Source organism: Vreelandella neptunia (assembly GCF_022489065.1).
Lineage (GTDB): Bacteria > Pseudomonadota > Gammaproteobacteria > Pseudomonadales > Halomonadaceae > Vreelandella > Vreelandella neptunia_A.
In genome coordinates, this window is record NZ_JAKVTW010000014.1 from 1 (window position 1) to 57,330 (window position 57,330).

54 protein-coding genes and 1 tRNA gene (1 of these 55 only partly in view) are annotated in these 57,330 nt (G+C 54.8%); 40 read left to right on the plus strand and 15 right to left on the minus strand.

Going from position 1 to position 57,330, the window contains the following annotated elements:
- The 3 genes from MLE19_RS16210 to phnD (MLE19_RS16220) all read right to left on the minus strand — a co-directional run.
- On the minus strand, positions 1-615 hold a 615-nt coding region (locus MLE19_RS16210; RefSeq protein ID WP_240719177.1), incomplete at its 3' end, for a PhnE/PtxC family ABC transporter permease.
- Positions 616-628: 13 nt separating this feature from the next.
- On the minus strand, positions 629-1,435 hold the full coding sequence (phnC, locus tag MLE19_RS16215) for a phosphonate ABC transporter ATP-binding protein (protein ID WP_240719178.1): 807 nt from the start codon (positions 1,433-1,435) through the stop codon (positions 629-631).
- A 112-nt stretch (positions 1,436-1,547) separates the two neighbouring features.
- Entirely contained in the window at positions 1,548-2,456 is a 909-nt protein-coding gene (gene phnD, locus MLE19_RS16220; protein WP_240719179.1) for a phosphate/phosphite/phosphonate ABC transporter substrate-binding protein, read from the minus strand.
- Between the two features lie 151 nt (positions 2,457-2,607).
- On the opposite strand from phnD (MLE19_RS16220), the gene MLE19_RS16225 reads away from it, so the two are divergent.
- From MLE19_RS16225 to MLE19_RS16240, 4 genes are all read left to right on the plus strand, one after another.
- Positions 2,608-4,269: a bifunctional metallophosphatase/5'-nucleotidase gene (locus tag MLE19_RS16225; RefSeq protein ID WP_240719180.1), complete on the plus strand. Its 1,662-nt coding sequence runs from the start codon at positions 2,608-2,610 to the stop codon at positions 4,267-4,269.
- 23 nt (positions 4,270-4,292) lie between these two features.
- Positions 4,293-5,522, plus strand: coding sequence for an RNA polymerase sigma factor (locus MLE19_RS16230; protein ID WP_240719181.1), 1,230 nt, complete (start codon positions 4,293-4,295; stop codon positions 5,520-5,522).
- Between the two features lie 120 nt (positions 5,523-5,642).
- A complete protein-coding gene (locus MLE19_RS16235; RefSeq protein WP_240719182.1) occupies positions 5,643-6,005 on the plus strand; it encodes a YciI family protein in 363 nt (120 codons plus the stop codon).
- Between the two features lie 58 nt (positions 6,006-6,063).
- Positions 6,064-6,432 carry a DUF1428 domain-containing protein gene (locus tag MLE19_RS16240; protein ID WP_240719183.1) on the plus strand — a complete coding sequence of 123 codons (369 nt, stop codon included), beginning with the start codon at positions 6,064-6,066 and terminating at the stop codon, positions 6,430-6,432.
- A gap of 5 nt (positions 6,433-6,437) precedes the next feature.
- On the opposite strand, the gene MLE19_RS16245 is transcribed toward MLE19_RS16240, so the two are convergent.
- From MLE19_RS16245 to ugpB, 4 genes are all read right to left on the minus strand, one after another.
- A complete protein-coding gene (locus tag MLE19_RS16245) occupies positions 6,438-7,493 on the minus strand; it encodes a sn-glycerol-3-phosphate import ATP-binding protein UgpC (RefSeq protein WP_240719184.1) in 1,056 nt (351 codons plus the stop codon).
- Position 7,494: 1 nt separating this feature from the next.
- Positions 7,495-8,337 (minus strand): sn-glycerol-3-phosphate ABC transporter permease UgpE, encoded by an 843-nt coding sequence (gene ugpE / locus MLE19_RS16250; protein ID WP_240719185.1) that lies wholly within the window; start codon positions 8,335-8,337, stop codon positions 7,495-7,497.
- Positions 8,338-8,360: 23 nt separating this feature from the next.
- The gene (gene ugpA / locus MLE19_RS16255; protein WP_240719186.1) at positions 8,361-9,245 is read right to left on the minus strand and encodes a sn-glycerol-3-phosphate ABC transporter permease UgpA; all 885 of its coding nucleotides are present in this window, start codon (positions 9,243-9,245) and stop codon (positions 8,361-8,363) included.
- 90 nt (positions 9,246-9,335) lie between these two features.
- Positions 9,336-10,661 carry a sn-glycerol-3-phosphate ABC transporter substrate-binding protein UgpB gene (gene ugpB / locus MLE19_RS16260; protein ID WP_240719187.1) on the minus strand — a complete coding sequence of 442 codons (1,326 nt, stop codon included), beginning with the start codon at positions 10,659-10,661 and terminating at the stop codon, positions 9,336-9,338.
- Positions 10,662-10,875: 214 nt separating this feature from the next.
- Here ugpB and argE point away from each other — a divergent pair, with 214 nt between their 5' ends.
- Positions 10,876-12,039, plus strand: coding sequence for an acetylornithine deacetylase (argE, locus tag MLE19_RS16265; protein WP_240719188.1), 1,164 nt, complete (start codon positions 10,876-10,878; stop codon positions 12,037-12,039).
- A gap of 63 nt (positions 12,040-12,102) precedes the next feature.
- On the opposite strand, the gene MLE19_RS16270 is transcribed toward argE, so the two are convergent.
- Complete coding sequence (locus tag MLE19_RS16270; RefSeq protein WP_008957053.1) at positions 12,103-12,414, minus strand: hypothetical protein; 312 nt, start codon at positions 12,412-12,414, stop codon at positions 12,103-12,105.
- Between the two features lie 186 nt (positions 12,415-12,600).
- Here MLE19_RS16270 and MLE19_RS16275 point away from each other — a divergent pair, with 186 nt between their 5' ends.
- The 12 genes from MLE19_RS16275 to MLE19_RS16330 all read left to right on the plus strand — a co-directional run bounded on the left by MLE19_RS16275 (position 12,601) and on the right by MLE19_RS16330 (position 27,022).
- Positions 12,601-13,074 carry a YchJ family protein gene (locus MLE19_RS16275; RefSeq protein WP_240719189.1) on the plus strand — a complete coding sequence of 158 codons (474 nt, stop codon included), beginning with the start codon at positions 12,601-12,603 and terminating at the stop codon, positions 13,072-13,074.
- Positions 13,067-13,366 carry a GIY-YIG nuclease family protein gene (locus tag MLE19_RS16280; RefSeq protein WP_240719190.1) on the plus strand — a complete coding sequence of 100 codons (300 nt, stop codon included), beginning with the start codon at positions 13,067-13,069 and terminating at the stop codon, positions 13,364-13,366. The genes MLE19_RS16275 and MLE19_RS16280 overlap by 8 nt, the downstream gene beginning before the upstream one ends.
- Before the next feature lie 9 nt (positions 13,367-13,375).
- Positions 13,376-14,449: a histone deacetylase family protein gene (locus MLE19_RS16285; RefSeq protein WP_240719191.1), complete on the plus strand. Its 1,074-nt coding sequence runs from the start codon at positions 13,376-13,378 to the stop codon at positions 14,447-14,449.
- Positions 14,450-14,513: 64 nt separating this feature from the next.
- A complete protein-coding gene (locus tag MLE19_RS16290) occupies positions 14,514-14,849 on the plus strand; it encodes a hypothetical protein (protein WP_240719192.1) in 336 nt (111 codons plus the stop codon).
- A gap of 272 nt (positions 14,850-15,121) precedes the next feature.
- Complete coding sequence (locus tag MLE19_RS16295; RefSeq protein WP_240719193.1) at positions 15,122-16,978, plus strand: dipeptide ABC transporter ATP-binding protein; 1,857 nt, start codon at positions 15,122-15,124, stop codon at positions 16,976-16,978.
- Between the two features lie 36 nt (positions 16,979-17,014).
- Positions 17,015-18,544: an ABC transporter substrate-binding protein gene (locus MLE19_RS16300; protein ID WP_240719194.1), complete on the plus strand. Its 1,530-nt coding sequence runs from the start codon at positions 17,015-17,017 to the stop codon at positions 18,542-18,544.
- Between the two features lie 97 nt (positions 18,545-18,641).
- Entirely contained in the window at positions 18,642-19,565 is a 924-nt protein-coding gene (locus MLE19_RS16305) for an ABC transporter permease (RefSeq protein ID WP_240719195.1), read from the plus strand.
- A 2-nt stretch (positions 19,566-19,567) separates the two neighbouring features.
- Entirely contained in the window at positions 19,568-20,422 is an 855-nt protein-coding gene (locus tag MLE19_RS16310; RefSeq protein WP_240719196.1) for an ABC transporter permease, read from the plus strand.
- A gap of 2 nt (positions 20,423-20,424) precedes the next feature.
- Positions 20,425-22,194 carry a peptidase M14 gene (locus MLE19_RS16315; protein WP_240719279.1) on the plus strand — a complete coding sequence of 590 codons (1,770 nt, stop codon included), beginning with the start codon at positions 20,425-20,427 and terminating at the stop codon, positions 22,192-22,194.
- Between the two features lie 41 nt (positions 22,195-22,235).
- Positions 22,236-23,927, plus strand: a complete 1,692-nt coding sequence (locus MLE19_RS16320; protein WP_240719197.1) for a VRR-NUC domain-containing protein — start codon at positions 22,236-22,238, stop codon at positions 23,925-23,927.
- Entirely contained in the window at positions 23,924-26,218 is a 2,295-nt protein-coding gene (locus MLE19_RS16325; protein WP_240719198.1) for an ATP-dependent DNA helicase, read from the plus strand. Before MLE19_RS16320 ends, MLE19_RS16325 begins: the two co-directional genes overlap by 4 nt.
- A 21-nt stretch (positions 26,219-26,239) precedes the next feature.
- Positions 26,240-27,022 (plus strand): sulfite exporter TauE/SafE family protein, encoded by a 783-nt coding sequence (locus MLE19_RS16330; RefSeq protein ID WP_240719199.1) that lies wholly within the window; start codon positions 26,240-26,242, stop codon positions 27,020-27,022.
- Here the strand turns inward: MLE19_RS16330 and MLE19_RS16335 are convergent.
- Positions 27,019-28,233: an MFS transporter gene (locus tag MLE19_RS16335; RefSeq protein ID WP_240719200.1), complete on the minus strand. Its 1,215-nt coding sequence runs from the start codon at positions 28,231-28,233 to the stop codon at positions 27,019-27,021. The two genes, MLE19_RS16330 and MLE19_RS16335, sit on opposite strands and share 4 nt — an antisense overlap.
- A gap of 276 nt (positions 28,234-28,509) precedes the next feature.
- On the opposite strand from MLE19_RS16335, the gene MLE19_RS16340 reads away from it, so the two are divergent.
- On the plus strand, positions 28,510-29,466 hold the full coding sequence (locus MLE19_RS16340; protein ID WP_240719201.1) for a GGDEF domain-containing protein: 957 nt from the start codon (positions 28,510-28,512) through the stop codon (positions 29,464-29,466).
- A gap of 170 nt (positions 29,467-29,636) precedes the next feature.
- Here MLE19_RS16340 and MLE19_RS16345 read toward each other — a convergent pair.
- Both MLE19_RS16345 and ispB read right to left on the minus strand, forming a co-directional pair.
- A tRNA-Pro gene (locus MLE19_RS16345) sits at positions 29,637-29,713 on the minus strand.
- Positions 29,714-29,803: 90 nt separating this feature from the next.
- The gene (ispB, locus tag MLE19_RS16350) at positions 29,804-30,808 is read right to left on the minus strand and encodes an octaprenyl diphosphate synthase (protein WP_240719202.1); all 1,005 of its coding nucleotides are present in this window, start codon (positions 30,806-30,808) and stop codon (positions 29,804-29,806) included.
- 366 nt (positions 30,809-31,174) lie between these two features.
- Between ispB and rplU the strand changes: the two genes are divergently transcribed.
- From rplU to proB, 4 genes are all read left to right on the plus strand, one after another.
- The gene (rplU, locus tag MLE19_RS16355; protein ID WP_176304985.1) at positions 31,175-31,486 is read left to right on the plus strand and encodes a 50S ribosomal protein L21; all 312 of its coding nucleotides are present in this window, start codon (positions 31,175-31,177) and stop codon (positions 31,484-31,486) included.
- A gap of 29 nt (positions 31,487-31,515) precedes the next feature.
- Positions 31,516-31,773 carry a 50S ribosomal protein L27 gene (gene rpmA, locus MLE19_RS16360; protein WP_008957069.1) on the plus strand — a complete coding sequence of 86 codons (258 nt, stop codon included), beginning with the start codon at positions 31,516-31,518 and terminating at the stop codon, positions 31,771-31,773.
- A 222-nt stretch (positions 31,774-31,995) separates the two neighbouring features.
- A complete protein-coding gene (gene cgtA / locus MLE19_RS16365; protein WP_240719203.1) occupies positions 31,996-33,183 on the plus strand; it encodes an Obg family GTPase CgtA in 1,188 nt (395 codons plus the stop codon).
- 104 nt (positions 33,184-33,287) lie between these two features.
- Complete coding sequence (gene proB / locus MLE19_RS16370; RefSeq protein ID WP_240719204.1) at positions 33,288-34,427, plus strand: glutamate 5-kinase; 1,140 nt, start codon at positions 33,288-33,290, stop codon at positions 34,425-34,427.
- A gap of 13 nt (positions 34,428-34,440) precedes the next feature.
- On the opposite strand, the gene MLE19_RS16375 is transcribed toward proB, so the two are convergent.
- Both MLE19_RS16375 and MLE19_RS16380 read right to left on the minus strand, forming a co-directional pair.
- Positions 34,441-35,484: a DUF1853 family protein gene (locus tag MLE19_RS16375; protein WP_240719205.1), complete on the minus strand. Its 1,044-nt coding sequence runs from the start codon at positions 35,482-35,484 to the stop codon at positions 34,441-34,443.
- A 215-nt stretch (positions 35,485-35,699) separates the two neighbouring features.
- Positions 35,700-36,176 carry a PepSY domain-containing protein gene (locus MLE19_RS16380; protein ID WP_240719206.1) on the minus strand — a complete coding sequence of 159 codons (477 nt, stop codon included), beginning with the start codon at positions 36,174-36,176 and terminating at the stop codon, positions 35,700-35,702.
- Positions 36,177-36,335: 159 nt separating this feature from the next.
- On the opposite strand from MLE19_RS16380, the gene MLE19_RS16385 reads away from it, so the two are divergent.
- The 12 genes from MLE19_RS16385 to MLE19_RS16440 all read left to right on the plus strand — a co-directional run bounded on the left by MLE19_RS16385 (position 36,336) and on the right by MLE19_RS16440 (position 49,539).
- Complete coding sequence (locus MLE19_RS16385; RefSeq protein ID WP_240719207.1) at positions 36,336-36,704, plus strand: PepSY domain-containing protein; 369 nt, start codon at positions 36,336-36,338, stop codon at positions 36,702-36,704.
- A 48-nt stretch (positions 36,705-36,752) separates the two neighbouring features.
- Entirely contained in the window at positions 36,753-37,427 is a 675-nt protein-coding gene (locus MLE19_RS16390) for a response regulator transcription factor (protein WP_240719208.1), read from the plus strand.
- Positions 37,424-38,800: a sensor histidine kinase gene (locus tag MLE19_RS16395; protein WP_240719209.1), complete on the plus strand. Its 1,377-nt coding sequence runs from the start codon at positions 37,424-37,426 to the stop codon at positions 38,798-38,800. Before MLE19_RS16390 ends, MLE19_RS16395 begins: the two co-directional genes overlap by 4 nt.
- Positions 38,801-38,815: 15 nt before the next feature.
- Positions 38,816-40,735, plus strand: a complete 1,920-nt coding sequence (locus tag MLE19_RS16400) for an alkaline phosphatase D family protein (RefSeq protein ID WP_240719210.1) — start codon at positions 38,816-38,818, stop codon at positions 40,733-40,735.
- 172 nt (positions 40,736-40,907) lie between these two features.
- Positions 40,908-42,656, plus strand: a complete 1,749-nt coding sequence (locus MLE19_RS16405; protein ID WP_240719211.1) for a bifunctional diguanylate cyclase/phosphodiesterase — start codon at positions 40,908-40,910, stop codon at positions 42,654-42,656.
- Between the two features lie 118 nt (positions 42,657-42,774).
- A complete protein-coding gene (gene phnD, locus MLE19_RS16410) occupies positions 42,775-43,752 on the plus strand; it encodes a phosphate/phosphite/phosphonate ABC transporter substrate-binding protein (protein ID WP_240719212.1) in 978 nt (325 codons plus the stop codon).
- Between the two features lie 78 nt (positions 43,753-43,830).
- Positions 43,831-44,676 carry a phosphonate ABC transporter ATP-binding protein gene (gene phnC, locus MLE19_RS16415; protein WP_240719213.1) on the plus strand — a complete coding sequence of 282 codons (846 nt, stop codon included), beginning with the start codon at positions 43,831-43,833 and terminating at the stop codon, positions 44,674-44,676.
- Positions 44,673-45,524, plus strand: a complete 852-nt coding sequence (gene phnE / locus MLE19_RS16420) for a phosphonate ABC transporter, permease protein PhnE (protein WP_240719214.1) — start codon at positions 44,673-44,675, stop codon at positions 45,522-45,524. The genes phnC (MLE19_RS16415) and phnE (MLE19_RS16420) overlap by 4 nt, the downstream gene beginning before the upstream one ends.
- A gap of 16 nt (positions 45,525-45,540) precedes the next feature.
- A complete protein-coding gene (phnE, locus tag MLE19_RS16425; RefSeq protein WP_240719215.1) occupies positions 45,541-46,356 on the plus strand; it encodes a phosphonate ABC transporter, permease protein PhnE in 816 nt (271 codons plus the stop codon).
- A gap of 35 nt (positions 46,357-46,391) precedes the next feature.
- Positions 46,392-47,021 (plus strand): histidine phosphatase family protein, encoded by a 630-nt coding sequence (locus MLE19_RS16430; protein WP_240719216.1) that lies wholly within the window; start codon positions 46,392-46,394, stop codon positions 47,019-47,021.
- A gap of 64 nt (positions 47,022-47,085) precedes the next feature.
- On the plus strand, positions 47,086-47,604 hold the full coding sequence (locus MLE19_RS16435) for a C40 family peptidase (RefSeq protein ID WP_240719217.1): 519 nt from the start codon (positions 47,086-47,088) through the stop codon (positions 47,602-47,604).
- A 132-nt stretch (positions 47,605-47,736) separates the two neighbouring features.
- On the plus strand, positions 47,737-49,539 hold the full coding sequence (locus MLE19_RS16440; RefSeq protein ID WP_425356815.1) for a putative bifunctional diguanylate cyclase/phosphodiesterase: 1,803 nt from the start codon (positions 47,737-47,739) through the stop codon (positions 49,537-49,539).
- 12 nt (positions 49,540-49,551) lie between these two features.
- On the opposite strand, the gene MLE19_RS16445 is transcribed toward MLE19_RS16440, so the two are convergent.
- The gene (locus MLE19_RS16445) at positions 49,552-50,187 is read right to left on the minus strand and encodes a putative metalloprotease CJM1_0395 family protein (RefSeq protein WP_240719218.1); all 636 of its coding nucleotides are present in this window, start codon (positions 50,185-50,187) and stop codon (positions 49,552-49,554) included.
- A gap of 143 nt (positions 50,188-50,330) precedes the next feature.
- On the opposite strand from MLE19_RS16445, the gene MLE19_RS16450 reads away from it, so the two are divergent.
- From MLE19_RS16450 to MLE19_RS16470, 5 genes are all read left to right on the plus strand, one after another.
- Complete coding sequence (locus MLE19_RS16450) at positions 50,331-50,558, plus strand: DUF2835 family protein (protein WP_240719219.1); 228 nt, start codon at positions 50,331-50,333, stop codon at positions 50,556-50,558.
- A 7-nt stretch (positions 50,559-50,565) separates the two neighbouring features.
- Positions 50,566-50,973, plus strand: a complete 408-nt coding sequence (locus MLE19_RS16455; protein WP_240719220.1) for a hypothetical protein — start codon at positions 50,566-50,568, stop codon at positions 50,971-50,973.
- Positions 50,974-51,101: 128 nt separating this feature from the next.
- Positions 51,102-51,674, plus strand: a complete 573-nt coding sequence (locus tag MLE19_RS16460; RefSeq protein WP_240719221.1) for an antibiotic biosynthesis monooxygenase — start codon at positions 51,102-51,104, stop codon at positions 51,672-51,674.
- Between the two features lie 176 nt (positions 51,675-51,850).
- Positions 51,851-52,522, plus strand: coding sequence for a glutathione S-transferase (locus MLE19_RS16465; protein WP_240719222.1), 672 nt, complete (start codon positions 51,851-51,853; stop codon positions 52,520-52,522).
- 28 nt (positions 52,523-52,550) lie between these two features.
- Positions 52,551-54,608 carry a putative bifunctional diguanylate cyclase/phosphodiesterase gene (locus MLE19_RS16470; RefSeq protein WP_240719223.1) on the plus strand — a complete coding sequence of 686 codons (2,058 nt, stop codon included), beginning with the start codon at positions 52,551-52,553 and terminating at the stop codon, positions 54,606-54,608.
- A gap of 69 nt (positions 54,609-54,677) precedes the next feature.
- On the opposite strand, the gene nhaD is transcribed toward MLE19_RS16470, so the two are convergent.
- Entirely contained in the window at positions 54,678-56,156 is a 1,479-nt protein-coding gene (gene nhaD, locus MLE19_RS16475) for a sodium:proton antiporter NhaD (RefSeq protein ID WP_240719224.1), read from the minus strand.
- Positions 56,157-56,637: 481 nt separating this feature from the next.
- Here nhaD and MLE19_RS16480 point away from each other — a divergent pair, with 481 nt between their 5' ends.
- A protein-coding gene (locus MLE19_RS16480; RefSeq protein WP_240719225.1) for a TAXI family TRAP transporter solute-binding subunit crosses the window boundary here: on the plus strand, positions 56,638-57,330 show its 5' portion. 285 nt of this gene lie beyond the right edge of the window; only the first 693 of its 978 coding nucleotides appear in the window; its start codon is at positions 56,638-56,640; its stop codon lies off the right edge, out of view.

The window sequence follows — 57,330 nt, forward strand, 5'->3', positions numbered from 1 at the left end:
ATAAAGGCTCGTTGCTGTCATGGATGCCAACGTTTCCGGCAAAATAGCACCGCCAATCACGGAAAGCCTTCCAGCGCCCGTGGCGCTCAAGGCCTCAGAAGGGCCGGGATGAACCTCTTCAATGCGCTCCGAAAAAAACCGGGCCGCAAAGCCGATGGTATCCATCACAATGGCAAGTACTCCTGCAATCGGGCCGAGGCCAACCGCGACCACAAAAATAAGCGCCCAGATTAGGTCTGGGATGGTGCGCATGGTGGCAATCATCAGGCGTGTGATTGAACGAACCCAGGGTGCTGGCGAAGTATTGCGAGCGGCCAGTAGCGCGAAAGGCACGCTCAAAATAACCCCAATGGTGACCCCCACAATGGCAATATTGAGGGTTTCATACATTGACCACGCCAGCACATCGAGATCGGAAAGGTCAGGGGGAAAGGCGCGCCCTAAAAAGTGGACTAAATTGACGGCACCACGCAGCAGGCGTTCCAGGGTTAAATTGGTGGCCATTACACCTTGAACAAACAGCGCTAGAAAAACTAACACCACCCCCCAAGTAAACGGGGAGGGCATGGCAAATCGCGGCGGAAGAGACGGTGTGGTACGACGTTGAATAGGCATATCGCTCTCGACATTAACGGATAGAGGGAATGGCGGTGGTATCAGTGGCTGGGGCAGAGGTTTGGTCAACCCGCACATCACCCTGGTAGAGCTGCTGCATAGTGGCCAGCGCCACGTCCGTCCGCGGCGAATCGAGCACTATTTGGCCCGCCTTCATGCCGACGATGCGGTCACCGTACTGCTGGGCTAACTCCAACTGGTGCAGTGTGCACAGCACGGTTAGCTGGCGTTCTGCCACTACGTCGAGCAGCAGATCCATGATTTCTTTTCCCGCCTTTGGGTCAAGGCTGGCCACCGGCTCGTCGGCAATAATGATCTCGGCGTCTTGCATCAGCGTGCGGGCAATCGCCACCCGCTGCTGTTGACCACCGGAGAGTTCGCGGCAGTCAGCGTGTGCCTTGTGCGCTAACCCAACGCGTTCAAGCGATGCCATGGCGCGTTCGCGCAAGTCATTGCTCGCAAAGCAAGCCAGTGAGGAGAGCAGGCCAAAGCGTTGCTGGCCCATGGCGCCGTACAGCACGTTTTGAAAAACGCTGACGTTTTGCACCAGGTTAAATTGCTGGAAAACCACCCCCACTTTGCGCCGTAGCTGGCGTAATTTAGCTTTTGAAAGGTGGTTAAGGGGTTGCCCAAAAATGGTGATATCCCCTTGGTCGTGAGGCGCTAATCCATTTAAACAGCGCATCAACGTCGATTTTCCGCAGCCGTTTGCACCGAGTAAAATTACGCACTCGCCTTTGCTAATCTCTAGCGTTAAGCCACGCAGTACGTGTAGTTCACCGTAGCGTTTATGCACGTGTTGGACGCTTATAGCCTTCATAAAAAAACCTCCTGTACTAAGGACAGGAGGTGAATACGGTCAATAATCATGCTGAAACCTATCTAAAAGCAGCACGTCCCTGTGCTGAAGTGGAACGACAAGAGAGCGCTGCTTACAGGGCGATACCGGCGGCTTCGTAGGCACGGCGCACCACGTCGTAATCTTCGTTGGTGCGGTCAAAACCGAGTGATGAGTCGCGGTTTAAAAACTTATCTTCGTTGCGATCTGTCGCAATGAGCGCATTCCAAAGCGTGTCGGCATTGGTTCTGAGCGTCTCGCGCAGGGCTGTTTTACAGGCGTCATCCAAAGAGCCGCGCATCACCACCGGGTCGCCGGGCAGTACATCACTTTGAGCTATCACGCGATACTCGCCGTTGGGGTCCATGGCTTGGATTTCGTCGATATCCCGGTTGCCGCCGCCCATGGCATCTACATCACCATTGACGAGGGCGGCAATGCGCGCATCGCCGGCCATAATGATTTCCAAGTCGCGTTGAATATCTAAACCTGCGTCGACCAGCATTTGGCTGGGGAAAATATGCCCGCTGGTTGAGCCCACATCTTTCAGCGCTACGCGGCGGCCTTCCAGGTCTTCAAGCGTTTCGATCTCGCTCTCGGCGGGCACAAAAAAGCTGCTGCCGTAGTGCGGGCGCTCAATGGCAAACAAAATTTCGATATCGCTTTCGCGGTCAAATAGCACGAACTCGGATGGACCTGCGAAAACCAGATCAACGTCGTCATACTGCAGCGCGGTGCCTGCGGCGGTACGGTTGCTCAGGCTAAACATCTCCAGAGCAAGGCCAGTGGTGGTTGCAAAGGCTTCGGCGAAGGGGCCAAAGGCTTCTTCTAACGGTCCCATGCCTTCAATGCCGGTATCTGCCATGCGAATGGGATTAGGGCAAACATTGCTTAAGTCGTCATTGGCGAAAACGGTAGGCGTCGCGAAGACAGCCATGCCCGCGATAGCCAAGCTCAGCCCTGTCTTATACATAGTGGTGTTACCCATATTGGCTTTATACATGAGTCGTTTGTCCTGTCAGCGATACGACGAAAAATTGAGGTGGTCGTAGAGTGACAGCCGACAATGACGGTTGGGTGTAGTGAAGGTGACGATCTCGTCACGGATTTATGACAGCACCCATGGGCTATCTTTACTGCTAAAGTGCCAATACATGGACATGAAAGGAGTCATCAATATGCGTCTTAACCGCTATGGCATTGCGCTAGGGACAGCTTTATTCGTCACCGCTCCTCCCGTACTGGCCGAGAATTTCACCCTTACGCTGTTTCATACCAACGACCTGCACGGGCGTACCGATCAGTACCCTTACTTAGTCACCACGCTAAAGGAAGCCCGTGAGCAGTATGGCGAAGCGCTATTGCTGGACGCGGGCGACATTTTTTCAGGCACGCTCTACTTCACTGAATTTCAGGGCCAGGACGCTCTCGAATTCATGAATTTAATGGGCTACGACGCCTTTGTGCCGGGTAACCATGAGTTTGATTTGGGTGATGCGGAAGAGGGCCACCAGGCGTTAGCGGCGTTTTTTGAAGGCGCTGAGTTTCCCATTTTAGGTGCCAATTTAGATTTTTCAGCGGGGCCGGAATTTGCTGCCATACTGGGTGATTCGTTGAGCGCGGACCCGCAAGACGGGCAACTTTATGACGGCATTATTGTTGAGCATCAAGGTGAGCAAATCGGCATCTTTGGGTTAAGCACCCAAGATAGCGAGACAATCTCCAGCCCCGGCCAAGTCACTATTAGCGATTATCGCCAGGCGGCGGAGGCCATGGTGGCAAGCTTCGAAGAACAGGGGGTTAATAAGATTATCGCGCTTACTCACCTTGGTTACGACAGCGACCCCAGCATGGGGAACGACCTGCTGCTGGCGGAGCACGTTGACGGTATCGATATTATTATTGGCGGCCATAGCCATACCCAAGTCTCACCGCCCATGCTGCTTAGCGAAAACCGCGACGGTGAAGCGTTGACGCCCACTGCGATCGGTCAGGCGGGTGAATATGGGCAACACCTCGGCGTGATGCAGGTGACCTTTGATGACAGTGGGGTGGTGGTGGATGTCAGCGGTGAGCTGCTCGCCGTGGATGATCGCGAGTCAGATCCTGACGCAGCTGAGCGGCTAGCGCCTTACACCGCTGCGATTGAAGAGTTACGTGACACGCAGGTGGGGGCCAAAGTCATCACTGCACTGCCTAACCCACGCCACGGTAACGGCGATGAGCAGAGCGTGCGTGCCAATGAAACTGCGCTGGGTAATTTAATCACGGATGCTCAATTGCAGGCGGCCCAGCAAGTGGCGCCCGACACGGTGATGGCGATCCAAAATAGCGGTGGCATCCGTGAGGCGATTGAGACGGGCGATGTGACAGTGGGCGATTTGATTGCCGTGCAACCGTTTGGCAATCGCTTAACGCTGCTTGATGTCACCGGCGCTGAGTTGCTGGAAACCTTTGAAATCGCTTTAGCCAATGCACCCGATGAAAACGGCGGTTTTCTGCATGTTTCAGCCGGCGTCGAGCTGGTTTATGACAGCGATAAGCCGGTGGGTGAGCGCTTGGTCAGCCTGAAGGTCGCTCAGGAAGGCGCGATGCAGGCCATTGATAGCGAACGCACCTATACTATAGCTACCAATAACTTCACTGCCGCGGGCGGCGATAGCCATGCCGCGCTAGGTGCTGCTTATGATGACGGCCGCAATACCATTGTCGGTAATACGGATTGGGAAATGCTGCGTAACTATATGGTCGACCGGAAAGAGGTCTTCTATACAGTCGAAGGGCGGATTATTGACGTTGCCGAAGAGGCTAATTAAACGCACATTAAGTGGTTCCGGCCATGGCCACGATTGAACAGCTTTATCAGTGTTACTCCCGGCGCGTGCAGGCCACGCTGATTCGTCTGCTTGGTGATTTCTCCTTAGCGGAAGAAGCCAGCCAAGAAGCCTTTGCTGCCGCACTTCAGCAATGGCCTGCAACGGGCGAGCCGGATAATCCGCTAGCGTGGTTGATCCGCACCGGATACCGCCGTGGTATTGACCAGCTACGCCGTCATGGCACCGCTCGGCGCAACGCTCATTTGATCGCAACATCGGATGCCATGACGGAAGCAATGGTAGAGCCCGACGAGCGCAGCATTGAGGATGATCAACTGCGCTTGCTGTTTACCTGCTGTCATCCCAGCTTGACCATGGAAGCCAGGGTCGCGCTGACCCTGCGAGAAATGTGCGGCCTGACGACCGAGCAAGTGGCGAGTGCGCTACTGACCAAACCCGCAACACTGGCGCAGCGTATCGTTCGCGCCAAGCGTAAAATCCGCGATGCCGGTATACCCTACGAAGTGCCCGAGCGCACACAGCTGCCACAACGCCTGCCCAGCGTGCTGCAGGTCATTTACTTGGTGTTTAACGAAGGTTATTCGCGCAGCGATGGTGAGCAGGTGATCGACGTCAACCTCATCGATGAAGCGATTCGCCTGGGCCGCGCCTTAGCGGATTTATTGCCCCACGGCGAAGTGTTTGGCTTGCTGGCGTTAATGCTGCTGCACGACGCCCGCCGCGATACCCGGCAAACGGTCAGCGGAGAGCTGATGACACTGGAAGAGCAGGATCGAAAGCGCTGGGATGCCGAACGGATTCGCACCGGGCTTGCGTGGTTGGAACGCGCCTTACCGCTCACACCGGTGAGTGCTTACACCTTGCAAGCCTCTATTGCCGCCGTCCATGCTCAAGCTCCTAGCGCGGAAACCACCGATTGGGCACGCATTGTGCGCCTCTACGAAGCACTATACCTACAACAGCCCACCCCTATTCTGGCGCTGAACCGTGCTGTTGCGGTTGCCATACGTGATTCGCCGCAGGCGGGCTTGATGCTGTTGGATGCACTGAGTGAGCACCCTCAGATGCACCACTACCACCTTTACCACGCAGCAAAAGCCGAACTCTACCGCCGTTCCGGCGACCGGCTTGCTGCGGTTCAGGCGTATCAGCAGGCGCTGGCGCTGGCCAGCCAATATCCTGAGCGGCAGTTTCTTACCCGACGATTAGCCGAACTTAACCTCCCCGCATAAAAAAATTGGCGTCGCTGTCGATTCGTTCGTCTTTAGTACGACTTACCTATACAGCCATTAGCGAATTTGCTTTTGGTTGTCAGCATCATGCTGACCAGAGTGCATAGGAGAGCCCTCGATATGAAGTACGTCGCGCTGGTTTATTACCAGGAAAGCATCATTAACGCCATGACCGAACAGGCCTGGCAAGACCTCAACCAGGAGTGCATTGCCGGGGTCGAGCGCATGACGGCACAGGGAAAATACCTGGCCGGACAGGCGCTCCAGCCCATTGATACTGCCACGACCGTGCGGGTAAGGCATGGTGAAACGCTGCTGACGGATGGCCCCTTCGCTGAAACCAAAGAGCAGTTGGCGGGGTTCTATCTGCTGGATGCCGTCGATTTGAATGAGGCGCTACAGCTCGCCAGCCGCATAGCGCCCGCTCGCCTCGGCAGCATCGAAGTCAGGCCCGTGCGTGAATTACCCCCAAAGCGTGAGTAAGCCGTTATTCGATAACCCTTATTCGATGATTTTTAATCGATTGACCAGGAGCACCCACATGAACAGTGCAGATAAACACTATGTAGACGGTTTCGTGGCAGCCGTGCCCACAGCAAATAAAGAAAAATTCATTGCCCATGCCCAGATGGCGGCGGGGATTTTTAAAGAGTTAGGTGCTCTAAAAGTCGTCGAGTGCTGGGGCGACGACGTACCTGACGGTGAGGTCACGTCGTTTCCGATGGCAGTGAAGTGTCGTGACGACGAGACCGTCGTTTTCTCTTGGCTGATTTGGCCTTCTAAACAGGTGCGCGACGCAGGCATGGCCAAAATGATGGAAGATCCACGTATGCAGCCAGACGTAAATCCCATGCCTTTCGATGGAAAACGGATGATTTTTGGAGGGTTCGAAACCATCGTGGTGGAGTGAGAGTGTCAGTCTCCTGTACGTTTTCCCGTGGCGCTATTGAAAGGATGCAGGGCGTCGCGGGTGACATAAAAACGCAGGGTTTCACCTTCGGCGACCGGCGGCTGGCCCGATACGCGGATCACCGTGGGCTGGTCGCTATTGGCGAGGGTCACGTACAGGTGGCTTTCGGCCCCGGCGGCTTCAAACAGCTCAAGCGTTGAGTCGACAATAAGGTGGGGCACTGTGGGGGGCGCTAAGTGCATATCATCCGGGCGAATGCCGACGGTATCGGTGCCGTCGGGCAGATTATCCAGTAGACCGTTGGCGCCTTGTTCGTTCAAGTAATCCACCGGCAGCATATTCATGGCGGGGGAGCCGATAAACCCGGCCACGAACATGCTGGCGGGGCGGGCGTAGATCTCCATGGGCGTGCCCACTTGCTCAATCTGACCCGCGTTTAGTACCACTAAGCGATCGCCTAAGGTCATCGCCTCCAACTGGTCGTGGGTCACGTACAGGCTGGTGGTTTTCAGGCGCCGCTGTAGCTGCTTGATCTCCACGCGCATCTGCACACGCAGCTTGGCATCCAGGTTCGAGAGTGGCTCGTCGAACAGAAACGCCGCTGGGTCGCGCACCAGGGCGCGGCCCATGGCCACCCGTTGGCGCTGACCGCCGGAGAGCTTGCGCGGTTTGCGATCCAGAAACTCTTCGATCTCAAGCATTTTGGCGGCAACGCGCACGCGCTTCTCAATCTCATCTTTTTTAAAGCCGCGGTTTTTCAGGCCATAGGCGAGATTGTTGTATACCGTCATATGTGGATAGAGCGCATAGTTCTGGAACACCATGGCGATATCGCGCTCGGCGGGTTCGAGTTTATTCACCACCCGATCGCCGATTTTTAGCGTGCCTTCCGTGATGATTTCCAAACCCGCCACCATGCGTAGCAGGGTGGATTTTCCGCAGCCCGAAGGCCCGACCAGTACTACGAATTCACCGTCTTCAATGTGTAGGTCGATACCTTTCACCGCGTTTACATTGCCGGTATAGGTTTTCTTAAGCCCTTCCAAGGTAATGCTGGCCATCTTATTTCTCCGTCTCGGTCAGGCCTTTCACAAACAGGCGTTGCATAAACAGAATCACTAATACCGGTGGCAGCGCGGCCATGACCACGGCGGCCATCACCAAATGCCATTGCGGGTTCTCTTCTGAGGTCATGCGCTGGATGCCCATCACAATGGTGGTGTAGTCGGGGTCGGTGGTGATCAGCAGCGGCCACAAATACTGGTTCCAGCCATAAATAAACATGATCACAAAAAGCGCCGCGATGTTGGTCACGGAGAGCGGCATCAAGATGTCTTTAAAGAATTTGAACGGCCCCGCACCATCCACGCGGGCGGCTTCAAGCATCTCTTCGGGAATGGTCATAAAGAACTGGCGGAACAGGAAGGTGGCAGTGGCCGAGGCAATTAGAGGAATCGACAGCCCAGCAAAGCTGTTGAGCATTTTAAGGTCGGCGACCACCTGAAAGGTAGGGATAATGCGCACTTCCACCGGCAGCATCAGGGTGACGAAGATCAGCCAGAAAAAGAACATCCGGAAGCGGAAGCGGAAGTAGACAATGGCAAAGGCGGAGAGCAACGAAATCGACAGCTTGCCCACGGTAATCGCCATGGCCATCACAAAACTGTTCCAAAGCATCAATGCAGCAGGCGGAGAGTTAGCCGATGACACGCCGGATTGCCACATCTGGGTATAGTTTTCGATCCCGTGGCTGCCCGGCAGCAGCGGTATGGTGCCGCGCATCAGTTCACCTGGCGCCTGGGTCGAGGCCACAACAGCGATATAAACCGGAAAAACCACCAGCGCAACGCCAATGATTAACACGGTGTGGGCGAAAAAATTGGCCCATGGGCGGTTTTCAACCATGACAACACTCCAATGAGGCCTATTTAATAGTTCACGCGCCGCTCAATAAAGCGGAATTGAATCACCGTCAGCGCCACCACAATCACCATGAGGATTACCGACTGAGCGGCCGACGAGCCCAAATTGAGTCCCACAAAGCCATCGGCGTAGACCTTGTAAACCAAAATGTTGGTCGACTGAGCCGGGCCGCCCTGTGTCGTGGCGTGGATAATGCCAAAGGTATCGAACATGGCGTACACCACGTTAACCACCATCAAGAAAAAGGTGGTGGGCGAAAGCAGCGGGAAGATAATCGTCCAGAAACGCTTAATGGGGCTGGCGCCATCAATCGAGGCCGCTTCAATCAGCGATTGGGGAATGGACTGTAAACCCGCTAGAAAGAACAAAAAATTGTAGGAGATCTGCTTCCAGGCAGCGGCCAAAATCACCAGCAGCATGGCATCACTACCGGAATTTCGGTGGTTCCAGTTGTAACCCACCATTTCCAGCATATAGGGCACGATGCCGATGGAGGGGTTGAAGATAAACCACCACAAAACGCCCGCAAGCGCGGGGGCAATGGCGTAGGGCCAGACCAGTAGCGTGGTGTAAGTACTGTGTGAGCGAATCATCCGATTGACGGTGCTGGCCAGCAGTAATGCCACCGACATGGAGATGAGCGTCGTGCCCACCGCAAATACCACGGTGACCGACATTGAGTTGAGGTAGCTACCGTCGCGAAATAGGCGGGCAAAGTTTTCAAGGCCCACAAAGGTCGTTTTCAGTCCAAAGGCGTCTTCGCGCAGTAGCGACTGATACAGCGCCTGGCCCGCTGGCCAGATAAAAAAGATCAGGGTGATGATCACCTGAGGCGCCAGCAGCGCAAACGGCAGCCAGCCCCCCGGAAACGTCATGCGTTTAGTTTGCATGGGCAGCTCAGCCAAGTAGCCATAGATATAAGCATTAATAAACGAAAGCGCCGCCTACCCTAGAGGGTAGGCGGCGAAGTAAGTGCTTATTTACTGATTGGCGGATTCAAAGTCACGTAGCAGCGCGTTGCCGCGTTCCACTGCGTCATCCGCGGCTTCCTGTCCTGATTTACCGCCGGTCATTACGGCTTCCATCTCTTCGGAAATGATGTCGCGAATCTGCACGAAGTTACCAAAACGCAGGCCTTTCGAGTTCTCGGTCGGCTCGTTGAGCGTCATCTGCTTCAGGGAAATATCTGCACCGGGGTTCTCTTCGTAGTAACCCTGCTCTTCACTTAAGTCCCAAGCGGCCTGAGTGATCGGCAGATAGCCCGTTTGCTGGTGCCACTGCGCCTGCACTTCGGGCTGTGAAAGGTATTCAAAGAACGCCGCAACGGCTGCGTACTCTTCGTCACTGTGGCCCTGCAGTGTCCACAGCGTAGCGCCACCGATAATCGAGTTCTGTGGAGCGCCGTCTATATCGGCGTAGTAGGGTTGCATGCCAAAGCCGACTTCAAAGTCAGAGTTGGCGGCGACATCGGCGCGAGAGGCTGAGGAGCCAAAGAAAATCGCGCAGTCCTGGGAGTAGAACATCGGCTCGGAGTCAGGACCGGTGCCGGGGCCCGCCCAGCGGTAAACGTTCTCTTCCTGCCAGTCGTGTAAGTTATCCCAATGGCGGGCCACCAGCTCATTGTTGAAATTAAGCTCGGTTTCCATACCGCCAAAGCCGTTTTCCAGTGTGCCGAGCGGCGAGTTATGCATGGCGGAGAAGTTTTCCAGCATTACCCAGCTTGGCCAAGACGACGTAAAACCACAGCTGGCCGCCCCGGATTCGACGATTTGGCGAGAGAAATCAGCCAGCTCTTCCCATGTTTCGGGGGGCTGCTCTGGGTCTAGGCCCGCTTCCTCAAACACGTCGCGGTTGTAGTACATAATGGGTGTAGAGGAGTTGAACGGGAAAGAGAGCATGTTGCCGTTAGTGTCCGTGTAATAACCGACCACGGCGGGCAGGAAGGCGTCGTTATCGAAAGCGCGACCGTGCTCTTCCATCAACTCATAAACAGGATAAATGGCGCCTTTGGCGTTCATCATGGTGCCGGTGCCGACTTCAAACACTTGCAGGATATGCGGCTGTTCGTTGGCACGGAAAGCGGCAATCGCGCCCGTCATGGTTTCAGCATAGGTGCCGCGGTAGCTGGGATTAACCTGGTACTCATCCTGGGACGCGTTGAAATCCTCGGTGATGCCTTCAAGAATTTCGCCGAGCTGGCCGCCCATGGCGTGCCACCAGCTGACTTCCGTTGCGGCCTGGGCAGATAGGCTCAGGCTGGCAGTCGCCACACCAACGGCAAGCGCGTGCAGTGTAAAACGTGACATAACAGCTCCTTGTGGGCCTGAGCTTAGTCAGGCGTGCAATGCGTTTATTGAGATTTTTGGATGCATTGAACAGTAAGAAGTGTAGATGACGTTTAAATGAATACACGGTGAACCTGTCATGACAGTCAACGTTAGTGGGCGAGAGTAGGCGAAGGGTCTGGAGGGTGTTAGGGTTAGCGCAACGCTGTTTTGACACGCTAGGAAAGCAAATCTCATGTCCGATGCCATTGCGCTGCTCGAAAAACTGATCGCCTTTGACACCATCTCCAGCGAATCCAATCTGGCGCTGATTGAGTATGTGGAAGGTTATTTAGCCGAGTACGGCGTGAGCGCCGAGCGGGTGATGAGCCCCTGCGGTACCAAGGCGAATTTGATCGCAAGAGTCGGCCCAGATGCGCCTGGTGGGGTAATGCTTTCCGGGCATACCGATGTGGTCCCGGTGGCGGGGCAGCCGTGGTCAAGTGATCCCTTTACCCTGCGCGACGGTGGCGATGGGCGGCTATACGGGCGTGGCTCCTGCGATATGAAAGGCTTTATCGCCTGTGTATTGGCGATGGTGCCCAACTGGTCGAAAGCGTCTTTGCAGCAGCCCATTTATCTTGGCTTCTCTTACGATGAGGAGATCGGCTGCGTGGGTGCGCCAAGCCTTATTAAGCGCTTTTACGAGCACTACTCCACTACCGCCCATGTAATTGTCGGCGAGCCCACCAGTATGCAGCCGGTGGTGGCACAAAAAGGCGCTACTAACCTGCGTACCACCGTCATGGGTCAGGAAGCGCATAGCAGCCAAGTCAATCAAGGCACGTCCGCCATTCACGTAGCGGCAAGGCTAGTCACCTTTATTGAAGATACGATGGCGGCGTTAGTAGAAGAGGGGCGGGTCGATGAGGCCTTTAACGTGCCTCACACCAGTCTGCATGTGGGCAAAATAAAAGGCGGCACGGCGATCAATATTATGGCGCGGGAGTGTCAGTTTGAGTGGGAGATTCGCCACCTGCCAACGGACACCTTCGACGAAATATACGCGCGCTTTGAGGCGTTTTGCGCCACGTTAACTGCTGAGCTGCAGGCCAAAGGGAAGTATGTTGAGATCACGACCGAGCCGCTTAACGTCACCGTGCCGGGGCTGGCGGATCGTGATAATGACCGAGTGCTTCGCTTAGCCAAAGACCATTTGCCAGCAGAGTGTTGCGACCACGCGGTGGCCTATGCAACCGAGGCCGGGCAGTTTCAGGGCCAAGGCTTACAAACGATTATTCTTGGCCCTGGCAGCATCGCCCAGGCACATCAGCCCGATGAATATATTGATATTGCTCAGCTAGAGGAGTGCGAGTCGTTCCTCACTAAGATGGGTAAAGCGCTGGAGCAGCCAGCCTAGCGTTCGCGATTGACTAAAAAAAATCCCACCCTTAAAAGGGGTGGGATTTTTTGATATACCATTTTAGTGCTGAGGATGTTGTTCAAACAGCTCAGCTTTAGCATGGCGCATCACATCTTCGCACGCCTGCTGTTGGGCTAACTGCGTTAGCAGGCGCTGAGTTACTTCGAAACCCTTGCCTAAGCAAGTATCCACTTCCTGTGGACTAACTGCTGGCGTCACTCGGTAATCGATTTTTACCGTGCGCCCGCCACCTTCCAGCCGGTCTGCAACTCCCCTGAGCCGCCACGCGATTTTCTCTTTCCAAGTTGCTGATTCTTCCGCGCCTTCGTTTACGCTAAACGTGCACTGCCATTCCGGTTTAAAGACCTTCATAGGAGAACCTCCAAAATGTTTGGAAAGAATGATCAATCGTGATTCGTACCCCATCGTCTGAATGTATTGCCCCACTACTATATACCTAACGCAGCGTGAATATCGAAACAATACTGATACACGCCGGGCGACGCGCATAGGGCGTATCGGTTAGGCTATAGAAAAGATGGCTAAAGAGCTTAGGTTATGACCCGCACGACTGATGTAAGTTGCCCCTGTGGCAGCGATTTAAGGCTGGCTCTCTGCTGTGGTCGTTACCATCAAGGTGCCTTCGCACCTGATCCTGAAGCGTTGATGCGCTCTCGCTATTCGGCCTTTGCATTGGGCCTTAGCGATTACCTACTGGCCACGTGGCACCCCACCACACGGCCAGCAGAACTTGCGCCTGACCCCGAAACCGAGTGGAAATCGCTAACCATTGTTTCTGCAGAACCGCCGTTAGGTGATAGTGGACAGGTGCATTTTCGTGCCTGTTTTTACGGACGAGGAAGAGAGCAAAAAGGGTGGCATGTATTAGAGGAGGCTTCCCGTTTCGTTAAGGAGCAGCAGCGTTGGTGGTATGTAGATGGTAGCCCTTCACTTAACCGCTTAAAGCCACGCCGAAACGACCCGTGCCTATGTGGTAGCGGGCGCAAATTAAAGGTATGTTGCGGTGAGTAGTGGCATCGTTCAGCCCCACAAAACGGATTCTCAGTGGTATCTCTATTTGCTGGAGTGCCAGCGCGGTACGTATACGGGCATTACCAATAACCTCGCTAAGCGCTATCAAGCGCACTGCACGGGCAAAGGGGCGCGTTATACCCGCGCTAACCCGCCCCTTGCCTTGCTGGGCGCCGAGCCGTTTGACGACCGCGCCGCCGCCAGCCGAGCTGAATATCGCTTAAAGCAGCAAACGCCGAGCCAAAAGCGCCGCTGGGCCAAGCTATGGCCTGTTCAGTTAGATGCCGATTAAGGAACCCACATGCTGACGTTTTATTCAGAGGATAGCCGCTTACGCCAAGCGCGCACGGAGCTACATGATGGCGCGTTGGTTACCCCGTTTGAGTGCCCGGAACGGCTTGATTTAGTGCTAAAGCATCTCCGCCAGTCGGGGCTTGGCGATATTCGTGCGCCTAACGCCTATGGGTTAGCGCCGGTGCAAGCGGTTCACGACCATGACTATGTGACGTTTCTGGCCAACTGCTGGAAAGAGTGGGGCGCAACCGGGCATGAGGGCGAAGCGATTCCCAATATTTGGCCCGCCCGAACGATGCGTGCAGACCGCATTCCCCGCTCGATTAGCGGCCGGTTAGGCTACTACGCCTTGGCGGCGGAAACGTCGATCTCAGAAGGTACCTTTGAAGCTGCTATGGCGAGTAAAGATGTGGCGTTGGGAGCTTTAGAACATACGCTACAAACCGGCGAACCCAGTTTTGGGCTCTGTCGCCCGCCGGGTCACCACGCCGCTTATGATCAGTTTGGCGGTTACTGTTTCTTTAATAACGCCGCCGTTGCAGCTCAGCGTGCCTTGGACGCTGGCAAACGTCGGGTCGCTATTCTTGACGTTGATTTCCATCACGGCAATGGCACTCAGCAGATTTTCTATGGCCGTGACGATGTCCTGTTCATCTCGATACACGGTGATCCAGACGTCACCTTTCCTTACTATTTGGGCTACGCTGATGAAAAAGGCGAGGGTAGAGGCGAGGGCTTTAACGTCAACTACCCGTTGCCACCGGGCACCAGTGTGGCTACCTGGATGGCGACGCTGGAGCAAGCATTGGCGCAGATTCAAGCCGCCGAATGCGAGTGTCTGATTGTATCGCTGGGGGTCGATATCTTTGAGGGTGACCCGATAAGCGCCTTCACCTTCACCAGTGCAGACTTCACGCTACTAGGTGAACGCCTAGCCCAAGCAGGCTTACCCAGCGTATTTCTGATGGAAGGGGGCTATGCGGTGGACGCAATCGGTGTCAATGTAGTCAACGTGTTACAAGGTTTTGAGCAGGGTTTAGAAAAAAACCTGGAACAGGAACACTACAAGGGTAAAGGTTAACCAGTGACAGCGGCCCGTAAATCGGGCAGGCTAATGCCCTTTCAACGGGGCAGGGAGCTCGAGCGTGGCAGTGTATGGTGGAATTCAGGCGCATGAATTGGAACGTTGGCTCAATGCCTTGACCAACGCAGCCTATGACCGACGCTGCCCGTTAGCAAAAGTACACGGTGGTAATGCCCGTGCCCGTACCGCCCGGCAGAATTTATTGCTGCTCGCCCACGACTACCGCGGTGGTCAACTCACCCGCGAAGAGTGCGCCCACGACCTAGGCCACTGGTGCGAAACCTACCTTAGTGAAGCGGAATGGTACGTGCTGGTCGGCACCCGCCAAGCGCCTTCTCAGCCGCAAAACGAAGAAGAGAGAAGTCTCTCCGTGCTCAAGCAGCACCGGGTAGGGTAAGTCTGCCATTGTGATAACGCGTTACTTAAACAAGCAAAAACCAAAAAGCCCCTACATAGGGGTTTTTTTATAGGTGTAGTGTATCTATACAGTGGAAGCTTATTTGAAAGTAGACGAATTAGTGGGCGCTAAATAATTATAGATTGACAACAGTTTAGCAAGATAAGTAGTTTGAAACGATCACTGTATACGACTAACGGTTTAGGAAGGCTCTGGTTACCTAGCGTAGAGCTTAACAAAAGACTGCCCACGAGTAGGGAGCATGGCATCTTGTGACAACATCACCCGCGCTATCGGTTCGCTCCTTGAGCGTGAATTTTGGTTCCAATCAGGTGGTTAAAAACCTGAGTTTCGATGTCTTTGCTGGCAAAACAACGGCGATCGTTGGTGAATCGGGATCGGGTAAATCGGTGACCTCCCTGGCCATTATGCGCTTGGTAGAGTACATGAACGCTGAGATTACCAGTGGTTCGATACTGTTTCGCCACGATGCTGGTGGTTCTCAGCCGCAAGACCTTACCCAGCTTTCCGACAAAGCAATGCGCAAGATACGTGGCAAGGATATTGCCATGATCTTTCAGGAACCAATGACGTCGCTGAATCCTGTTTACACCATCGGCGACCAGGTTACTGAAGTGCTGGTACTGCATGAAAAACTCTCAAAAGAAGCAGCCCGCGTCGAAGCGGTAAAACTGTTGAAACTGGTACGGCTACCCGATGCAGAGGCGCTATTAAAGCGCTACCCACACCAGCTGTCTGGCGGTATGCGTCAGCGTGTAATGATCGCCATGGCGCTGGCTTGTCGTCCTAAGGTATTGGTGGCAGATGAGCCGACGACGGCGCTGGATGTAACGATTCAAGCGCAAATTCTCACCATTATGCGCGACCTCCAGCAGGAACTTGGCATGGCGGTCATTTTTATCACTCATGATATGGGCGTGGTGGCGGAGATGGCTGACCAAGTGGTGGTCATGCGCCATGGCGAAAAGGTCGAGGAAGCCTCGGTAGAGGAGATATTTGCCCGCCCCCAACATCCCTATACACAGGCACTGTTAGCTGCGGTTCCTAAGCTTGGAAGCATGCAGGGCGAAAACTTACCCCGTATGGATCCTTTGGTTGTACTGGAAGGAAATGTTGCGTGCACGCTTGGTGAAAGCCGCCAGCAGGATACCGCGAGAACCGATGCAGCTCCGGTCGTGGAAGTAGAAAATCTAGTGACCCGTTTCGATATCCGCAAAGGATTCTTTGGCGGTGTTAGCCATCGTGTGCATGCAGTTGAAAATGTCAGTTTCTCTATTTTTCCTGGCGAAACGTTAGCCTTAGTCGGCGAGTCAGGGTCTGGTAAGTCCACCATTGGTCGCACCATTCAGCAGTTGCAGGAAAGCACCAGTGGCACAATACGCTTTGGTGGCAAGGCGGTCGCCGACATGTCGCGGGCAGAAAAAATGCGCCTCCGCCAGGAAGTACAGTACATTTTTCAAGACCCCTTTGCCTCCCTGGACCCACGTAAAACCGTAGGCTTCTCGATAGCAGAACCTATCCGTACCCATAGCCTGCTGCAGGGTTCAAAGGCCATCCGACAGCGTGTCGACCAGTTGCTGGAGCGTGTTGGCCTAAGTGCCGACCAAGCCGAGCGTTACCCTCATGAGTTTTCCGGCGGCCAGCGGCAACGAATATGCATCGCCCGCGCCCTAGCATCCAAGCCTAAGTTGATCATTGCTGATGAAGCGCTATCCGCCTTAGATGTATCCATCCAAGCGCAGATCATTCACCTGCTGATGGAGTTGCAACAAGATGAAGGCTTGGCCTATCTGTTTATTAGCCATGACATGGCGGTAGTGGAAAAAATGAGCCACCGTGTGGCGGTGTTGCATCTTGGTCAAGTTGTCGAGTTAGGCGAGCGCCGGGCGGTGTTTGATACCCCTCAGCACTCCTACACTCGTAAGCTCTTAAGCGCTGTGCCAGTGGCCGATCCTGCCCAGCGTAGGGAGCGGGTATTGCTACAGGGCGATATTCTCAGCCCCATCCGCAAGGTAGGTGACGAGCCTGAGCATCTGCCCTTAGTGCAGGTGGCAGCTGGTCATTTTGCTGCTCAGGAAGCGCGCAGCGCCGAGCGTTTGTCGTCATAGTTGGTTTCCAAATGATACAAAAACAGGAGTGATTCCATGCAAAGAACTAAGCGTATTCTCAATAGCGCAATCGCGGGTGTGGCACTGAGCGTAGCCCTTTCCGCCTCTGCGCAAGCTGGTACGTTAACGATTGCCTCGCCGCAAGACCCGGGTACCTGGGACCCTATCGATACTTTTCTGGTTAACTGGGCGTCGGTAGCCACCAATATTTTCGATGGTTTGACGTACAGGGGACCTGATTTAGAGTTGGTACCTGGTTTAGCGACCGAGTGGGAAGAACTGGATGACGGCACCCGTATCCGTTTTACCCTGCGTGAGGGCGTTACTTTTCATAACGATGAAGCCTTTAATGCTGAGGCGGTAAAATTTACCTTTGATCGTCTGCTAGGTGATGAAGGCGCCCAAGGGCCACAGCGTTCCAACTATACGGCTATCGAAAGTGTAGAAGTGATTGATGATTACACGGTCGACTTTCACCTTAATGAACCTGACCCGGTACTGCTGACTAAACTAGCCGGTTATGGCGCGATGATTGTGCCCCCTGAGTACTTGGCTGAACATGGCGATGATCACTTCAATACCCATCCGGTAGGCACTGGGCCCTTCAAGGTGGTTGAGTACAATCCTCGCGAGGACGTACAGCTCGAAGCTTTTGCAGAGCATTGGGGCGGTGCGCCTAAGCTGGACGGTGTGACGTATCGATTCATTTCTGAGCCATCCACCGCCGTGGCCGAGCTGCAGTCTGGGCGCGTCGATATCGTCATCCCGCCCACCATTCCCATCGGTATGATCGATACAATCAATAACCACGACGAGGCCAGTATTGTCAGCGTACCTTCGCCGACAGTTGAAGCTATTCGCTTTAACACCCAATCGGGAATCACCGCTGACGAACGTGTACGGAAAGCCATGATCATGGCCGTGGATCGTCAGGCTATTATCGATTCTATTCTGGCCGGTGAAGGCGAGATGATTGCCAGTTTCCAGGGCGCCCAATCGTTTGGTAACGATCCGGAGATGGAGCCGCTGCCGTTTGACCCGCAGCAGGCTCGCCAGTTGCTGGACGAAGCAGGGGTAGAACCCGGTGCCACCGTACAAATTGATGTGCGCGGCAACGATGCCACCTTTGGTGAAGTCGCCCAGGTGGTGGCTTCCTATCTTCAGGGAGTGGGAATCACCGCATCAATCCAGCCTTATGAAACAAACGTGTTGCTTAACGACATTATTCCGGCAGGCCGGACCGGTGAAATGTTCCAGCAGAAGTGGGGCGGTTGGACATTTGATTTCGATAATACCGCTTACTTGATGTACCACACCGGTGAACGCTGGAATCCTTATGATAGCGACGCAGAGCTAGACGAAATGCTTGAAGCCCAGCGCAGTATTACCGATCAGGATGAGCGTGAAGAATTGCTACAGGCAATCGCGCGCTATACCCAGGATCGCGCCTTGGAAATGCCGCTTTATAGCATCAATGCGCTCTACGGCGTCCGTGACCGGGTGCAGAGCTTTGAACCTGCCCCGGATAATCGTATGCGTTTGACCGACGTCGATGTTGCTGACTAATCGTGACTACCTCCGGCCGTTCGAGAGAGCGGTCGGTAAACATTACGACAGGCGCTTAATATTACGGCGATACGGACGCTAGTGCGAAGAGGTCATAGTGGCAAAATTTCTTCTATACCGAATACTGCAGGCCATCTTTGTGGTCATCGTCGTAACGCTGATCGTCTCTTTTGCGATCAGGTTAACCGGCGACCCAGCAGTGATGCTGGCTCAGGGTGCGGGCAGTATTACCGAGGCGGATCTGGCAAGGATTCGTGAAGCTTTAGGCTTGAATCAATCTTTCCTGGCCCAGTACATCGGATTCTTGCGCGGCTTGGTGGTAGGTGATTTTGGTCGTAGCTTTATGGGAGGCACGCCAGTGAGCGACCTGATTGGCCGCGCACTGCCAGCCACCCTAGCGCTGGCATTCGCTTCGCTGTTTGTGTCTATCGTGGTGTCGATCCCATTGGGCATTAAAGCGGCGGTGTCGCGGGGAAGATGGCCCGATCAGATGATTAGGATTTTCTCCCTGATAGGCCTCTCTTTTCCCAATTTCTGGCTAGCGATCATGCTGGTGCTACTGCTTTCTATCACCTTCAACCTGCTGCCGCCCAGTGGCATGGAGGGTTTCTCCAGCTTCATCATGCCCGCTGCGACGATGGGAATCATTCTGACCGCTACGAACGTGCGGCTGGTGCGAACTACCATGCTGGATACCTTGCGCTCCCAGTACATTATGGTGGCGCGGGCAAAAGGTCTTTCCAACAATGTAGTGCTTTACAAGCACGCGCTGCGTAACTGCTCTATCCCGCTGATCACTTATTTCGGTTTGCAGTTCGGTGGGTTGCTGGGCGGTATTGTCGTTGTCGAGCGAGTGTTTAACTGGCCGGGGCTTGGCACCTTGGCCTTTGAAGCCGTGTCGGCGCGTGACTATCCGGTCTTGCAGGGCGTCATTACCGTGCTCTCGCTAATGATCATCTCCATCAACCTTCTCGTTGATATCGCTTATGGCTTGGTCGACCCCAGGGTGCGTAAGGAATAACCATGACGGCAGCTATCAAAACCGACAAATTGAAACGCTTTAAGAACCTGGAGTTTATCCTCGGTGTGTTGCTCGTCGGCGGTATTGGCTTGGCGGTAATTTTTTCCGGTTGGCTCTTCCCCGGCGGTGGGTCAGAGCTAAATCTCGCCTTTCGGTTAACGCCGCCGCTGGTGGAGCCTGGCTTTCCCCTAGGCACTGATCCACTAGGTAGGGATGTGCTGGCGAGGGTGATTATTGGTGGTGAAATCTCGCTGAAAGTAGGCGTCTACTCAGCCCTTGGTGCGGTGGTCATTGGCATCATAATGGGCTTGGTATCCGGCTACTACGGCGGTTTTCTGGATATGATTGTGATGCGCTTTGCCGATGTGCAACTGGCGCTGCCCTTTATCCTGCTGGCGATTACGTTTATCGCGGTGATTGGGGGCGGGCTGACCAATATGATCATCCTGTTGATTATCTCCCAATGGGTGCAATACGCCCGCTTGGTCAGAGGCTCGGTGCTTTCACTACGCGATCGTGAATTTATTCTGGCTGCCAAAGCAATTGGGGTAAAAGATATCCGCATTCTGTTTCAGCATCTGCTGCCGAATTTGATCGGCCCGGTGATCGTGCTGATGACGCTCAATGTGGCCAACAATATTCTGTTGGAAAGCAGCCTGACCTTTCTAGGACTCGGCGTCGATCCAGTGATTCCCAGTTGGGGCGGCATGCTGGCAGAAGGGCGCACTTACCTGCAAACGGCGTGGTGGGTGAGTGTTTTTCCTGGTGTGGCCATTCTTTTGACCGTATTGGGGCTGAACTTGCTGGGCGATTGGCTCCGCGATGCCCTGGATCCCACTGGACGTACTTCCTTATGAGCATGACGGATAGCCCGCAAATCGACACCTTGCTTGAACGCTCTTTTCCCCGCACTACACGTACTTTGCTTGATGAGTACGCAACGCCTGCCTATGAAGGCTACGCGTTGGAGGCATGGGTGTTTGACGATCAAAGCGAGCGTCATGCAATAGAAACTGCCTTCAAGGCAGTCGGTGTTAGCGCGCGCCTGCGCAGTGCCTATAAGCCTTTGGTGCATTTCTTTTTAGAGGATTTCAGTTGGGAATCACTGCAATCCCTGCTGATTGAGTACCCGGTGCTGGCGAATGCTCCGCGCCGCTTTCTGCTTGAAGCTTACCCGTTGGCAGCGCTACTTCCTCAAGGTGTATCGCTATGCTGGGAGGGTGTTGAATCCACAGCTATTTCTACACCTCTTCATTATCGGGTGAATGTGAAGCGTAGCACTGGGGAGCTGGAAACGTATGTGGTTGAAGCGCCTAATCGCCAACATCTAGACCATGTAGATGAGCCTCAGTGCTCGCCCTGTGGCTGGCTGCGGCTGTCCTCTCCCCAGGGTGAGGTGAGTGAATCAATCGTTGAGACCGACTATGAGGCGCTGTTTCAAACGGCGGTGGCGACCCTCTCATCAACTCCGTGGCAGTCAGTGTCACCCAACTTTGAAGAGCTTAATTTCAGTGTCTACCTGCCCAGTCGCGATCGACGCTTGATATGGGACGATGAACATATCAGCCTTGCTGAAGCACTTCATGAAGATCTCTATTTTTCTACCCTAGAGTATTTTCAGCGCCACGCGGGCTTAGCGCTGGGAGATCGTTCAATTCAGCCGGGGCAGATTGTGCCGGAGATATTAACGCAGGGCGATGCGCCCTATCTGAAGGTAAGCCTGCGGCCTTTAGATGCTTCCCAGCCCCAGCGCACCGAGGTTGAATTGAACGATGCCCAGCAGGCGATTGATGTCGCTCAAATTGAGCAGGTATTGGCCGCCCTGGGTGGCCAGACGTTACTCAGCACCACTCGGGCAGGGAGGGTAGTTGAGGCGCGCTATCAGGCAGGCAGTGATCGCGCTGTGATCATCAGCGCGGGCCAGCATGCCAACGAAACATCTGGCGTTGTGGGAGCACTACGTGCAGCTCAAACGCTTAGTCGTGAGCCAGAAGCCCACTTTGTTATCTCCCCGCTAGAGAATCCCGATGGTTACGCGCTGCAGAGTCGTCTGGTGGCTAACCAGCCACGCCATATGCATCACGCAGCGCGTTACACTGCGTTTGGTAATGACCTTCAGAGTCAGCCCTTAGGCCAACCGTTTGAACACGCCATTCGTGAACAGGCTTTCGCGATTAGTAGCGCTAAGCTGCATGTTAATTTACACGGCTACCCCGCCCATGAGTGGACGCGCCCGCTGAATGGCTACGTCCCACGCGGCTTTGAAATGTGGACGATTCCAAAAGGCTTCTTTTTGATTCTACGCTATCAGCCCGGTTGGGAAACCGCTGCGGAGCAGTTGGTTGAAGCCGTTACCCAACAGCTTTCTCAAGTGCCTGGACTGGTCGAATTCAATGCCACGCAAATTGCCCTGTTTGAAACCCATGCTGGCGCGTTAACATTTCCTGTTTTACATGGCTTTCCCTACCTGATATCAGAAGATGCTGACCAATTAACGCCGCTGATGCTGATCACCGAATACCCTGACGAGACGCTGATTGGGGAGCCCTTTGTACAAGCGCATGCCGCACAGATGGCCACGGTGATAGCGGCCTATAACGCCTTTCAAACGCTCTCATTGGGCAGTTAATCTCAATGACGAGGCTATTGAAGCACTGTTACAATGGATAAATGAACAGTGCTTTCAATACGCCGACCGCCTCGCTTGATGACCCTTTCTATTACCTAACGAACTTTCGCTTCGTTTTGGCCTGGGTGAGTGAGCGCCATGCTGATCTGCTCGCCGCAGACGAGCTCGCTTTTCTTGATCGGTTTGAAAGCTTACCCCAGGCGTCTCAAGCGCTGCTGGTGCGTATGGTGATGCGCAAGGGCGAGCTGTTTCGTCTTAGCAAGCTGGCTTATAGCGAGATAGGTGACAGTGCCAGCGCCTTGCAGCCGTTGATAACGCTTGGTTGGGTCGATAATGATCCTGCGCTTAGCATTGAGGAGCTGTTTCACCAACTCCGCCTCACCGAGCTGCGCCAGCTGTTGGCAGATGACATTCGCGCCACCGGGCTAAGCCTATCTAGCGCTAAAACCGTGCTCTACGACACGCTGGCAAACCGACTTACTCAAACCGCCCCGCTGCAGGCCTGGTGGCCCGACGCACCTGACCGGGTGGTGCGGCTCACGGTAATGCATATTTGCGACCGCTTACGGTTAATGTTCTTTGGCAATCTGCGCCAGGATTGGGCCGAGTTCGTGTTGACCGAGCTTGGCCTGCAGCGTTTTGAAGTTGTCCCTTTTACGCCGCAATCCCGCGCTTTTCAGTCGCGCCATGAAGTGGATACCTACTTAGTACTCCATCACCTGCGCCAACGTCTCGATGCAGGAGAACTGCCCGCCGACCTACACATTGAAGTACCGCCAGCGTCAGATAACCGCTGGCTGGCCACCCGCCGGGCACGACTACTGCTGCAGCTGGGCCGAGAGGCGGAGCGCAGCGGTGATTCGGCGCTCGCGCTGAAACTGTATGGTGATTCAGGCAGTAGCGAGGCGCGAATCCGGCACTGGCGAGTGCTTGAGCGGCTGGGCGAACACCAAACGGCTTTTGAGCTGGCGACCCATGCGCTTAATAGCAGCCCCAATGAAACCGAGCATCAGGCGCTAGCGCGGTTGCTGCCCCGCTTGCGGCGTCGGCTTAAACTGCCTGTTGCGCCGAGTGAACCCGAGCCCGCTCACGAGCGTTGGGATTTAGTACTGCCCGGGCCACAAAGCGTGGAGCGCTCCGTGGCTCAAGCACTCAGCGAGCCCCAGGCGCCGGTCTGCTATGTAGAAAACACCCTAATAACCGGGCTATTCGGCCTGCTCTGCTGGGAAGCTATATTCGAGCCGCTCCCCGGCGCTTTCTTTCACCCTTTCCATAATGGCCCTGCAGATTTATACCGCGACGATTTTGTGGCGCGGCGGCAAGATGCCTTTGATGCATGTCTGGCGCGCCTGGATGACGGCAGCTACCGCCAGCTGATTCAGGCGAGTTGGCGGAAAAAAACCGGCCTTGCCTCACCTTTTGTCCACTGGCCGATTGTCGATGAAGCGTTGGTTGACTTGGCGTTAGCATGTATTCCCGCCGAGGACTTAAGGCGCTGCTTTGAGCGGCTGCTGGGTGATTTAAAAGCCAACCGGGCCGGGTTGCCGGATTTGATTCAGTTCATGCCTGGGGCGCCTGCAGGCGAGCCGCGCTACCGGATGATTGAAGTCAAAGGCCCCGGTGACCGGCTGCAAGATAACCAACGCCGCTGGCTGTCGTTCTTCCATCGTCATGAAATGCATGTTGCGGTCTGCTATGTGCGCTGGGCAGACAGCGATGAGCGTGAGGCATGAGCGGGGTGTATCGGGTAGCGGTGCGAGCACTATGTGATTTCACCGCCCGTGAAGGTGATCTTGATCACCGCTTCACCCCCGCCCCCAGTGCTCGCGAAGGCATTGAGGGGCATACGCTGGTGGCCAGTCGGCGCGGGGCAGATTATCTCGCTGAAATGCCGCTGTCGGGAGTCTTTGAAAGCTTGACCGTTACCGGCCGCGCCGATGGCTTTGACCCCACGCGGAACCGGCTGGAAGAAGTGAAAACCCACCGCGGCAGTTTGGAGCGCATGGCGGATAACCAACGTGCCCTTCATTGGGCCCAGGTGAAAGTGTACGGCGCGCTGCTATGTGCAGAATGTCACCTGGAGCAGGTCACCTTAACCCTGGTTTATCTGGATATCACCAGCGGTAAAGAGACGTTGCTCAGCCAAGACGCCAGCGCCGCCGAACTGCAGGCATTCTTTGCTACCCAGTGCCAACGCTTTCTCGCCTGGGCGGAGCAGGAAGCCAACCATCGCCAGAGGCGTGACAGTTCACTGCAAACCTTACGCTTTCCTCATGCCACGTTTCGCCCCGGCCAGCGTGAACTTGCCGAAGACGTCTACAAGGCAACCAGCACCGGACGCTGCCTGCTCGCTCAAGCGCCCACGGGGATTGGTAAAACGATAGCGACGCTTTTCCCTATGCTCTCGGCGATGCCGCGCCAGCAGCTTGATCGCATCGCTTTTCTGACTATGAAAACCCCCGGACGACGCTTGGCGCTGGACGCGTTAGCGACGCTAAGGGCCGGGCGTGACGACGAAAGAAAACCCCTGCGGGTGCTGGAGCTGGTGGCGCGGGAGAAAGCCTGCGAGTATCCCGACCGCGCTTGTCACGGCGAGTCGTGTCCGTTGGCGGCGGGCTTTTACGACCGTCTTCCTGCCGCACGCCAAGCGGCCGTAGAACAGGCGTGGTTGGATCGCGACGCGCTGCGGGAAGTGGCGCTGGCCCACGACGTATGCCCGTACTATTTAGGCCAGGAACTGGCGCGCTGGGCGGACGTAATCGTCGGCGACGTTAACCACTGGTTCGATAGCCACGCGCTGCTGCACGGCTTGGCTCAGGCTAATGACTGGCGAACGGGCGTGCTGGTCGATGAAGCGCATAACCTGGTGGAGCGCGCGCGAGGCATGTACAGCGCTGAGCTCGATCAGCAGCGTTTCAGCCGTTTGCGCCGCGCTGCACCCAAAGTGCTCTCGCGGCCTTTGGGTCGTTTAGCACGCCAGTGGCAGGCCGTGATGAAAGAGGCTGCGTTGGAAGAGGAGGGGGAGCCGGGAAAACCGGCCTATCGTCTGCTAGCGATGCTGCCCGACAAACTGGTAACCGCTGCCCAGCAGTTGGGAGCGGCGATTACCGATCATCTGGGTGAGCACCCTGAAGACGCCAGTTTAGAGCTACAAGAAGTGCTATTTGAAGCACTGGCGTTCTGCCGCCTGGCGGAGCATTTTGGCGAGCATTCGCTATGTGATCTCACTCGCTTTGGCCGCGGACGGGCGGTACTCGGATTACGTAACCTGATACCCGCCGATTTTCTGGCGCCAAGGTTTAAAGCGGCCCACGCCAGCGTGCTGTTTTCCGCAACGCTGACACCCGCTCACTACTATCGGGATCTATTGGGCTTGCCGGCAAACACCGTATGGCGTGAAGTAGCATCGCCTTTTACCGCACCTCAGCTTGAAGTCCATATCCGCCGGGATATTTCGACGCGATTTCGTGATCGCACCGCATCCATCGAGCCTATCGTAGAGGTGTTAGCGCAGCAGTATCAGGGCAGGCCAGGGCACTATTTGGCGTTCTTCAGTAGCTTTGCCTACCTCGAAGCGGTGCTGGCGCGCTTTCGCCAGGCGCACCCCGCCGTACCTGCTTTCAGTCAAACGCGGGGCATGCCCGAAGCTGAGCGCGATGCGTTTCTAACCCGTTTTGAGCCAGGCGGTAAAGGGATTGGCTTTGCGGTGTTGGGCGGCGCCTTCGCTGAAGGCGTCGACCTGCCCGGCGATCGGCTGATCGGGGCCTTTATCGCCACCCTGGGGTTGCCCCCGTTTAACGACTTCAACGAAGCGCTTAAAACACGGCTAACCGCACGCTTTGGACAGGGCGACGACTACACCTACCGCATTCCCGGTATGATCAAAGTGGTGCAGGCCGCAGGCCGGGTGATTCGCGGTCTTGAAGATGAGGGCGTTGTGGTATTAATGGATGATCGTTTTGCCCAGGCCAGCGTACGAGCGCTACTGCCAAGCTGGTGGTCGCTGGAAAATCCCAACCCATAATTTAGGACCCTAACGCGAGCCATGACAGATCTACTCTGGTACCAGTATGCGCTGATCGGGCTAATCTTTGCCTGGAGCGGTTTTGTGCGCACCAGCCTGGGGTTTGGTGGCGCCGTACTGGCGCTGCCCTTCCTGCTCTTGGTCACCAACGAGCCGCTGGTGTTCTTGCCGATTATTGCCATCCATTTGCTGATTTTCTCTAGTTGGATTGCCTGGAACGGGCATCGGCAATTGCAGCAAGAGGGGAGTGGCGGAACTGCGCCGAAAAGCAATATTGATTGGGCTTATTTACGTAAAGCTCTAAAAATAATGATCATTCCCAAACTGATTGGGGTGGTAGGGCTGTTAACGCTGCCTGCTCAGGTCATGACCAGTATTATCTTCGGCATCGTCATTATCTACGCCATCGGTTATGTGCTGAACAAGCCTTTCAAGAGTAAGAATAAGTATGTGGACTATGTGTTGCTGGCGCTCGGGGGCTATGTCAGTGGCACTTCGCTGATTGGTGCGCCGCTGATTGTGGCGGTATTCGCCGTACATGTGGCTAAGGAGCAGCTGCGGGATACCATGTTTGTGCTGTGGTTTATCCTGGTGGTGATTAAGATGGTCTCGTTCTTGATTGCGGGAGTGGATCTGCAGTTAATCCACCAGCTATGGTTGCTGCCCTGCGCCTTTATTGGTCATTTGGTCGGCGAGAAAGCCCACCGCTATATGCTCAAAGCGGACACCGGGCTGTTCTTCCGCGTACTGGGCGCGGTGCTGATTCTGGTCAGCGTGGTGGGGTTAATTCACCCGCCAGCTTAAAGTTGGCTGTCTGCCTGGAGCGTCGTTCTACTCAAAATAGTCAGGGCGACGGCGAACAGACAGCAGATCACCGCCATAGCGATAAAAACGCTGCGCAGTGAGCCGAGCCAAATCACGGCGGGGGCGACCACCACGGGAGAGATAAACTGACCAAAAAAGAAGGTCGAGGTAAAGCCGCCAAATACCCGACCGCGCACCCGTTGAGGAGTGATGCGCATGAGCCAGGTGGTGGTGTTAGGCATAAAGGCGCCCAGGCCAAAGCCTGAGATCGCCGCACCTACAATGGCCATGGCATAGCTCTCAGTGAATCCTACGATCAAAAATCCGCTGGCCGCCAGCAAGAACCCTAAGATATAGATCGTCATCACCGACAAAAATGGCTTGTAGTAGCCATAGCCAAAGGCAACGATACTGGCCGTTAGGGCTGACATGGAGAGCGCGATGCCAATGGCCATGCCACTGATCTGGCCCTGCTGAGAGAGTAAAAAGGGAAGCTGGGCAGGGAACATATAAAACATCGCCATGCTGATCATGGCAATAAAGTAACCCAGTCCAGTACGCCCATAATCCACCTTAACGGGGGCGTCGGCGATATCAGTATTCACACTACTCTGAGTACGTGGTTCCTTTAGCATTGCCCAAGCGTAGGGCAGCAGCAGAACGCCGGTCAGGTAGAGTAAAAACGGCCCGCGCCAGCTCCAGTCAGAAAGGATCCCGCCCAGGTTAATGAAGATAACCCCGCCCAGGGCCATGCAGCTACTCTGCAGGCCAAGGAAGCGCACGCGCTCAGGACCATCGAAGTAATCACCTACCAGGGTGGTGCTAATGCTGAGAATGCCAGCGACGGCAATGCCCATCAGTGCGCGAGAGCTTAACAGCAGATCCACTCTGTCGATGAAAAAGCCTGAAACTCCGGCAAAGCCGTAGATAAATAGCATTGCCAGCAGCAATTTCTTGCGCCCAAACCGGTCAGCCAGATAGCCCATCAGTGGACTGAACAGCGTAATCATCAACGCCGGAATGGTCAGGATTAGCTGGATCAGCACCTGAGGCTGATCAGGGAAGTGGCGACTAATCCCCGGCAGCGCAGGCGCGATAATCGCCCCTGACATCACGGTCATGGTGCTGGCGAAGAGGAGTACGGCTTTAATATGAGCTAAATGGCTGATGGTCTGCTTCCACATCAAAAAAGGGGAGGAGGTAACGCACAAACCTCAATCTTAGCATGTTTGTTAGCAGGCTAGGTATTGTCTCTTATGAACTAATAGCCGAGGGATCAAGCCGACGCCTCCTGGTGGTTCTGTTAATGGGTTTAGGTGTCGTGCGGTTCACTTCGTGGTAACCGGTGTATGGGTAAATGACCTGATAGTTAGTGGTCACGAACCTCATGAGGCTGAAGATAGCTAGATTATCGTTTATCTAATAGGTTTGTTGGCGTCTATCTGTTATAGCTGGGGGTCTGACAGTACAGCAGTAGGGGCGATATCATGGCGTTTCCGTCGAATGATAATGCAGACCAAATGGCGCATATTTTGCCAGTGACGGCCCTCCTGTTTGATAACAGCGGTGCAGCGATTTCCCTGTTCGATGATCAGGATCGGTTGCTGTATGGCAATCCCCAATACTATAACCTCATCTGCCACCCGCAAGGGGCGCGCCCCTGTTGGTCAGATATCGTGCGAGACAACTATGCCAAGGGCCAGGGGCTAATTGTTGAGACGGATGATATTGAGGGGTGGATTCAGACAGCGCTCGCAAAACGTCGCATACAAACCTATCGCCAGTTCGAAATTGACGCATGGGATGGCCGCTGGCTGTTGATGACAGAAACACTGATTCCAGAGGTAGGCCTGCTCGGTATCGGTGTGGATATCACCCAGTCAAAGAACATTACCACTGCTTTAAAGCAGGAGTACCAGAATGCTTTGGTCAAAGCGGAAACCGATTTACTTACAGATATGGGCAATCGTCGGGCTCTAGAGCGTTTGCGTAAGATTCTAGTCAGTAAAGGGCAGCATTTTCAGGTGACGGCATTGATGATCGATATTGATCAGTTCAAACCCTACAACGATACCTTGGGACACCAACAAGGCGATTTTTGTTTGCAGCAAGTGGCCCGGTCGATTCGAACCAGCCTCAGAGTGAGCGAGGCTTACCCGATAAGGTTGGGCGGTGATGAATTCCTGGTGCTGATGCTGGGGGCGCCACTGTCACTCGCTCAGCAGGTGGCCCAGCGAATCAGAAATGGTGTGCGCAAAAGCGCCATCCCACATCCTATGACAGACTCTGGATTAGTTACCCTAAGCATGGGCCTTGCTAGTCGGGAAATTGTCGATTCGGAAAGTCTTTCATTGCTTCTCAAGGACGCCGACGATGCGCTTTATCAGGCTAAACGTAGTGGGCGCGATCGTATTAACGGTCCTCACGGAGACTCTGAAGGTTAGGGGCGTTCAGGAGTACATTCAGAGGCTATCTAAAACTTATCAATAAGAGAGCATGTAGCAGATAGTTAAAAGGACTTTTAATGCTTGCCACCCATTTGCAACCTCGCATCTATCCAACAAAAAACGGCCACTTGCTGTATTAGCTAAGTGGCCGTTGTTAAAAGTGTTCTTGGTCGGAATAGCAGGATTTGAACCTACGACCTCTGCCTCCCGAAGGCAGCGCTCTACCAAGCTGAGCTATATTCCGAAAGTTGCCGAGACATGCTCGACAACGGAGGTGGATCATACTTAGCTGGGGGTGTTTTTTCAAGCCCTCAAGCAAGGGTTGTGGCGAATTTTATGCTTGGCGATCAACCGCTAAGCGGGCTAATTGGGCCATGCTGTCGCGGTATACGCTGGGCGGCAGAGCATCTAACTGCTGCAGGGCTTTATCGGCCATTTCTTCGGCCCGCTGGCGGGTGTAGTCGAGAGCGCCGGTGGTGTGAATAATTTCCAGCACGGCGTCTAACTGTTCAAGCCCGCCATCGCGAATCACTTGGCGAATCAGCTTGGCCTGTTCCGGCGTGCCCTGCTCCATGGCGTGGATCAGCGGCAGTGTCGGTTTACCTTCGGCTAAATCATCACCCACGTTTTTGCCCATAGCCTCGGCGTCGCCCTGGTAATCCAGCAGGTCGTCAATCAGTTGGAAAGCGAGCCCCAGGTAGCGACCATAATACTGAAGCGCTTGCTCTTGCTCCGGCGTTGCTTCTGCCAATACAGCACCACTATGGGAAGCCGCTTCAAACAGCATGGCGGTCTTGCCCAGAATGGTCTCGAAGTAATCATCCTCAGAGATGCTGGGATTGCCGATATTGGTCAACTGCAGCACTTCGCCTTCCGCGATGATGCAGGTGGCGCCTGAAAGAATCGCCATAATGCGCATGGAACCCACATCGACCATCATCTGAAACGAGCGGGCATAAAGGAAATCACCCACCAATACCGAGGGCGCATTGCCCCAGGCGTCATTGGCGGTTTTCTTGCCGCGGCGCATATGCGACTCATCCACCACGTCGTCATGCAACAGCGTGGAGGTGTGCATAAACTCAATCAGCGTGGCCAGGGGGATATGCTTGTCGCCGGTGTAGTTGAGAGAGCGGGCCGCCAGTAGCGCTAATAAAGGGCGCAAACGCTTGCCGCCGCTTTCGGTGATGTACTGGCCGATGGTTTCGACCAGCGGTACTTTGGAGTTCAACTGCTCGACAATCGTCCGGTTGACGGCTGCGAAGTCATCGGCCACCACGGCGTGCAGCGGTGAAGGCGTTGGGCTGACGGGCTGGGCTGAGGAGACGTTAGCAGTCATGGGATCCGTTCATCGCGGCAGATGGAGGCGGTAAGTGCCGCCCTTAGTTATGAATATACGTTTTGAACATACGTTGTGATCATACATTAGGGGTCATGCGTTGTGGTCATGCTATGGGGCCGCCTGATGGGCGTCAAGACACGCGCAGCAGTTACGGTGTCGTATTAGTGGTCATTGGCGATTGACATTTGTCAGTAGTCTTGTGGTAAGTGAATATAGTCGCTATAATCCGCGACCCACTCATCATGCTCCCTGTCAGATGGCTCCAGAAGGGGCGCCACTCGCAGCAGGTCAATAAGAGCGGAAGGCGATGAGCGCCGGTTACGCGGGGCGTAGCTGGCATTAACGACAAGTCCGGAGAGCGACATGTACGCAATTATTAAAAGCGGTGGCAAACAGTACCGCGTTCAAGAAGGTCAAACCCTCAAGCTCGAGAAAATCGAAGTCGCTACCGGCGAAACGATTGAGTTTGATGAAGTGCTGATGGTCGCAGACGGCGATGACTTCAACATTGGTGCGCCGATGATTGGTGGTGCTAAAGTTTCTGCCGAGGTGGTTTCCCACGGCCGTGGCGATAAAGTAACCATCATCAAGTTCCGTCGTCGTAAGCACCACATGAAGCGTCAGGGCCACCGCCAGTGGTTCACTGAAGTCAAAATTACCGGAATTTCTGCGTAAGCGGTCAATTCCCTTAGGAGGATTTTGCAATGGCACATAAAAAGGCAGCTGGCTCCACGCGTAACGGTCGCGATTCCGAGTCCAAACGCTTAGGTGTGAAACTCTTCGGTGGCCAAGCGGCGACTGCGGGTAACATCATCGTGCGTCAACGCGGCACGCGTTTCCACGCCGGTACTGGCGTTGGTCTAGGTCGTGACCACACACTGTTCGCGCTGAGCGACGGTTTTGTGAAGTTTGAGACCAAAGGTCCGAAAAACCGCAAGTTTGTTAGCATCGTTTCTGCCTAAACGGTCAGCGTTGCGCTCGTAATTGGCTTAAATAGAGCTGTAAGAAAAGTTACGAGAAAAAAGGCCCCGCTATGGCGGGGCTTTTTTGTCGGTTAAATCTCTTTTCCAATACGTTTTTCCACCATGCTTTATCACTATGTCTTTACCAGTATGCTAGTGGAAATAAAGGGTTGGAAAAAAAGTAGTGCATATTAGGGCGGCGGAAGCGGCCGGGAGAATCCAATGCAGTTCGTCGATGAAGCCTCGATTATTGTTGAGGCGGGCAAAGGCGGCAATGGCTGTCTGAGCTTTCGCCGCGAAAAATATGTGCCCAGGGGCGGCCCCGATGGCGGTGATGGTGGCCATGGCGGTAGCGTATACCTGATTGGTGACGATGCGCTGAACACCTTGATCGATTTTAAGTTTCAGCGTTTTTATAAAGCGCAAAACGGTCAGGGCGGCATGGGTCGTCAAATGAGCGGTAAAGCAGGTGAAGACCTGCACGTCAAAGTGCCGGTGGGCACCACGGTGATCGATGAAGACACCCTGGAAGTCATCGCCGATGTGACCGAAATTGGTCAGGTAGTGCTGGTGGGCGAAGGCGGACGTCGTGGCTTGGGTAATATCCACTTTAAGTCCTCGACTAATCGTGCGCCGCGACGCACCACTACTGGTACCGATGGCGATCGCCGCAACCTGCGTTTAGAAATGAAGGTGATGGCCGATGTTGGCCTGCTGGGCATGCCCAATGCTGGTAAATCAACACTGATTCGCTCGGTGTCTGCCGCCAAGCCGAAGGTCGCCAACTACCCGTTCACTACCTTGGTGCCTAATCTGGGCGTTGTGAAGCTGGGGATGCACGAGCACTTCGTGATGGCCGACGTACCGGGCTTAATCGAAGGGGCCTCTGAAGGCGCGGGCTTGGGGCTACGTTTTTTGAAGCACCTGACCCGCACGCGGCTGCTGTTTCACGTGGTTGATGTGGCGCCGTTCGATGAGTCTGACCCGGTGGAGGCGGCAAAAGCGATTGTTCACGAGTTAGGGCAGTTTTCGCCAGCGCTGTCTGAACGTCCTCGCTGGCTGGTGCTGAACAAGTTTGACCTGCTGCCGGAAGATGAGCGAGAAGATCGCGCCCAAAAGATTATTCAGGCGCTTAACTGGGAAGGCCCGGTGTTCCGCATTTCAGCGATCAGCAGCGACGGCACCGATAAATTGGTGCAGGCGGCCTACCGCTGGTTGACCGAGCAACGTCGTCTTGAGAATGAAGATGAAGAAGCGCTGGCTCGTGAGGAGGAGATGCGCCGCCGCATGGAAGAAGAGTCGGTTGCGCGTACCGAAGATCGTTTGGGACGTCGGCGTAAGCGTGATGATGAAGATGACGAAGACTTCGACGACGATGATTATGATGTTGAAGTCGAATACGCCCCTTAGTGGTATTGAGCGGGTGCATTCGGTAGTAAGCTTAAGGTAATAAGCTAAAAAGGGGCTGCGTTCGCGCGGCCCCTTTTGTAAGTGTCTGATTGAGGCGGGGTGGCATGGAAAGTAACGAGCAAATCCTGGGGCGTAGCGCGCTAAGCCGTGCGCGGCGTGTCGTTGTGAAGATCGGCAGTGCGCTACTCACTAACGATGGTCGCGGCCTTGACGAAACCGCCATCGGCGGCTGGGTGGATCAAATCGCCGCCCTGCATCAGCAAGGCATTGAAGTGGTACTGGTCTCCTCCGGCGCCGTTGCCGCTGGCATGGTGCGTCTTGGCTGGCAGGTGCGCCCCAGCGCCGTGCATGAGCTTCAGGCAGCAGCAGCCGTTGGCCAAAATGGCTTAACCCAGTGCTATGAGCAGCACTTTGCTCGTCACGGAATGTTGACCGCGCAGATTCTGCTTACCCATGATGATCTCTCCAATCGCAAGCGCTACCTTAATGCGCTTTCTGCGCTGCGCACGCTGGTAGAGATGCGCGTGGTGCCGGTAATCAATGAAAACGATACCGTGGTCACTGATGAGATTCGCTTTGGTGATAACGACACCCTGGGGGCGCTGGTCGCTAACCTGTTGGAGGCTGATGCACTGCTGCTGTTAACCGACCAGGAAGGCCTGTTTGACGCCGACCCTCGCCACAACCCGAATGCCCAGATGATTGCTGAAGGACGCGCCGACGACCCGCGCCTGGCGGCAGTGGCGGGCAGCGGAGGCGCGCTGGGGCGGGGCGGTATGAGTACTAAAGTGCGCGCGGCGCAATTAGCCGCGCGCTCCGGTGCGGTGACGGTGATTGCCAGCGGCCGCCAGCCAGATGTTATCAACCGCATCATGGCGGGCGAAGCGTTAGGTACGCTGCTGCGGCCTGATCAGGTACCCATGGCGGCGCGCAAGCGCTGGCTAGCTGGTCAGTTACAGGTGCGCGGCACGCTGGTGCTGGATGCCGGTGCGGTGAAAGTGCTGCGCGATAAAGGCTCTAGCCTGTTGGCGGTTGGGGTGCGCAATGTGCAGGGCAGCTTTAAGCGTGGCGATATGGTGGTGTGCGTAGATGAGCAGGGCGCGTCTGTGGCCAAAGGCTTGGTCAACTACGGTGCCGATGAAGCGCGCCAGTTAGCGGGCCAGCCCAGTCACCAAATTGAAGCGATCCTGGGTTATGTGGAAGCCCATGAGCTGATTCATCGCGATAATCTTGTCGTTGTCTAAGTCAGCTCATGCGTTAACGTGCCGCTGGCGGCAGAGGTACTTGGCGCGGCCACTCATCGGGTACCAAAAAGAGCCGCTCATAGCGCTGTTCATCGTGCCCTTTCGCTGAGTAACACAGCATCACTTGCTGAGGTGAACGCCAAGCGTGAACCTGTTGAATAATGACGGGTAGCACCTCTTCAGCAGGGCGAAATGCACTGTGTGGCGGCGGTGATAGCCAGTGTGGCTTTTCAAGCCAGACCATTCTCGGCATAGCTGAAAAGCGGGCTGCCATCTCGGGCCAGTCGCGTAAGTAGCACCAAGTCCCCCGGCGGTGATCGGTCGTTGCGCCTTCCGGCGCTGGCATCGTTGCGTGCCAGGGGTAATACAGTACGCCAGGCATCGCCAATCGCTGCATTAGCTGCTCGCCAAAACCCGTGCCAGAAACGCCAAGATCTCGGGGCGCTAGCCAGTGGGCGAGGGTTTCCAATGCAGGTGGCGTGGTGGAGAGCGGCAGTTGATGGCGCCGCAGGTGAGCGCACTTAAGCGCTAGGCTGTCTAACCCACCCGGGCCAATCCAGCGGCTTTGGCTGGTGGGGGCGCCAGGCCCTTCAGGCAGCCCCAGGTAGAACTTAATCGCTACTTCCAAATGCACGGGGGCTGGATTGCCGCGGGTGCGGTAGAGCATATCCAGCTCGCCCAGCGTGGTGCGCTTTCGGCTGATGCGCACGTTGCGGGCTAGCAGCCGTGTATTTGGTGCGTGATCTAACAGCGTATGCCACAGGCGTTCATGGTAATGCCCCATGCGCATTGCGCGGCTGCCGTTTAGAGTGTTTAACGGCGGTCGGCCCAATTGACGAAGCCAAGACAGCAGCGTGTGCTCTAGCCCCAGCTCTTCAAGGGTAGGGCGGCCAGCGCATGGAATGGGTGGCGGTAGCTTCACTAGATCCGGTGTGACGGCCAGCCAAGCAATATCGCGTAATACGGGATCACTTAGCACGGTATCAAGTCGCCCTGTCTCCATTAGCAGCAATGGGTCTGCAGCCTCTAGCGCACCATAAACACCTTCATTAAGCACGGATTGCTCCTCAACACGTTAATTGAATCGGCGCTGTGGTTTGGCCGCTAACGGTTACGCAATAGACGTTATAACGATAACCCTTTGGCGTACTACTCTAGCTAGGGGGGAGAGGCGAGGGAAGCGTGTTAAGGGGGATGTTGAGGAAGGGGGCTAAAAGGGGAGCCACAGGCTAAAACGCAGCGGGCCCCCCGTAGGGAGCCCGCAAAGCGATATTAATCGCGGTCAATTTGGGTAACTTCGGAAGAGCCCTGACGTACGCTGATTTCTAGCTCACGGCCATTTTCACCGCGGCCTTCGATATCGATGATGCCGCTCTTATCAATATCAAGATCTTCGAACTCAACCATGCCTTCCTGGCTGGCAACGTCTAAGGCTTGGCGAATATCGTCTTCGCTCATGCCCCAGGCACCGGTGATCAGGCGCTCACGTTTCTCTTGTAGCGTTTCACCGTTATCGAGGGAGAATTCCACATCGGCGTACCACTCATCGTCCAACCAACCTTCGACTTCTACGCGGCCACGGCTTTTAATGCTAACTTCTTCGTAGTGGCTGAAGCCGTAATCATTGGCGTGGGTCAAGACGTCATCGATGCGATCCATCGGCAGCGAATCGGCCTGGGCAGTGCCCGCAGCAGCGGCAAGCAGCAGAGCAGAGGTCGGGATCAGCAGCATTTTTTTCATGGTGTTCATATCAAATTCCTTCTTTGCGTAGTTAAACGTGAATGTCTGTACAACAGTTAATACCGGCATCCAGCGAATGCGACAGGGAATTTATACCACCGCGATACTTTCCTTAAGCTGACAAAACTGTTCATCTAACGTTCATGTTGCCTTTGGCATCCTAGCCCCATGAGTAAACTACAACGTCACCTTATAATGCCGTTGCGCAGCGTTCCACGTCGGGCTCGCCGTAACGCCACTGGTTTGGCCTTAGTGCTATTGCTAGTGGGTAGCGCCGTGGGTGACCAGCCCTGGGAATCACTTCACGGAGAGGTGCGCCGTGGTGAGGTTGTTCCGCTCGACACGATTTTAGACTGGCTGGAAGCTCACTATATAGGCGATGTGCTGGAGGTTGAAGTAGAGCGTGAAGGGGGGTACGTGGAGTACGAAATTAAGCTGCTCGGCCCCCAGGGCCAAGTAGTGGAATTTGAGTTCGATGGCCAAAACGGTCAATTGATGTCCATTGAGGGCGTGCGTATTAATGACATGCGTCGCTAATATCGCTATTCAAATTGCCAAGTCGATGCCTAGAAGGGTAGTTAGCCAATGAAGTGTTTGCTGGTAGAGGATGACCAAGCGCTAGCGCGTGAGTTGAGCCAAGCGTTACGTGACGGTGAATGGCTGGTAGAGCATGCGGCAACCGGTCAGGACGCAGATTTTTTAGTGCGTACGGAAGCTTACGACACACTGATTTTAGATGTAGGGCTACCCGACGGTGACGGCACACGCTGGTTAGCGGCGTGGCGGGAAGATGGCATTGATCTGCCTGTGCTGATCCTGACGGCCCGTGAGCGCTGGGCCGATAAAGCCGCTGGTTTTACCGCTGGCGCAGATGATTACGTCACTAAGCCATTTGAGCCTGCTGAAGTGCTGTTTCGTTTGCGCGCGCTTGTGCGCCGCAGCCACGGTCACGCTCACCCAGTATTGAAAGTGGGCGAACTCAGTTTAGATACCCACACCCAGCACGTGACGTTGGCAGGACGACCGGTAGGATTGACCGCGCAGGAAACGCGCTTGCTGGGGTATCTCATGCATGCTGCGCCGCGGGTAGTGAGTCGTACCGAGCTCTCAGAGCATGTTTACGACCGCGACCATGAACCGGACTCCAATGTGATTGATGTTCAGGTCAGCCGCCTGCGTCGTAAGTTGGGCAGTTGGCGCATTGCCACTCAGCGGGGCCAGGGCTACCGGCTATTAGAAGAAGAGCCCGCGACCGAATGAGTTGCTATACAGCATGGCGTGATCGGTGGGCAAAGCGCTGGGTAGGGCGCTCCATCAGTACACGGCTGTTGCTGGCAGTACTGCTGATGGTGGGACTAGCTCTGCCTATCGCAGGCGTGCTGCTTTCCCAGCATTACCATATCGCGGCAACGCGCGCTTTTGATGAGCGCCTTACCGCCACGCTTAACGTCATTATGGCGGGCGTTACCTATGATCGTTTAGAGCAGCAACTGGTCCATGATCGGGCGCTGGGCGACCCACGTTTTGAGAATGTCTACTCCGGCTGGTACTGGCAAATTACGGATGGTGAGCAACATACGTTGGTTTCCCGTTCACTGTGGGACCAACGCCTGCCGGTGGTCGACAATGAGAGTCTCAGTGCGCGTTCGTTAACAGGGCCACGTGGGCAATCGCTGCGCGTAGTTGAACGCGATATATACCTGGCGCCGCTGGAAGCCCCGTTACACATCAGCGTGGCCGCTCGGGACGATGTACTGTTCAGCGACATTCGCGAATTCCAACACCTTTTGTGGGGCGGGTTGATCGGCTTGGGCGTGCTGCTACTCAGCGTATTAGCGCTGCAAGTACGCTGGGGGTTGGCGCCGCTTAGGCGGATGCACGCCAATCTTCATGACGTAGAACAGGGCCGCAGCGAACAGTTAGATACCCGCTTACCGGACGAGTTGGCGACGCTAGCCGCCTCAATGAACGCGGTGTTAGCCCGCGATCAGCGCTTAATTGAGCGCGGCCGCCATACGGCGGGGAACCTCGCCCATGCGCTGAAAACACCGCTAAGCGTTATGCGCATACAGCTGCGTCAGTTACCCGAAGCCAGCCGTAGCGTTTGGGAGGTAGAGCTGGCGCGGGTTGATAGCGCGGTACGCCACCACTTAGCGCGGGCTTCGGCGGCGGGTGAAGGCGTCCGCTTTGCGCCCATTGATCTGCAAACGACCTTGGCACCGCTGCTTAATGGGCTAGCTAAGCTAGCCCAGCGGCGTGGTATTGTGCTGCGCCAACGTTGGGATCAGGCAGTCAGAGCGCACATGGATGACCAGGATATCCAGGAACTGGTGGGTAATTTAATGGATAATGCGTTGCGCTGGTCGCATAGCGAGGTGCAGCTACAGGTGCAGGTTGACGGGCAGCAGTTGATCTTAACCGTTAGCGATAATGGTCCTGGCATGTCTGAAGCGGAGTGCCAGCAGGCGGTTCAACGGGGTAAACGGTTGGATGAACAACGCTCCGGCAGCGGCCTTGGGCTAGCCATTGTGACCGATCTTGTCGCCCTGTATAACGGCCATATGCATCTTGATCGCGCCAAGGCAGGCGGATTGCAGGTGGTGGTGAAATTGCCCGTTGTGGCCCATGGATAACGGATAAGTGATTGGATGAATGATACGCAGACGCTGCCTGATATTTTAGTTGGCCCCTTATTAAGACGCATCAGCACCACCCGACTGGTGCTCTGGGTAGTGGCTTCCCGGGCGTTGAATATGACGCTAATCCTAAGACCTGGGCAGAGTGACGCCGAGTCGATTGGCTTGGCGCACCATCACCAGTGCATTCCCATCGGCCAACGCGCCTTTATCTATCTAATTGATATTGAGCTTGATTCACCGCTGCCCTGCGATGAGCGTATCGAATACGACCTGCAGGTGGAGAGCCAGCAGGGAGAGTGGCGCTCCTTGCCCGAATGGGCGCCGTGGCTCTGTTATGACGGCGCTGCCTACCCCGCCTTTGTGATTGCATCCCGGCATCACCGCCTGATGCACGGCTCCTGCCGTAAACCCCATCACGACAGCGCCGATGGCTTGGTGCGGGCTGATAGCTGGCTTGCTGAGCACCAGGCAGCGCCCACCGAGTGGCCCGCGTGGCTGCTGATGACCGGCGACCAAATTTACGCTGACGATGTTGCTGGCCCTATGCTGCGCGCGGTGCATGCGCTAATTGAACAGCTAGGGTTGGTGGATGAGTGGCTGGAAGGTGCTACGGTCGACGATAGCCAAGCCCTCTATGACTCGCCTGATAGCTACTATCAACGCGCGGAGTTGCTGCCGGATGTGACCAGCAACGTGGCGCTTCGCCAGCGCTTTTTTAGCGGTGTTAAAAAGCCGGTCTTTACTTCCGCAAATGCGCAAAACCATTTAATGACCCTGGCTGAAATGCTCGCCATGTACTGCCTGGTATGGTCCCCCGTACCCTGGCAAGTGATTAGGTTCGAGGCACCGGCTTTAGATAAAAAAAATGCCGAGCTCTATCGCCAGGAGCAGGCGGTAATGGATGGCTTCGTTGCCGGACTACCGCAGTGTGCGCGGCTGATGGCGCACTTGCCCAGCCTGATGATCTTCGATGACCATGACGTGACCGACGACTGGAATCTTTCCGCTGATTGGGAGCTGGCCGCCTATGGCCATCCATTTTCGAAACGCATAATCGGTAACGCCCTGGTGGCCTATTTGCTCTGCCAAGCGTGGGGAAACGATCCGGATAAACTAAGTCCGTTGATCCATCACGCTTCAACACTGCTGCGTGATGGCAGTCAGCCGCTGGTATGTGCTGAGCAAGATGGGTTTATTGAACGGCTGCTGCGTTTTCAAGGCTGGGAGTTTCAGGTGCCTGGCACGCCTGCCTTAATTGTGCTGGATACGCGCACCCGCCGTTGGCGAAGCGAGCGCAAACTAAACCACCCTTCTGGATTGATGGATTGGGAAGCGCTCATGGAGATGCAGCAGGCGCTGATGGGCGCGAAAAGCGCCGTGATTATTTCTCCCGCACCCATGTTCGGCGTCAAATTGATTGAGAGTATACAAAAGCTCTTCACCGTCATGGGTAAACCCCTGGTGGTCGATGCTGAAAACTGGATGGCCCACCGTGGCGCGGCGAATACGCTGCTACAGATTTGGCAGCACTCCAAAACGCCCGGCAACTATGTGATTTTATCGGGGGATGTCCACTACTCGTTTGTCTACGACATTGTGGTACGCCGTCAAAAGAGAGCGCCTAACCTATGGCAGATAACCTCTAGTGGCATCAAGAACACCTTTCCCAAAAATCTGCTTAATACCTTTGACCGGCTAAATCGCTGGCTTTACGCACCTTGGTCGCCACTCAACTGGTTTACCAAACGCCGCAAGCTGAGCGTTCACCCGCGGGATCCTGATCGCGCCAGTGCCGGAGAACGGCTCTGGAATGCCAGCGGTATTGGCCTGGTCACCCTGGATGAGAAAGGCCACCCTATCGATATTCGCCAGCTAGACGTCGACGGTAGTGACGTGGTGTTTCCGCCGCCTGAAAAAACGCTTCCCTGAACAGCGCTGCTTTCGAAACGTCAGGGCGCTAACTGCCTGACTCATCAGCTGATTGTCATGATAACGTCACGAAAATGACGCACGCTTGCCCCCTAGCAACAACCTCCATGGATGGTGCATTCCATAGGTACCACCGCTATTGATCGGGGTGGCAGAACAGGGCCGCAGGCAAATGACCGCACAAGAAGCGCAGTGGCTGAAAAAGATCATTGCAAATGAAGAATTGCATGTTCTTTTTCAGCCCATTGTGGATGCCAGTGAACAGGCAGTTTATGGCTACGAAGCACTGATTCGAGGGCCTAAAACGTCGCCGCTGCACTCTCCGTTACGACTATTTGAGGTAGCCACCCAGGCAGGAAAATTGGTGGAGTTAGATATCCTCTGCCGACGGTTAGCGATTCACCGTTTTGCAGAGCTTAAGCTGCCCGGCCTGCTGTTTCTTAACGTAATGCCGTTAACCATCGTCGAGCGTGATTTTCGCGAAGGCTTAACCCTTGGCTTTATCCGGGACAGTGGCCTGCCCCCTGAACGGGTGGTGATTGAACTCACTGAACACGTACCCATTCATGATTACGAGTTAATGCGCCAAGCGGTGGATCACTACCGCACGATGGGCTTTCAGGTGGCGCTGGATGATCTTGGTGCCGGGCACTCAAGCCTGCGCCACTGGTCAGAACTGCGCCCCGATTTCGTTAAGCTTGACCGGCACTTTATCTCCGGTATCGACCAGGATCCGGCAAAACGAGAATTTCTCCGCTCGATTCTCGATGTGGCCCGTAGCCTGGATTGCCAAGTCATCGCCGAAGGGGTGGAAACCGCCGCTGAGCATCTCTGCCTCTGGGAGCTGGACCGTGGGCTCGCGCTACTGCAGGGCTTCTACTTCGCTCGGCCCAGCCAGCAGCCGCCTTTAGAGCTTAATATGGTGCTACCGGCGACCACCCAATTAAAAAGCCCGGCTGGGCGTACCGCGCGCTCTATCTTTCGTACCATTGAGGCCGTGACGCCTGATTGCGCTGTACCACTGCTTGCCGAGCGTTTTCGCCAACAGCCCAGCTTGCGCTGTGTCACGGTGGTGGATAACGACAAGCCCGTAGCAGTGGTGCGGCGCAACGCTTTCCTGACCCTGTTTACCAACCCTTTCAGTCACGCTCTGTACGCCAAGCGATGTGTTCTGGACGTTGCTGATACGCGCATGCTGGTAGCCGAGGCGGATACGCCGCTTGAGATTTTAAGCCAGCAGTTGACCGATAGCCACGATATAGAGCAGGAAGACTTCGTCATCGTTAATGCGAGCGGTGACTACCTGGGGATGGGCAATATCGTTGACCTTCTTCGCGAGATTACCGCCATTCAGGTGCGCCAAGCGCGCCATGCCAACCCGCTGACCGGTCTGCCGGGTAACATTTTGATTAACGAAACCCTGGCCGCTTATTTAGCCGCTGAAAAGGGCTTTGCCGCTGCTTACGTCGACTTAGATAATTTTAAAGCCTTTAACGATGCGTATGGCTACGCGCGGGGCGACCATGTGATTATTTCACTATCGCGTCTGTTGCAAGCACAAGTGGAGAGTGCAGGCGGGTTTATCGGCCATATTGGTGGTGATGATTTTATGATGCTGCTACCGCTCAGCCATTGGGAGAGCATCTGTGGGCAAATCTTACGCTCTTTCGAAGTGGTCGCGCCGGGCTTCTATGAGGAAGCGGACCGACTGCAGGGTGGGATTCATACCGAAAACCGACAAAATAAAGTGGCGTTTATTCCTTTTGTTAGCGTGTCGATTGCGGTCAAACCCATCCACGACACCTCCCTCTGCAAAGCGCTGGATATTGCCGCTGAGCTGTCTGAATTGAAGCATCAAGCCAAAAAAATTCCGGGGAATAGTCTGTTTGTGGAGCGTCGCGATAGCTGCGTTGCCCATTAGAGCGCAGTGTCATTATGCCTACTTAAAAACGTCATCAAGTGGTCATCTAAATGCCCCGCCGTTGTCATCTGAAGTGGTCAGGATTGTCGCTATCTTCTAACAACGCCTTAGGTGACCCATGCAGATTTCTTCTCTTTCCAGCGCTCTTCCACGTACCTTAATCAGCGCCGCCGTTGCCAGTGCCTTTGCTTTTGTCGCGGTGAATGCTTCAGCGGATCTCTCATCGCGTTATGTCGATAACGATGGCGATATGGTTGCCGATGCACCCAGCGATGAGTCGCAGTGGGCCGACCCCGATACGCTGGTGTTTGCCTACACGCCGGTGGAAGATCCTGCGGTTTACGCTGATGTTTGGTCTGACTTCTTAACGCACCTAAGCGAAGCTACCGGCAAAGAGGTGCAGTTCTTCCCCGTACAGTCCAACGCCGCCCAGCAAGAAGCGCTGCGGGCAGGCCGCTTGCACGTGGCTGGTTTCAATACCGGTGGCGTACCAGTGGCGGTTAACTGCGGTGGTTTCCGTCCGTTTGCCATGATGGCGGCGGAAGATGGCAGCTTTGGCTATGAAATGGAGATCATCACCTATCCAGGCAGCGGCATTGCAGCTGTTGAAGACCTGGAGGGTCGCCAGCTTGCGTTTACCTCCGAGACTTCTAATTCCGGTTTCCGCGCGCCCTCTGCGCTGCTGCGCTCCGAGTACGGCATGGAAGCGGGCGAAGATTTTGAAACCGCTTTCTCAGGCTCCCACGACAATTCCATCCTGGGTGTGGTGAACGAAGATTACGACGCGGCCGCGATCGCTAACTCCGTGGGCAAGCGAATGATTTCCCGCGGCGTCGTCAGTGAGGGTGATTACGACATTATCTATACCTCAGAAACCTTCCCGACAACGGCTTATGGTTTGGCCAATAATCTGAATCCTGAGCTTGCCGAGAAAATACAGGACGCCTTCTTCAGCTACGACTGGGAAGGCTCCGCACTGGAAGCAGAATTTGCCAACTCCGGTGAAGCGCAGTTTATCCCGATTACCTACCAGGAAAACTGGTCAGTTATTCGCACCATTGCCGATGCCAACGGTGTGACTTACGACTGCGACTGATCGTTTAGGTAGACGGTACTGCTCGGCCAGGAGGGCTAACCTTTCTGGCCGTTTCGCTATACATACGAGGTGGGAAAAATGTTAACACTTAGCGGCGTAGGCAAGCGCTACCCCACCGGGGATCGGGCGCTAACGGATATTGAACTCACGCTGCCCAAAGGCCAGGTGATGGCGCTGATTGGGCCGTCCGGTGCGGGTAAAAGTACTCTTATCCGCTGTGTAAACCGGTTAGTTGAACCCACCCAGGGCAGCATTCGGCTGGAAGAGACCGAGCTGACCAAGCTCTCAGGTCATAAGCTGCGCCATGCACGGCGCTCAATGGGCATGATTTTCCAGGAGTATGCCCTGGTAGACCGTCTCACCGTAATGGAGAACGTGCTATCAGGTCAGCTCGGCTATGTCGGTTTTTGGCGTAGTTTTTTGCGTCGTTACCCCCAAGAGGCGGTGGTCGAAGCCTTTCGGCTACTCGAGCGAGTTGGGCTTCCCCACGCTATCGATAAGCGCGCCGATGCGCTTTCCGGTGGTCAGCGCCAGCGTGTCGGTATCGCCCGAGCGCTGCTGCAGAGCCCCAAACTACTATTAGTTGATGAGCCAACTGCCAGCCTTGACCCGAAAACCTCGCGCCAAATTATGCGCTTGATTCGCGAACTGTGCGCTGAGCGCAATTTGGCGGCGATCATCAATATTCATGATGTGGCGCTGGCTCAGCAGTTTGCAGACCGCATTGTCGGTTTGCGGGCGGGTAAAATTGTCTTTGACGGTCTGCCTAGCGAACTCACCAGCGAAATGCTCACGACCATTTATGGTGAAGAGGATTGGGATACCACCCCGGAGCCGATGGACGATGACGCCACCAACGACGCGTCCGTTAACTCCCCTTACCAGCACACCATGAAATCAGTGGCGGCGGGGGGCGCACAATGAGCGAGCAGCTTGAAGCGCCGCTTACGCAAATGAAAGCACAAGCTCGACAGCAGGCAGCGCAGCGCGGTGAGTGGCGGCGACTCCCGCTGATTGAAAGTGCACGCTTGCGCTGGGGGCTTGCCATTGGTGCAGTGATATACCTCTTTTTGGCGCTTGCCTCAGTAGAAGTTAACTGGGCGCGAGTGTCCGAAGGGGCAGGCCGCGCGGTTAATTTTCTGGGCGCCTTTATGCAGCCCGATTTTATCAGTCGCTACGACGATATCGTCGCGGGTTTGCTGGAAAGTTTGACCATGACACTCACCTCTACGGTATTGGGTGTGCTGCTGGCGATACCCGTGGGCTTAGGCGCGGCGCGTAATATTTCCCCTCTGCCAATCTACTTTGTGTGCCGAGCGATTATTGCCGTCTCGCGTACGTTCCAGGAAATCATCATCGCGATTCTGTTTGTGGTCATGTTCGGCTTTGGCCCGTTCGCGGGCATGATTACCCTGGCATTTGCGACGATTGGCTTTATGGCCAAACTGCTGGCGGAAGATATTGAAGATTTGGATTGGCGTCAGGTAGAGGCAGTGCGCGCCACGGGCGCGAGCTGGTGGCAGACCATGAACCACGCCGTTCAGCCCCAGGTGATGCCTCGTTTAATCGGGCTCTCCATGTACCGGTTGGATATCAACTTTCGTGAGTCCTCGGTGATTGGCATTGTCGGTGCCGGTGGTATTGGCGCCACGCTGAACACCTCGTTAAGCCGCTATGAGTACGACACCTCCGCGGCGATTCTGTTGATCATCATCGCCATCGTGCTGCTGTGCGAGTACAGCTCGAGCCATGTCCGCCGCTGGACTCAGTAATTTGTGGAGACGTTAAATGCCTGTTTCATTTACATCGCAGGGGCTGCCGGTATGGCGACGGCGCACTACCCGCGCTCAGTGGTTGCAGTACATCGCTTGGCTGGCGGGTGTCAGTCTGTTTCTACTCTGCTGGAAGATGATTTCCGATAACACCATGTGGGTGTTTGTCGAAGACGCTGGCCGTCAGGGGGCGGATCTGATTAGCCGCATGACCCCACCTGAGTGGGGTTATGCCAATGTGCTCTGGAAGCCCATGTGGGACACGTTGAATATTGCCACGCTAGGCACAGCGCTAGGTATTGTGATGGCGTTTCCGGTAGCATTTTTAGCCGCCCGCAACACCACACCACACCCACTGATCCGCAGTGCGGCGCTGATGGTGATTGTGTCATCCCGCTCCATCAACTCACTGATTTGGGCGATGCTGCTGGTGACGATTCTTGGCCCTGGCGTGCTGGCGGGCATTATTGCCATTGCCCTACGCTCGATCGGCTTTGTAGGCAAGCTGCTTTATGAGGCGATTGAGGAGATTCACCCCACGCCGGTAGAGGCGATTAGCGCTACCGGCGCGAGTCGCATGCAGGTAATGAATTACGGTGTGCTGCCGCAAATCATGCCCGCCTTCGCTGGTATTAGCGTTTACCGCTGGGATATTAATATCCGCGAATCGACGGTCTTGGGTTTGGTTGGGGCGGGCGGCATTGGTTTGCAGTTAAACGCTTCGATCAATAGCCTTGCCTGGGATCAGGTTAGCGTTATTTTCATTATGATTTTCGCTACCGTGCTGGTGTCGGAGTGGATCTCCGCGCGGGTACGCCATGCGATTATCTAACGCCGAAAGTGGCGCCCGTAGGTGAGGAGTCGAGTATGCGTTTTCCTGATGCAGAGAGCACCACCATTGATTTGCTACGCCACGGTGAGCCGGTAGGCGGGCGAATGCTGCGCGGCTCTACCGACCACCCGCTGAGTGAGACGGGTTGGCAGCAGGTGACCGATGCCGTCATGCGGCATACGGTTGAAGGTCATCTGCCTTATGATGCGATTGTTACCTCACCATTAACGCGCTGCCGTGAGTTTGCGCTGTGGTTAGGCGAAGAGTTTGATCTGCCTGTACAGGTGGAGGATGACCTTGCTGAGCTGCATTTGGGGCAGTGGGAGGGTAAAACCCACGCCCAGGTGTTTGCGGAAGAGGGCACCGAAAGGATGAGTGCGTTTTGGTACGACCCCGCAGCGGTGTCGCCGCCGGGCGGTGAAACAATACAGGCTTTCGATGCACGTCTTGCTGAGGTGTGGCGACAGCTGTTAATCAATCCGCCCGGTCAGCATGTTCTGGTGGTGGCGCATCTGTTTGTTTGCAATGGGCTACTGCGCCAAGTGATTGGGCAGCCGCTTTCACGGATACTGGCGATGGATTTACCCTATGCAGCACTGAGCCGAGTGCGTCATGAACGCCACTTGCTTGGTGAAACGACGTTTGTTGAGTGGATTGGCCGTTAACCATTGGCGGCTAGGCAGCTTTGCGCCATCATGAAGGTACGTTAGCTTATCGGAGCAGCTGCCCATGTGTTTGGCTCGTCTGTTGTTTTTACCTTGCGGGTTCACCTTAACCAGTAGCAGTAGGCGGCTGTTTCCCTTCCTATTAATGCTGGTGCTGGCAGGCTGTGCGAGCCGCGACCTTACCTCTATCGAGGCACCACCCAATCGCGCGGGCATCTCTATGGAGCGCGCGTTGATTCTTTCCCATGCCCAGCAGGCGATAGGCACCCCTTATCGCTTCGGCGGTAACACGCCAGAAGGGTTGGACTGCTCTGGTCTGGTGGAAATGACGTATCGGGCGGCGGGTATTCCCGTGCCGCGCACCGCCGATGAGCAGTTTCGCGCGTTGCCACAAGTGGACGCGCCACGCCCAGGCGATTTACTGTTCTTTGGTGACCGCCGCAAAGCCACCCATGTCGGCATTTACCGGGGCGATGGCCAGATGATCCATGCGCCGGGTAATGGTCGTGCCGTGGTCAGCGTGCCGTTAGAAATCGACTACTGGCAGGCGCGCTTTTTGGGTGCAGCCAGCCCCGCCCCTTAACTTATTCCGTTTGCAGCCGATAATGTACTGTGACCTTATAAAGTACTATGTCCGAATAAAGTACTATGTCCGAATAAAGTAGTGTGCACGATAGCGACGGATCGATAACAACGACGAGGAGAGCAAAGACGTATGTATGAATCCTTGAATTTATCGAAGGAACAGTCTTTGTCTCAACACCCCTCCCAGCCAACACCCCTACTACCCCGCTCAAAAGCGATGCCGACTGTGTTTGTTAGTAATACAGCGTCTCCCGCTGAGTCTGTATTTTGCTACGCCAACGAGGCGATCATTATTACAGATGCGGAAAATCGGGTGGTGGACGTGAACCCTGCCTTTTGTGAGTTAACGGGGATTACGCTGGGCGATGTGCAAGGCAAAACGCCTGAAGCGTTTAGTATTTTACCGCTGGATGATAGCCGTACGACGCGACTGATGCGCGAAGAGCTACAGCTGCGGGATCGCAGCAAAAGCCAGGTGAGTTATCGCAGCCACGACGGCCAGTTTTATCCTGGCATGATGTCGATTAATCGCGTGCGCGATGAGCACGGGGCGGTCGATCACCATGTAATTGTGCTCGCCGACCTTTCGGCTATTCCCGCGCATGCCCGTCACCTGAACCGGGAAGTCTATTTTGATGCATTGACCGGGCTGCCTAACCTGCAATTGCTGACGCAATTGATTCAGGAGTCAATGCAGCACGCAGAAGCAAAGCAACTGCCATTGGCAGTGTGCTCGCTGGATATCGATTTCTTCAAAAATATTAATGATCGACTGGGTTCGCCGGTGGGCGATGCGCTGCTTTCTGCGTTTTCTCAGCGAATAAGCCATCTGCTCTTTGGTGATGATGTACTGGCGCGGGTGGGGGGCGACGAGTTCGTGCTGTTACTCCACCATGGCGTAGATGATGATTTTTTTGAGAAGTTGTTAGCCTCCATTCGCCAGCCGCTGATGGTGGATGGGCAGAGCATTTACCTAACGGCAAGCTTAGGGGTAACGCTCTACCCCAATGATCACGTGCAAGGCGATGTATTGCTGCGGCACGCCAACCAGGCGATGTATCGCGCCAAGCAGCGAGGACGCGATACGTTTCACCTGTTCGATCCTACTCATGATCGATTGCTGCAGGTGCGCCATGAGCAGCGTCAGCGTTTTATCGATGCGCTCAATCACAATGAGCTGTGTCTTTACTATCAGCCGCAGGTCGATATGCGCAGCGGCAAAGTGGTCGGCGTTGAGGCATTGATTCGTTGGCAGCACCCTGATGAGGGATTGCTCGCCCCTGGCCAGTTTTTGCCCATCATCGATACCACGCCCTTAGAAGTGGATTTAGGCGAGTGGGTCATTGAACGTGCGCTGTGTCAGTTGGCTGAGTGGCAGGTCAAAGGCATCGCGCTGCCCATCAATGTAAATATAAGCCCTACGCACTTATTAGTGAGTAATTTCAGCCAGCGATTAGCAGAATTATTGGCCGCTCATCCTGATGTATCACCATCAATGCTGAAGCTTGAAGTGCTGGAGAGTGCCGCGATGCATGACGTTCAGGCCGCGCTTCTGAATATGTCGCGCTGTCAGGCGCTGGGTGTAAGCTTTGCTATCGATGACTTTGGTACCGGGTTTTCGTCGTTAACCCATCTGCGCCAGCTACCGGTCAACTTGATTAAAATTGATCAGAGTTTCGTGCGCGATATGCTCAGCGATCAAAATGATATGGCGATTGTGGAAAGCGTCATTTATATGGCTAATCGCTTTAAGCGGCCCATGCTGGCGGAAGGCGTGGAAACCCTTGAGCATGCGAAAGCGCTAATGGCGTTGGGGTGCGAGCTAGCGCAGGGCTATGGCATTGCCCGGCCAATGCCTGCTGTTGCCCTACCTGCTTGGTTGGCAAATTGGCCCGCGCGTGAAGAGTGGCGCTCACTCGGGCTGATTAGATAGCTAGTCAGATAGCTAGGCAGCCTGCTCTTCAGCGCCAGATTCATCGGAGGAGGGCGTTTCCGTCGTTACTGATGAGCCCGCGCCACGGGCTTGCTCCATTTCACTGCGCAGCATGGCTGCTTCTAGCTTGGCTTCGAGTAAATATTGGCGAGCCTGGGCGGCCACCTGATAATCCTTGGGAGACGGGTCGGCAGGCGCCATCGCCGCGGCGATAACGGTCTGCATCTTTTCAATAGTGGCTTGGGGGTCATTGGGCACCGGGCCATAATCGATGGGTACCTCACCAGCTACGGCGTAGCGCTTCCCATCGGGGCCAGTCTCGTACTCGTAGCTGGCGCCACCTGTGTAAGCGCCTCCGGCGACCTGGTGGGCCATCTCGTGCTGACGGACCTCACGGTCGGTCTGCTTTAGCTGATCTAACTGCTGAATTTCTTCCGGGGCCATGGGCGTACCGTCGGCACGCTTGGGGCCAGCTGTTTCGCTGCTGCTTTCTTCTTGTTCGTTGGCGTTGCGGGTGTCGCTGGAAGCCGTTGTGTCTTCTTCAAGAACACGGCTTTTTGCAACTGGCTCAACACGTGGTGACGAAGCGTTCACCACGGGATTTGCCCATGCAGTGAGAGAAATGGAGCTGAGGGAAGAAATGGCCATAGGTCATTACCGACGAAGCGCGAGTTGGGATACCATGAAGTATTAGCGAGCGGTGCCGACAGTGCAAGTTAGTGCTTTGCGTTTCGTCGTAAAATCGACTCATCCCGAATCTAATTATCACAGCGCTTCGCTATCTTAACCTTATGCCAACCATTGATGTGGTCATCAATCTTACCTATGACGAGTGTCTAGCCCATTATGAGGGACGCATTGCCAATGTGCGCACCCGCAGTGTGGATGGTCGCTGGGTCATCTTTCCTGCCGAGGCGATTCGCCGCGTGGTAAGCCGTGACGGCGTGCGCGGTACCTATCGGTTAAGTTTTTCTGATGGGGGTCGATTTATCAGTATTGTCGCTTTAACCAGACGTTGAGCCCCCTATGCACCGATATGAAACATTGATCACGTTACATGAACTCATTTACGCCGTTATTCCCAATTTAAACAGTGCAGAAAAATTAGTCTTTGCTACGTTAGAAAGCTTAATTGATGCGGCTACAAACCCTTTGGACATTATGAAACGCACCGATCAACGGCAGGCGTTTGGGTTGGAAGTACACCGTATCAGAATCAATTTGGAGCACCTGCTTAGCCGCTACCGGACTGAGGTGGAAGACGTTTTGCGCACGGAAGGTGAGTATAAAGGGCCGGTAGTGAAGCCTGATCACCAAGAGGCCGATGCAATACACAGCGCTGTGGAGATCTACCGACACGTCTGTGCTTTTCAGCGCGGTGAACGCCCCCATCCTGTTCCTGGGCGTGATACTTCGCTACGCAAACTGATATAACGCAAACTGTCACAGCATGGCATCAACATTGCTTGTATAATGTGCCCATTGAACTTTCAGGCTTACCCGCTTGAAAGCAAACAGCCCGCTTACCCGGCATTGGCTGTGGACACTTTAGGAGATATACCATGTCTGCCTCACCTGTCACATTGATGGTGGCTCGTCGCGTTGAGCACGGTCGCTACTTCGATTTTAATCGTTGGCTAAATGAAGGTCGCGAACTGGCGGCTGATTTTGCTGGTTACCTTGGTTCTGGCGTTCTGGCGCCGCCTGAGGATGACGATGAATATCAGATTATATTCCGCTTTAGCAGCAGCGAAACCTTAGCCGCCTGGGAACACTCCGCCTCACGCCATGCGTGGTTGGCGCGCGGTAAGGGCTTGTATGAAGCGCCCCATGAGCACCGCGCCACCGGGCTGGATGCGTGGTTTCAAACCGGCAGCAGCGCCCCGCCGCGCTGGAAGCAAGCCGTGGCCGTGTGGCTGGCTTTCTTTCCTATCTCGCTGCTTTTTCAATTTGTATTTGGCGGCGTACTGGCCGATTGGGCGTTGGTCCCACGGGTGGTCGTGAGCACTTTAATGTTGACGCCAGTGATGGTGTTTGTGTTTATCCCCCTCTCTATGCGCTTATTAGCGCCTTGGCTACAAGGTAAATGGTCGCCGCTTGATCTACTGTCACGCTGGCGTCACGCCCACCGCTAACCATTTGTCTAGCTCTAGTTCGATACTTCCCTGGGGTTCAACGCTGCGTTGGTACTACTCTTAGTCTAATGATCCTATGATGATGGTCTTTATGATACTAAGCTGAATGTACCAGCAGAAAATGATAACTGTCGCCAGTGCAACGCTGGCGAAAAATTCAGCCCCCCGGAGTGTTTATGATCCACGTTCACCATCTTGAAAAGTCTCGTTCGCATCGTATTCTATGGCTACTTGAAGCCCTTGAACTGGACTATGAGCTGGTGGTCTATCAGCGTGATGGCAAAACGCAGCAAGCGCCTGCTGCGTTGAAGAAGATCCACCCGCTGGGTAAGTCACCGGTGATTACCGATGGTGATTTTACCGTTGCCGAGTCGGGGGCGATCATTGACTACCTTCTGCAGCGTTATGGCCAGGGTCGTTGCCAGCCTTCCCCTGATGAGATGCATGACTGGGTCGATTACCGCTATTGGCTTCATTATGCCGAAGGCTCGTTAATGCCGCTGCTGGTGATGCAGCTTGTGTTTGGACAACTTCCCAAGCAGTCGCCCTGGTTTATCAAACCACTGGCAAAGGGTATTAGCGATACGGTGAGTAAGCGTTTTCTAGCGCCACAGCTGAAACAACACCTCACTTTCATTAACCAGCACTTATCAGAAAACGGTAATTTTGCCGGGCCATGGCCTAGTGGTGCGGATATTCAGATGAGCTTTCCGCTCCAAGCTGTGGCTGCCGTTCAGTCGTTGGAAAAATACCCGGCTATTGCTGCTTTTGTGTCGCGTATTGAACAAGATGCAGCCTGGCAACGAGTGGTAGAGCGGGCAGGTCCGCTTACCATTCCTGGCCAGTGAACAGCCGCCATGCGTTCTTCGGGAAGCAGTGAACAGTCGCCGCCAATTGTTTAACAAAGCCGTTTCTCAACGGCTCATTGGTCGATTAAAAGCGAGTATGGGGCTGCTTTTATGTACGTGTTTACACGCACCGTATAGCTTCGCGAATGTCGCCCAGCTAACAGCCACTACTTACCTCACTGAGCGAGCAGCGCTCAGTGAGGAGCGGCAATACCCGAGTGTTTTCGGCACTACAGACACTATTTCCAATGCCGCCCTAATAGCCTCTTCGGCAACGCTACCCATTGATGTTCTGCGTCGCGTTGATGACTACGTGGGGCGTTGGGGCATTATCTTATTAGCCATTTTTCTGTTTTTGGCGCTGGCGGGGAATGTCTTACTGAAGCGCCGCATGAAGCACAACCGTGCCTTGCTGCAAACCAATAAAGAGATGCTGGCAACGATATTGGATAGCGTCGATGCCTTTATTTATATTAAGTCGCCTACCTTAGAGTACCAGTACGTTAACCGCCGTATTAGCGATCTATTTGGCTTGCCTGCCGAAAAAATTATCGGCAAACGCGATGCTGATTTTTTTGACGCAGGTAGCGCTGCTGAGCTCGATCAAATTGACCGTAATGTATTAGCATCGGGCAAAAAAGTGACTGTCGAAGAGAGCAATGTCTTGCAAGGTGAAAGCCGGGTAAGAACGTTCTTATCGATTAAAATGCCGCTTTCGATGTCACCGGGTGCGACGCCTTCACTGTGCGGTATCTCGACAGAGCTCACTGATTATCTCGAAATGCAGTCGCGCACTCACTATTTAGCCTTCTATGACTCGCTGACAGGACTGCCTAACCGTCGTTTACTGATGGACTCTTTAACGGCCGCGATCAATCATGATGAGTGGGCCGCCTCCTATAGCGCCTTGCTGGTGATCGACCTGGATAACTTTCGCCTGGTGAATGACATTCAGGGTCATGAGAGTGGCGATCAGCTGTTGATTAATGTCGCTGAACAGTTACGCCAACGGCTAGAGTCAGAGGCCACGTTGGCGCGCTTTAGCAGCGATGAGTTTGTGGTGCTGATCAATAATTTAGGTGAACAGCAGACAGACGCCGCATCGAAAGCTGAGCGTGTCGCGCGCCAATTGCTGGAAACGATCGCTCAATTACGCAACAGTCACTCGTTACCCATCAGCGCCAGTATTGGCATTTCACTGTTTACCGGGTGCGAGCAGAGTATGGATAGCGTGCTGCAACAGGCAGACATGGCCTTGCAGCAAGCCAAAAGTGCAGGCGGCAATACGCTGTGCTTTTTTAATGCTGATATGCAGACCAGCGTGCTGGAAAGGGCTAGCTTGGAAGCTGATCTCCATCAAGCGCTAGAGCGTAATGAGTTGGCGCTGCACTACCAAGTGCAGGTTGACCACCAGGGGGTGACCATTGGGGTTGAAGCACTGTTGCGTTGGTATCATCCCCAGCGTGGCTGGGTCTCCCCCGCGACATTTATTCCCCTGGCGGAGGAGAATCGCTTAATCGTCCCTATCGGTTATTGGGTGCTTCGATCCGCCTGTGAGCAGTTGGAAAAGTGGTCGCATCAAACCGCATATGCCCCTTTGAGTATTTCCGTTAACGTGAGCTCAGTTCAGTTTCAACAGCCTGACTTCGTGCGTGATGTAGAGGCGCTGTTAGCAGAAACCCAGGCACCACCGGGCCGCCTGGTACTGGAAGTGACTGAGAGCCTATTGATGCACGAGCCGATTCGCGTACGTAACACGATGCTCAAACTTCGCGCCAAGGGGATTCGCTTTGCACTTGATGACTTTGGTACCGGCTACTCATCGTTGAGTTATTTGAAACGCTTACCGCTAGATGAGTTAAAAATAGATCAGTCGTTTATTCACGAACTGCTCACTGACAAGACAGACGCAGCGATCGTGGATACCACGATTCTGTTAGCGGTAAGCCTGGGCTTAACCGTGGTGGCGGAAGGCGTGGAGAAAAAAGAGCAGCTCGACTGGCTAAGAGGGCACGGTTGTTATCGCTATCAAGGTTACTTGTTTGGCCGCCCCACGCCGATTGAGTATCTTTTCGAGAGTTATTAAGCGGCCATATAAAACCCATTTCCAGCACGCTGGAAATGGGTTAAGCACGATTAACGCCAAATGCCTGCTTCAGCTAAACAGCGCAAAGCTATCAGCGTTGAGCCACATGTGGACCAAGATACTGGCGATATAACCGAGCAAAATGACCGGTGACCAGCGCAAGTGGCCCATAAACGTATAGGAACCTCTTGCCTGACCCATGACGGCGACACCCGCCGCTGACCCGATCGAGAGCAAGCTGCCCCCCACGCCCGCGGTTAAGGTAATGAGTAGCCATTGACCATGAGACATATCGGGCTCCATGGTGAGTACCGCAAACATCACGGGAATGTTATCGACTACCGCGGAAACAACGCCGAGGGTAATATTCGCTGCGGTAGCATTCCAGCCGGTATAAAGTGCCTCTGAGAGCAGGCCCAAATAGCCCATAAAGCCCAGACCGCCAACGCACATTACTACCCCATAGAAGAACAGCAGCGTATCCCACTCAGCGCGTGCCACGCGGTTGAAAACATCAAACGGCACTACGCTACCCAACTGCTCAAGCTTCTTATTGTCGCCACGGCGGCTATAGCGCTCGCGCTTACGCTCCAGCGACCGGGGTAAGCTGCGGCGAAGGTAGTAGCCGAAGAACTGTAAATAGCCCAGGCCTGTCATCATACCCAGCACAGGCGGCAGGTGGAGCACCACATGGCACAGCACGGCGGTAACAATGGTCAATAAAAACAGCCCCACAATGCGCCGGGCGCCACGTTTCATCCAGACATCTTCATAAACGCTAGCGGGTTTCTCGTCCTTAATGAACAGGCTCATGATGGACGCCGGAATCAGGAAGTTGACCAGTGACGGGAAGAACAGGATAAAGAACTCCTGAAACTCAACCATGCCTGCTTGCCACACCATCAGCGTGGTGATATCGCCAAAGGGGCTAAATGCCCCCCCTGCGTTGGCGGCAACGACGATATTGATACAAGCGACGTTAATAAACCGCTGATCGCCCTCTGCCACTTTAGTCACCACTGCGCACATCAGTAGCGCAGTGGTGAGGTTGTCAGCAATGGGTGAAAGAACAAAGGCGAGACCGCCGGTGAGCCAGAACAGGGTTCGGTAATTAAAGCCCTTGCGAAGCATCCAGGAGCGCAGAGCATCAAAGACCCGGCGCTCCTCCATCGCGTTGATGTAGGTCATGGCCACCAGCAAGAACAGCATCAGCTCGGTGAACTCCAAAAGCGTCACGCGGAAAGCATACTCCGAGGCTTCCGACATACCGTTTTGAACATACACCCAGCCGATGAGGCTCCAGATGATACCGGCTGCCACTAAGACCGGTTTAGACTTGCGCATATGGATCTTTTCTTCTGCCATCACTAATGCGTATGCCAGAACGAAAATAGCCACTGCAAAGAAACCAACGGTAGACGTTGTTAAATCTAATTCACCGGTGACGGCAAACGCGCTGGGACTTACGCCTAATAGTAAGGCCGCTAACAAAAAAAGCCAGCCACGATATAATCGTGGCTGGCAAGAGGGTTGGCACAACGTAGGCATGTGACGTCTTTCCTCATGGTTAAGTTGTCAGGAGTGGTGTAAAAGCGTCGCCAGTTTAGCAGCCTATATTGCATCGCAATACTTTATAAAAACGAACGAAAGTAGTTCTTCTTAGGGCAATAGCATCTTTTTTTAGGAAATTAATCTTTTAGGTAATGGTAACTTTAACAACATTAGTTTCGCCTAAGTGCTGGTTAAAACGCGGCGATTATACTATTGCCGAATAGTATTATTAATTAATATCCATTTTTTTATAATATCTTTTACTAATGGACGATTTTATCGTCAGTACCCCAAACCCTGGTGGGGGGGCAGCCTAAGCAGCACGGCAGGACAGCGTGTGGCAGGACAGACAGCCCGTAGCGAGACTGCCCGTTTAGGCACAGCCATGATATGTTGACGCCCGCCACTCTCACCGCTTGAAAACATAAAAACGAGGCCCGTTAAAAAACGGCCGCCGAATACGCTAAGGAAAATTAATATGCGCAGTTCATTTCGCTCCCTTCGCCGCACGCTTGGCGTGTCGGCTGCCACGCTAGCGCTGGCAACGACCGCTTTCTCCGCCCACGCTGAAACGCGGGTGACCTATAAATCGGCTTCTGCAGGCACCGCCTATTATCAAATGGGCGTCGAGCTTTCAGAAGCCATACGCCAGGGCACCGATGACGCGATTATTCTGACCCTTGAAGAGAGTCAGGGCTCGGTACAGAACGTGATGGAAGTCATGGCTCGCCAAGGGAACTACGTGTTTACCACACCACCTGCGCTAGTCGATCAGGCCATGGCTGGCGAAGGCGCCTTTGCTGAGCGTCAGAATCCTCGTTTTCAAGAGATTCGTGGCTTGTTCCCCATTCCCTCTATCACCATGCACTTTGTGTTGGCGGGGGATGAAGGCGTGACCGATATTTCTGCGCTGGAAGATAAGCACTTATTGATTGGCCGCGGTACCTTTGGCGCCCGCGAAGCAGCGCGTTATCTGGAGCTGTTTGGCTTGGAAGAGAGTGTTCGCATTGCCGATGCCGCCATTGGTAGCGGCCCTGATGCACTGAAAAACGGTCAGATCGATGGCTTTGTGACGGCCAGCTCTTTCCCTTCGCCCAATGTGATTGAGACTGCCGCGAGCATGCCGATCTCTTTGGTCAGCCTGACCGATGAGCAAATAGAGCAAACCGGC

Bases quoted from the DNA above. Each gene is read 5' to 3' on its own strand.
- MLE19_RS16465 (WP_240719222.1), top strand. From the start codon at position 51,851: ATGATCCACGTTCACCATCTTGAAAAGTCTCGTTCGCATCGTATTCTA.
- argE (WP_240719188.1), top strand. From the start codon at position 10,876: ATGTCCGATGCCATTGCGCTGCTCGAAAAACTGATCGCCTTTGACACC.
- MLE19_RS16385 (WP_240719207.1), top strand. From the start codon at position 36,336: ATGAGTAAACTACAACGTCACCTTATAATGCCGTTGCGCAGCGTTCCA.
- cgtA (WP_240719203.1), top strand. From the start codon at position 31,996: ATGCAGTTCGTCGATGAAGCCTCGATTATTGTTGAGGCGGGCAAAGGC.
- phnC (WP_240719213.1), top strand. From the start codon at position 43,831: ATGTTAACACTTAGCGGCGTAGGCAAGCGCTACCCCACCGGGGATCGG.
- MLE19_RS16225 (WP_240719180.1), top strand. From the start codon at position 2,608: ATGGACATGAAAGGAGTCATCAATATGCGTCTTAACCGCTATGGCATT.
- MLE19_RS16440 (WP_425356815.1), top strand. From the start codon at position 47,737: ATGTATGAATCCTTGAATTTATCGAAGGAACAGTCTTTGTCTCAACAC.
- MLE19_RS16435 (WP_240719217.1), top strand. From the start codon at position 47,086: ATGTGTTTGGCTCGTCTGTTGTTTTTACCTTGCGGGTTCACCTTAACC.
- phnD (WP_240719179.1), bottom strand. From the start codon at position 2,456: ATGTATAAAGCCAATATGGGTAACACCACTATGTATAAGACAGGGCTG.
- MLE19_RS16450 (WP_240719219.1), top strand. From the start codon at position 50,331: ATGCCAACCATTGATGTGGTCATCAATCTTACCTATGACGAGTGTCTA.
- phnC (WP_240719178.1), bottom strand. From the start codon at position 1,435: ATGAAGGCTATAAGCGTCCAACACGTGCATAAACGCTACGGTGAACTA.
- MLE19_RS16405 (WP_240719211.1), top strand. From the start codon at position 40,908: ATGACCGCACAAGAAGCGCAGTGGCTGAAAAAGATCATTGCAAATGAA.
- MLE19_RS16395 (WP_240719209.1), top strand. From the start codon at position 37,424: ATGAGTTGCTATACAGCATGGCGTGATCGGTGGGCAAAGCGCTGGGTA.
- nhaD (WP_240719224.1), bottom strand. From the start codon at position 56,156: ATGCCTACGTTGTGCCAACCCTCTTGCCAGCCACGATTATATCGTGGC.
- MLE19_RS16245 (WP_240719184.1), bottom strand. From the start codon at position 7,493: ATGGCCAGCATTACCTTGGAAGGGCTTAAGAAAACCTATACCGGCAAT.
- MLE19_RS16315 (WP_240719279.1), top strand. From the start codon at position 20,425: ATGACGGATAGCCCGCAAATCGACACCTTGCTTGAACGCTCTTTTCCC.
- MLE19_RS16400 (WP_240719210.1), top strand. From the start codon at position 38,816: ATGAATGATACGCAGACGCTGCCTGATATTTTAGTTGGCCCCTTATTA.
- MLE19_RS16430 (WP_240719216.1), top strand. From the start codon at position 46,392: ATGCGTTTTCCTGATGCAGAGAGCACCACCATTGATTTGCTACGCCAC.
- phnE (WP_240719214.1), top strand. From the start codon at position 44,673: ATGAGCGAGCAGCTTGAAGCGCCGCTTACGCAAATGAAAGCACAAGCT.
- phnD (WP_240719212.1), top strand. From the start codon at position 42,775: ATGCAGATTTCTTCTCTTTCCAGCGCTCTTCCACGTACCTTAATCAGC.
- ugpA (WP_240719186.1), bottom strand. From the start codon at position 9,245: ATGCAAACTAAACGCATGACGTTTCCGGGGGGCTGGCTGCCGTTTGCG.
- MLE19_RS16460 (WP_240719221.1), top strand. From the start codon at position 51,102: ATGTCTGCCTCACCTGTCACATTGATGGTGGCTCGTCGCGTTGAGCAC.
- MLE19_RS16455 (WP_240719220.1), top strand. From the start codon at position 50,566: ATGCACCGATATGAAACATTGATCACGTTACATGAACTCATTTACGCC.
- MLE19_RS16320 (WP_240719197.1), top strand. From the start codon at position 22,236: ATGAACAGTGCTTTCAATACGCCGACCGCCTCGCTTGATGACCCTTTC.
- MLE19_RS16380 (WP_240719206.1), bottom strand. From the start codon at position 36,176: ATGAACACCATGAAAAAAATGCTGCTGATCCCGACCTCTGCTCTGCTG.
- MLE19_RS16300 (WP_240719194.1), top strand. From the start codon at position 17,015: ATGCAAAGAACTAAGCGTATTCTCAATAGCGCAATCGCGGGTGTGGCA.
- MLE19_RS16325 (WP_240719198.1), top strand. From the start codon at position 23,924: ATGAGCGGGGTGTATCGGGTAGCGGTGCGAGCACTATGTGATTTCACC.
- proB (WP_240719204.1), top strand. From the start codon at position 33,288: ATGGAAAGTAACGAGCAAATCCTGGGGCGTAGCGCGCTAAGCCGTGCG.
- MLE19_RS16275 (WP_240719189.1), top strand. From the start codon at position 12,601: ATGACCCGCACGACTGATGTAAGTTGCCCCTGTGGCAGCGATTTAAGG.
- MLE19_RS16330 (WP_240719199.1), top strand. From the start codon at position 26,240: ATGACAGATCTACTCTGGTACCAGTATGCGCTGATCGGGCTAATCTTT.
- rpmA (WP_008957069.1), top strand. From the start codon at position 31,516: ATGGCACATAAAAAGGCAGCTGGCTCCACGCGTAACGGTCGCGATTCC.
- MLE19_RS16240 (WP_240719183.1), top strand. From the start codon at position 6,064: ATGAACAGTGCAGATAAACACTATGTAGACGGTTTCGTGGCAGCCGTG.
- MLE19_RS16340 (WP_240719201.1), top strand. From the start codon at position 28,510: ATGGCGTTTCCGTCGAATGATAATGCAGACCAAATGGCGCATATTTTG.
- MLE19_RS16270 (WP_008957053.1), bottom strand. From the start codon at position 12,414: ATGAAGGTCTTTAAACCGGAATGGCAGTGCACGTTTAGCGTAAACGAA.
- phnE (WP_240719215.1), top strand. From the start codon at position 45,541: ATGCCTGTTTCATTTACATCGCAGGGGCTGCCGGTATGGCGACGGCGC.
- MLE19_RS16445 (WP_240719218.1), bottom strand. From the start codon at position 50,187: ATGGCCATTTCTTCCCTCAGCTCCATTTCTCTCACTGCATGGGCAAAT.
- MLE19_RS16230 (WP_240719181.1), top strand. From the start codon at position 4,293: ATGGCCACGATTGAACAGCTTTATCAGTGTTACTCCCGGCGCGTGCAG.
- ispB (WP_240719202.1), bottom strand. From the start codon at position 30,808: ATGACTGCTAACGTCTCCTCAGCCCAGCCCGTCAGCCCAACGCCTTCA.
- MLE19_RS16235 (WP_240719182.1), top strand. From the start codon at position 5,643: ATGAAGTACGTCGCGCTGGTTTATTACCAGGAAAGCATCATTAACGCC.
- MLE19_RS16310 (WP_240719196.1), top strand. From the start codon at position 19,568: ATGACGGCAGCTATCAAAACCGACAAATTGAAACGCTTTAAGAACCTG.
- rplU (WP_176304985.1), top strand. From the start codon at position 31,175: ATGTACGCAATTATTAAAAGCGGTGGCAAACAGTACCGCGTTCAAGAA.
- MLE19_RS16390 (WP_240719208.1), top strand. From the start codon at position 36,753: ATGAAGTGTTTGCTGGTAGAGGATGACCAAGCGCTAGCGCGTGAGTTG.
- ugpE (WP_240719185.1), bottom strand. From the start codon at position 8,337: ATGGTTGAAAACCGCCCATGGGCCAATTTTTTCGCCCACACCGTGTTA.
- MLE19_RS16285 (WP_240719191.1), top strand. From the start codon at position 13,376: ATGCTGACGTTTTATTCAGAGGATAGCCGCTTACGCCAAGCGCGCACG.
- ugpB (WP_240719187.1), bottom strand. From the start codon at position 10,661: ATGTCACGTTTTACACTGCACGCGCTTGCCGTTGGTGTGGCGACTGCC.